Below are 52,160 nucleotides of genomic sequence, written 5' to 3' on the forward strand. Positions count from 1 at the left end.
GGCGGGGGCTGTTGTGTGCGCGGGGCGCGGCGCCCCGCCCGCCGCGGGGGGGGGGGCCCCCCCCCCGCGGCCCCCCCCCCCCCCCCCCGCGCTCGCGTCAGCCGTCGCGCTCAGTGCCCCGCGACTGCCTCCGGCTCGGGCGCCGACGCGCGCCGCGCGCCGAGGTGGTTGAAGAGCAGGTTCAGGGCGACCGCGAGGATGCAGCCCGTGGAGATGCCCGAACCGAGCACGATCTGCGCCCAGTCGGGGAAGGACGCGTAGAAGTCGCCGTTCACGGCCGGGATCAGGCCGACACCGATGGTGACCACCGCGATCAGGGTGTTGTCCCCGCGCTGGAGGTCCGCGCGCAGCAGCATCTGGATGCCGGACAGGGCGATCGACCCGAACAGGAACAGTGAGACGGCGGCGAGCACCGGCATCGGCACCACCGAGATCAGGGCACCCGCCGCCGGGCTGAGCCCGATGAGGATGAGCAGGGCGCCGGACAGGGCGACCACGAACCGGCTGCGTACCCCGGAGATCACGACCAGGCCGATGTTCTGGGCGAACGCCGAGTTGTGGAAGCCGTTGAAGAGGGGGCTGACGGCGGAGCCCAGCGCGTCGGCGCGCAGCCCCCGGGCGATGACCCGCTCGTCGACCTCGCGGTCCACGATCTTCCCCAGCGCGATCATGTCGGCGGTGGACTCGGTGAGGATGACCAGCATCACGACGCACATCGACAGGATCGGCGCGAGCGAGAACCGCGGCGCCCCCCAGTGCAGCGGGTCCGGCAGCCCGACCAGCGCGGCGCCGTCGAGCGCCGAGAAGTCAGCGAGCCCCATCGGCACGGACAGCAGGGTGCCCAGCACCAGGGCGAGCAGCATGGAGATCTGCTTGAGGAAGCCGCGGGTGAACTTCTGCAGGAGCAGCATCAGGACGACGGTGGCCGCGGTGAGCGCGATGTTCTCCTGGTCGTTCGCGCGGGAGGCGGCGCCGGGTTCGACGATCCAGCCGTACGCGACGGGGAAGAGCGAGACGCCGATCAGGGTGATCACCGAGCCGGTGACGACCGGCGGGAAGAAGCGCACCAGCCGGGAGAAGCGGCCGGCGACCAGGAACCCGAAGGCGCTCGACACCAGGATCGCCCCGAACACCACCGGCATGCCCGCCCCGACGCTGCCCTCGGTGGCGAGGATCGTCAGCATCACGCCGACGCCCGCGAACGAGACGCCGTTGACGAACGGGAGCTTCGAGCCGATGAACCTGCCGATGCCCAGGGTCTGCAGCAGGGTCGCCAGGCCCGCCATCAGCAGGCTGCCCGCCATCAGCACGGCCGCGTCGGACGGCGGCATCTTCGCCGCGACCGCGACGACGATCGGCACGGAGACCGCGCCCGCGTACATCGAGGCGACGTGCTGGAGGCTGGCGACGAGCATCCGCCCGGGCGGCAGGAGTTCGTCGACGGGGTGCACCGGTCCCGGGACGGCGGGAGCGGCGGGGGACGGGGCCGCGGAGGCGTCCGACGGTCCGGACGGGGGGTCGGGGCGTACGGCAGAACTCATGAGTGGCGCTTCTTCCGTGCGGGACACCGCGCCGTTCCCGCCCCGGTGCGCGGTGCGGGACGAAAACGACAACTCGGTTGACTGGAAAGTAACTTCCGCCATGCGGTTGGCGAAACGCACGTTACGTCAGCCCGCCCCGTTGGCGGAACCCCCAATCCACCACCGGATTCCGGAGGGCCGCCCCGGCCGTGACTCCGCCCTCACGGCGCCCGCAACGAGGGCCCCTACGCTGCCCCCATGGACCACGACAAGATCATCGAGATTCTCCGGGAGGCCGCGGAAGCCGTCATCGTGCCGCGCTTCCGGGCCCTGGCGAGCGGTGACGTGACCGAGAAGGCGCCCGGCGAGGTGGTCACCGTCGCCGACCGGGAGGCGGAGGCGATCATCGGCCCGCGGCTGCGGGACCTCGTCGCGGCACCGGTCGTGGGGGAGGAGGCCGCGGCCGAGGACCCCGGCCTGGTCGGCGCGCTGGCGGACCCCGGGCCCGTCTGGCTCCTCGACCCCCTGGACGGCACCGCCAACTTCGTGGCGGGCAGCCCCGACCACGCCGTGATGGCCGCGCTCGTGCGCGGCGGCGAGACGGTCGCCGCGTGGATCGTGCAACCCGCGACCGGGCGCGCCTACGCGGCGGAGCGCGGCGCCGGAGCCTGGTGCGGCGGGACCAGGCTGAGCTGCGCGGTGACCGACGGCGACACCGCCGGGCTGCGCGGCGACGCGCTCACCCGGTTCCTGTCGCCGCGGGCCAGGGCCCATGTGCTCGCCGCCGCCCCGGACTTCGCCGACCTCGGCGCGGGCACCACGTGCGCGGGCGTGGAGTACGCCCGCATCGCCTCGGGGGAGCGGCACTTCGCGCTCTTCCACCGCACCCTGCCCTGGGACCACGCCCCCGGCGCCCTGCTCGTCACCGAGGCCGGCGGCACCGTACGCCGCCCCGACGGCACCCCGTACCGCCCGGCCGACGAGGGCACCGGGCTGCTCGGCGCCTGCGACCCGCGGGCCTGGCGGTCGGTGCGCGACCGGCTGGCACCGGGCACGTAGACGGCCCGGCCGGGGCTCCGGCCGGGCCGTGGCCGGGCGAGTGGCGGCCGCTGGCGCCGGGACGCGGGCCCCGGCCCTCAGCCCTCAGCCCTCAGCCCTCAGTCCGAGGCCCGCGGTCCTGGAACCCCGAACCTCTCGTTGATGGCCGCGATCGCCAGGACCGCGTCGTTGCGGACCTTGCGGCGGGCCAGGCGGGCCTCGGCGCGGGCGATGACCTCGTCCGCGTGGCCTTCGAGGCGGGCCTGCTCCTCGGCGGTCACGCTCTCCTCGGCGAGCGCCCTGGCGGCGACGAGTTCCTTGACGGCGGCCATCAGTTCCGCGTCCCGTACCGCCTCGGCCGCGTCGGCCTCGCGCTCCCGCTCCAGGGCGTCGAGGTCGATGCCCGTCCCGGCGATCGCCGCCTCGCGGGCCGCCTCCCAGTCCTGCTCCCCGTCCTCGTCGAGGGGGAGCCGGGGGTCCGTGTCTGCTGCGCTGTTGTCCATGCCGGGTCCAACGCGCGACGGGGCGTGAACGTCACCCGGACGGCCGCACGTCCCGGACCGTGGTGCGGCACCGGGCCCCGGTCAAGGACGCACGGCAGTCCGGGTAAGGTCCCCTTCGCCCCCTTGTTCGAACGAGCGGGGCGGCAATCCACCGACGGGGGTCCCGCACGTGTCCGTACCGAAGTCCTCGCCCAGCCGCAGATCCGCCCTGGCCGCGCTCGCCGCCGCGGCGGCCGGCGGTGCGCTGCCGCTCGTCGCGGCCCGGCCCGCCCTCGCCCGTCCCGCGAGCACCGCACCGGCCGGCCCGCGTACCGCTGCCGCGCCCGCCGCCGCGCCCCCGCAACTCACCGCCGCCGCCCGCCTGCCCGTACAGGTCGACGCCACCGACCCCTGGCACTTCACGGCGCACCCGGCAGGCTCCCTGACCACGCGCGCGATCACCGGCGGACTGGAGGTCTCCGACGGCCAGGGCGTCCTCGCGACGCTCACCACCGGGGCCCGCACGGTGACGCTGCGGGGCCCGCGCCGCTGGTTCACCGAACAGAAGAAGGACGTCACCGACGACTTCGCGCGCACCCCGCCCACCGGCGGCTGGGGCATGTCGCCCGGCGGTGGCTCCTGGTCCCACCACAACGGCAGCACCGCGGACTACTTCCTGGAGAAGGGCCGGGCCGCCCTCACGCTCGCCCCCGGCAAGAGCCGCTACTCACTGCTCCCGGACGAGGAGATGGGCGACGTCCGCGTCGCCGCCCGGTTCTCCTTCGACCGGCTCCCCGTCGGCGCGCCCGCCTCCCTCGGCCTGGTCTTCGCCGCGGCGAACGTCAACAACCACTACCGGGCCCGCCTGGTCGTCACCCCCGGCGGCGACGTCCAGCTGGTGCTGGAGAAGGAGCTGGCGGACACCACCACCGTGCTGGGCGCGCCCGTCACCGTCGGCACCGGCTTCGCGGCCTACGACCACTGGTGGGTCCGCGTGGACACGTCCGGCGACCTGCTGCGGGCGCGGGCCTGGAAGCACGGCACCGGCGTCACCGAGCCCACCGACACCTGGCACCACGAGCTGCGCGACCCGGAGCCCGACGAGACGAAGGTCTTCCGCACCGGCGCCGTCGGCGTCAGGGGCCTGGCGTCCACCGGCGCCACCGTCGTCCCGCAGGCGCGGGTCTACGACTTCGTCATCGACTCGGCGACCTGGGCCGACCCGCCGGTCGTCACCCACGACACCTGGGTCCGCGTGCTGCCCGAGCCGTTCGCCGGCTCCTGGACGACCGCGGTCGAGCAGCAGGTCCGCGCCTGGGCGAAGGACACCTCCCCGGACGTCCTCGCGTACGCCTCCATGTACCGGCCCCACGCCCCGGCCGTCACCGACCCGGCGCGCGGCGGCGCCCAGGTCCTCGGCACCGCCGGGTACAGCGACGCCGACCCCGTGACCGGGCTGCGCACCATCGGCGCCGACTTCCACGAGTACATGTGGATCGACGACTGGCGCTTCCCCGACGGCGAGGTCGGCAAGCTGGAGGGCCAGGGGCAGAAGGCCCACAACCTCGACTGCTCGGGCTTCGTCCGCATGGTGTACGGCTACCACATGGGCATCCCGATGGGCCTCTACCGCGACTTCGGCACCTCGCTGCCCCGGGAGTCCAAGGACATGGCCCACTCCGGGCCCGGGGTGAAGGTCGCCGACGGGGGAGTGGGCAAGGTCCCCGCGCTCGACGGCCTGCGCATCGGCGACGCGGTCTTCTTCGACACCGACGAACAGTCCGACGCGGGCGGCCACATCGGCATCCACATGGGCGTCGACCAGGACGGCAAGCTGCGCTTCGTCTCCAGCCGCAAGACCCCGAACGGCCCGACCATGGCCGACCTCGGCGGCAAGTCGATCCTCAACGGCACGCCCTACACCGACGAGGACCACAAGGGCGACCTCTACACCAACGCGCTGCGAGTCATCCGCCGCTTCTGACCCCGGAGTTCCGCCCGCCCCGGAGTCACCGGACCGGCCTCCAGTGATCCCGGGCGCCCCCGGCTCCCCCTACCGAAGTCCCAACTCCACCTGCATGATGCAGAGATGGAGATCTCCTCGTGGTCCCGCGCCACCGCCGGGGCCCCCGCGTGACGGCCCGCCCGCCGAGCCCCGCGAGCCACCGCGCGCCGGGCGGCACCGGCGGGCGCCCGGCCGCCGCACCCGTGCCCGTACTGCCCGCGCCGATGCGCACCTGGCTCACCGCGCAGGCGGTGCTCGCCGCCCTGCTGGCCGTCGTCATCGCGGTCCTGTACGCCGGACACGGCAGGCCCGGCACCCTCGACGCCTGGCTCGCACCGGGGGAGGAGGCCATCCAGGGGCGCTGGTACTCGGTCGCCCTGGCCGTCGACTTCCTGGGGGAGCCGGTCGGCGCGGCGGCGCTCCTGGTCTTCTGCGCGTCGGCCTGCGTGATGCTGAAGCGCCCGCGTGCGGCGGTGCTCGTCGTCGTCGGCACCGGGGCCTGCGTGGTGGCGACGACGCTGCTCAAGCACGTGGTGGGGCGCACCATCCACGGCGGGTACCTGTCCTATCCCAGCGGGCACACCGCGCTGGCCACCGCCGTCGCCGTCGCGCTCGCGCTGCTCGCGGTCGAGCGCACCGGTGCCTCGGCGCGGACGGGCGCGGCCCTGGTGCTCCTGGCGTCGCTGGTGGCCGGCGCCGTCATGGGCTGGGCGCAGGTCGTCCTGAGCGCCCACTACCCGACCGACACCCTCGGCGGCTGGTGCACCGCGCTGGTCGTGGTCCCGGCGACCGCGTGGCTCGTCGACCGGACGGCCGGCGCGGTGCGCCGCGACGTCCCCTGAGGCTCCGGTGTCCCGGCGGGCTCAGGCCAGCCGCCGGAACACCGGCTTCACCGGCCGCCCGCCCGTCCACGGCGTGGGGTCCCCGGAGTCCAGCGCCTTGCGGTAGACCGCGCACGCCTGCGCGACCGCGTCGACGGTGTGGTCGATGTCCGCCTCGGTGAGCGCGCTGCTCACCACGAACGACGGCGCGAGCACCCCGCCCAGGAGCAACTGGCGCAGGAACAGGGTGCGGTACTCCTGCGACGGCCTCAGCTCCTCGTCGAGCGTGCCGAAGACCAGGTTGCTGGCCCGCCCCCGTACGACGACGTGGTCGGCCACGCCCATGCTCGCCGCGGCGGCCCGCACCCCCTCGGCGAGCCGCTCGCCCAGCGCGTGCAGCCGTGCCGTGATGCCCTCCCGCACGTAGGTCTCCAGGACGGCCATGGCGGCGGCCAGCGAGTGCGTCTCCGCGCCGTGCGTGGTGGACAGCAGGAACACCCGCTCGTCCGTGTGCCGCAGCCCGCCGCGCTCCATCAGCGCACGGCGCCCGGCCAGCGCGGAGACGGCGCAGCCGTTGCCCAGCGCCTTGCCGAAGGTGGACAGGTCGGGGACCACGCCGTACAGGCCCTGCGCGCCCGCCTCCGACCAGCGCAGGCCGGTGATCATCTCGTCGAAGACCAGGACGCAGCCGTGGCGGTCGGCCAGCTCGCGCAGGCCCTGGAGGTAGCCGGGCGGCGGCTCGGTGTGCCCGGCCGGTTCGAGGACCAGGCAGGCGACCTCGCCCCGGTGCCGGGTCAGCAGGGCCTCCGTGGCGGCCAGGTCGCCGTAGGGGAACCCCACGGTGAGCTCGGTGGTCGTCGCCGGGATGCCCGCGTTCATCGGCGTGGTGCCGATGAACCAGTCGTCCACCGAGAAGAACGGGTGGTCGGCGCATATCGCCACCCGGGGGCGCCCGGTGACGGCCCGGGCCAGCCGCACCGCCGCGGTGGTGACGTCGGAGCCGTTCTTGGCGAACTTCACCATCTCCGCCGTCGGCACGGTCGCCAGGAACCGCTCGGCGGCCTGCAGCTCCACCACCGAGGGACGGGCGAAGTTGGAGCCCCGCTCCAGCTCCCGGCGCACCGCCTCGACCACCGCCGGATGGGCGTGGCCGAGGCTGACCGAGCGCAGCCCCGAGCCGTACTCGACGTACCGGTTGCCGTCGACGTCCCAGACGTGGGCGCCGCTGCCGTGGCTGATGACCGGGGCCAGGTCCTCGGGGTACTGGTCGTCGCCCTTGGCGTAGGTGTGCGCGCCGCCGGGGACCAGCGCGTGCAGCCGCTCGCTCGCCTCGCGCGAGCGGGGCAGGAGGGACTCTCCGGGATGTTCCGCGTTCACGGCCTCTGTCACCCTTCCCTGTGCTCTTGCCGTCGTCGTTCTCAGCGCTCTCGCCCCTGCTCCTGGCGGTGCTTCAGGACCTCGGCGAGGCCCGGCGCCTGCCGGTCCCGCGCGGACACCGCCGTGACCGGCAGCGGCCAGGGGACGGCGAGCTCGGGGTCGTCGAAGGCGATCGTCACGTCCTCGGCCGGGTCGTGCTCGCGGTCGATGCGGTAGGAGGTGTCCGCCGTCTCCGTCAGCGCCTGGAAGCCGTGCGCGCACCCCGCCGGGATGTACACGCTGAGCTGCGTCTCGCCGGACAGCTCGAAGAAGGCCCGGTTGCGGTACGTCGGCGAGTCCTGGCGCAGGTCCACCACCACGTCGAAGACCTTGCCGTACGAGCAGCGCACCAGCTTGGCCTCGCCCGCGCCGGAGCGCAGGTGCAGCCCGCGCACCACGCCCCGTACCGACCGGGAGACGCTGTCCTGGACGAAGGACTCCGGTGCCAGGCCCACCGAGCGGAGCACGTCGGCGTCGAACGTGCGGCAGAAGAAGCCGCGTTCGTCGGCGTACGGCGTCGGCTCGAACAGGAACGCGCCGTCGATCTCGGGTACCTCGATGGCCTTCACGGTGCCTCCCGCAGGGCGTGTGGACGGTCGGCCGCCGGGAAGAGGGCCGTGGTCAGGGCGGTGAACTGGTGGGCCAGGCGCCCGGTGGCGGCCCGGTTGTGCTCGGCGAGCGTCCGCCGCGCCCCGGCCGCCCCCTTCTCCAGCTCCCGGAACTGCTCCAGGAGCCGGTCCACGTCCAGCTCGCGGGCCGGGTGGCAGTACGCGCCGAGTCCCATCCCGGCCATCAGCGCGTCGCTCTTGGCCGCGTAACTGACGGCGAGCGTCGGCGTACCGGCCTTCAGCGCGCACACCAGGTTGTGGTAGCGGGCCGCCACCACCACGTCCGCGCCCGCCATCTCCGCCATCAGCTCGGCCAGCGACGCCGCCGGGGAGGCCGTCACCAGCGGCGAGTCCACCGCGGCCAGGACCGCCTCGACGACCGCCCGGTCGACGCCGTCACCGGTGACCAGGCGCACCGGCCTGCCCTCCCCGGCCAGCGTCCGCACGAAGCGCGTCGTGCCCTCCAGGTAGCGCCGGTGGATCTCGTCGGCCCGCGCCCGGTCGTCGTTGCTCCCGTGGAAGTCCATCACCCCGACGCAGACCGTGCCGGGCGCGTCCCCCGGCCCGGGCGCGGCCGGGACCGGCAGCGCGAACGCCAGGTCCGGGTACACCTCGTCGCGCGAGGTGTCCACGCCCATCCGCCGCATCGCGTCCCGCGACAGCTCGTCCCGGTACGAGCGGTAGGCGGCCAGCCGCGCCGCGAGGCGCACCAGGGCGCGGGTCGGCCGGTCGCGGATCGCCGCGGCGCCCACGCCGACCAGCGCCACCGGGGTGCCGGTCAGCCGCCCGGCCGCGCAGAGCAGGAACAGGGCGTACGGGAAGCCCCAGGGCCGCAGCGGCAGCGTGGCCTCCAGGACCCCCATGCCCGGCACGACCACCACGTCGTGCCGGCGCACCCACGCGGCGGTGCGGAAGGCGTCGACCAGCTTGCCCAGGCCCTTGCCCGCGACCGCGCCCGCGCGCGACGCCGTGCGGTACTCGCCGCGGTACCAGTGCAGCCGCGTCGCGCGGATCCCGTACCGCCGCGCCACCACCTCGGGCCCGCCGCACAGCGCGTCGACGACCGCCTCCGGGTGGTCGGCGCGCAGATAGCCGAGCACCGCCTCCAGCGAGCCGTCGTTGCCGAGGTTGCCGGAGCCCAGCAGCCCGAACACGCCCACCCGCACCGGGCGTCCGCGCGGCGCCGTCACGCCCCCCGCCCCTCGCGCCCGGCCACGATCGCGTCCACGTCGACGTCGAACCGGTCCTGCTCGACCGGAGCGCGGTCCTCGACCCGCTCCCCGGCGCCCGGCCGCGTCCGGCTGGTCATCCACGCCGCCAGGTGGCCGAAGCACGCGCGCCGGTCCGCCGCGGACAGCGGCGCCCGCCGGACCGCCGAGACGAAGCCCCACACGTACTCGGCGAGCAGCCGGGGCGTCGGGTGCAGCGGTCCGGCCCTGCGCGGGTCCAGGTTGACGCACCGCGAGCGCTTGCTCGGGTTCGCCCGCTCGGCGCGCGTCGGGTGGTCGCGGCGGAAGTACAGCAGCTCCGGCACCTGGTGGAACGGGCCGTTGAGGACCAGCTCCGCGACGAAGGTGCGGTCCGCGTGGTGGTAGCTGTCGTGCGGCCTGACCCGGCGCAGCACGTCGGCCCGCATCACCCCGTAGAAGTCGTCGCCGCCCGGCTCGAACAGGAAGCTGCGGAAGCGGTCCGGGGCGCTCGGCAGGTCGGTCGCCAGGCCGTACTCGTACGGCACCTTCACCCGGCCGTGCTCGTCGATGACGGCCTGGCCCGAGTGCGCGAGGACCACGTCCGGGCGCTCGTCCAGCGCCTCGACGCACCGGGCCAGCAGGTCCCGGGCGTACAGGTCGTCGTGCGAGGCCCACTTGAAGAGCTCGCCCCGGCACTGGGTGAACACGTAGTTGTGGTTCGGCGCCGCCCCGATGTTGCGCGCGAGCCGCAGGTAGCGGATGCGCGGGTCCTTCGAGGCGTACTGGCGGCAGATCTCCTCGGTCGCGTCGGTCGAGGCGTTGTCGGTGATGACCAGCTCGAAGTCCTCGTACGTCTGCCCCAGCAGCGCGTCGAGCGATTCGGCGAGGTACTCCTCGCCGTTGTACACGGGCAGTCCGATGCTCAACCGGGGATGAGCGGTCATGGCGTCCTCACTTCGCGGATCGGGTGGTGGTGGCGCTCGCGCAGGGCCGACCGCAGGTGCACCCACCACACGGACGAACTGCACAGGGTCGCGGCGGCGACGCCCCAGGCCGAGCCGACCGTGCCGGCCAGGGCCGCCCCGCCGAGACCGCCGGCGACGTAGCAGGTGGAGGCGATCAGCTGGCTGCGCAGGCTGCGGCGGGCCGCGCCGAGCGCGCGCAGCCCGGCCGCCGCGCCGGTGCCGAGGCCGGCGCCCGCGACCCCGAGCGTGGCCGGGACGATCAGCTGCGACGCCGCGTCCCACACGCCGCCCAGCACGAACGCGCCGAGCCGGTCGGGCAGGAAGAGCAGCGCCGCGCCCCACAGCAGCGCGGCGACGGCCTGCGCGCCGCCCAGCAGGAAGCAGAACCTGGCGAGCCGGTCCGGGGCGGCGCGCAGCACCCGCGCCGACTCCGCCACGGTCACCAGGGACAGGCCCATCAGCAGCGCCAGGAACGGGCCGAGGAGCAGCTCGGCGCCCCGGACCACGCCCACCGCGCTGACCCCGACGATCGCGCCGAGGCCGTACGCCCGCAGCTGGGCCGCGCCGCTGACGCAGGTGTTCTCGACCAGGTAGCGGTAGCCCAGGTCGCGGTGCGCGCGCAGCCAGGCGCGCGCCCCGGTCATCCGGGGCAGCACCCCGGACTGGACGCAGCCGTAGACGGCGGCCACGGCCGCCGACACGCCCCAGGCGAGGACGAACGCGGCCACGGTGTTCACCCGGGCCGCCACGACCATGGCGGGGACCAGCGCCACGCCCCACACCACGTCGTTGACGAACGCCTTGCGCCCGGCGCCCGCGGCGAAGAACGAGTACCGCCAGGCGTCCTGGAGCAGCAGCCCCGGCAGCACCACGCCCAGGCACGCGAACGCGGTGCCCACGCCGCCGCCGACGGCGAGACCGGCCACCAGGCAGGCCCCGCCGATGGCCGCGCCGACCCCGAGCGAGGTCCCCGAGGAGCGGGCCACTGCCGTGCGCCAGGACGCCTCGGGGACCGCGCTGAAGCGCACCACGAGCGGGTCCGTGGCCAGCCCCCGCGACACGCTGAGCACCACGCCGTACGTCACCCAGGCCAGGCTGAACACGCCGAACGCGGCCAGGCCCAGCGAACGGGCCACGTAGATGCCCACCGCGAAGTTGCTGATGCTGGACGCCGCCTGGTCGGCCAGGCCCCAGGAGAGCCGGCCGACCATGGCCCGCCGGGCGGCGGGCCGGGCGTCCGCCGCCGGGGCCGCCGCGGCCGTCGGCTCCTCCTCCCGCCCGGTGGCCATCCCCGTCATGCCTTGATCAGCCCACTGGCGTGCAGGGCGTCGGCCGCGGCGGCGACGGTGTCGAAGGGCAGGCCCGCGCGCTCGGCCACGTCGAGCAGGCCGTGCTCGCCGTCGGACATGCTGAGCACCCAGAGCATGGCCATCTCCGCCTGCTTGGCGTCGCTGCGGCCGCCGAGGGAGTCGTACAACCCCCGCCGCCCCAGCTGCGGTTCGCCGTACGGGCTGAGGTTCACGTACCGCCGGTCGCGGTCCAGGACGGAGAACGCCTCCCGGCACACGTCGAGGGTGTCCGCCATCGCCTCGGGCGAGACGAAGCCCGGGTCGTCCCCCGAGGTGTGGTACTCGGGGTACCTGGCGTACGGCGTCCGGCTGAGCGAGCCCACGCCGAGGTCGAAGCCCGGCGAGCAGTACTGCCGCTCGTCGTAGCCGTACGGCGTGAACTCCTCGACGGAGTGCGGGCGTCCGGAGTCGCGCAGCACGTGCCGCACCGCCCGGTCGATCCCCGCGTCCCCGCGCCTGCTCCGCTTGTACGTCAACGGGCCCCGGTCACCCGCGCAGGCGAGCACCAGACCGTGCTTCACCTGGTCGATCCGCTCCTTGTTGCGGGCCAGCCAGGTGATCGCCCCGATGGTGCCGGGCGCGAAGACGAAGCGGTACGTGTACCACGGCGCCGTCTCCGCCAGCGCGCGCGCCAGGAAGACGGCGACCGCGATGCCCGCGAGGTTGTCGTTGGCCAGCGACGGGTGGCAGGTGTGGCAGGAGACGAGCACCTCGTCGGCGACCTGCCCCGGCACCACGTGCTCGGCGTAGGTGAGGTGGCCGTCGGCGAGCGTGGAGTCCACGCACACCTCGTACTCGCCCTCCTCCATCGCGTCCAGGGTCTCCTGGGCCAGGCAGAACCCCCACCGCGGCGCGTAGTAGCTGGTGCGGTAGGGCACCAGGGACGGCTGCTCCGGCAGGGTGTACAGGTGCTCCCGCAGCTCGGACAGCTCCATCCTGGCCCGCACCGGCACGCTGTAGCCGAGCACGTGCAGGCTGGACGCGGCGAAGTCGACGACGCGGCGGCCCGAGGCGTCCGCGACGTACGCGTCCCGGATGTTCCACTCCTGCGGCACCGTCCAGTCCAGCACCTGCGTACCGGTCGGCACCTCGTGGACCCGCAGCGGCAGGTACTCCCCGACGATGTCCAGGGTGGCGCGCACCCCGTCGCCCGTGATGCTCCGGCAGAGCGGGTACAACCGCTCCACCAGTGCGTGCATCTCCTCGCCGGCCCCGGTCACCGGCGCCACCGCAGGGTGTCGTCGACCATGCCCGCGCCGGTCGCGGCCTTGAGCACCGCGAGCCGGGTGAAGCGGTTCTCGAAGTCGTCCGCGGTCAGGCCGAACTTCTCGTAGGCCTCGGCCAGTTCGAGCGCGCCCCGGTGCACCGACCACTCGCAGTCGAAGCCCGGGACCGCCGCGCGGAAGCGGGCGAAGTCCACCCGGTAGGAGCGCGGGTCGGCGCCGTTCTCCCCGGTGATCCGCACCTTGGCGCCCGACACCGCCTCGGCGACCTGCGCGGCGATCTCGGCGACCGTGACGTTGTTCGCCTCGCTGCCGATGTTGAACGCCGTGTCGTGCACCGCCTCCCTGGGCGCGACGAGCGCGGCGGCGAACGCCCGCGCGATGTCCGCCGCGTGCACCAGCGGCCGCCACGGAGTGCCGTCGGAGAGCACCAGCACCTCACCGGAGAGCAGCGCGTGGCCCACCAGGTTGTTCAGCACGATGTCGGCGCGCAGCCGGGGCGAGTAGCCGAAGGCCGTGGCGTTGCGCATGTACACCGGGGTGAAGTCGTCGTCGGCCAGCGCGTGAAGGTCGTCCTCCACCCGCACCTTGGACTCCGCGTACGGCGTCACCGGCCGCAGCGGGGCGTCCTCGGCGACCAGGTCGTCGCCGCCCGCCGCGCCGTACACCGAGCAGGTCGACGCGTACAGGAAGCGCCGCACGCCCGCGTCACGGGCGAGCCGGGCCAGCCGCACCGACGCGTGGTGGTTGATGTCGTACGTCAGGCCGGGGGCGAGGGCCCCCAGCGGGTCGTTGGAGAGCGCGGCCAGGTGGATCACCGCGTCCACCCCGGCCACGTCCTCCTCCGTCACGTCCCGCAGGTCCACCCGGCGCCCGGGCGGGTCCGCGGGCGCCGGGCCCAGCACGCAGTCGGCGAAGAGCCCCGAGTCCAGACCGGTGACCTCGTGCCCGGCCGCCGCGAGCACCGGGGCCATCACGGTGCCCAGGTAGCCCTGGTGTCCGGTGAGCAGTACGCGCAAGGTTCAGTCCCCCAGGTCGAGAGTGAGTTTGGTGACGGCGAACGCCTCGGCGTAGCGCGCGTGGCATTCGATGCCGCGGATCCGCGCCAGGCCCAGGAAGGCCTCGCGGTCGTACCACGGCCGGTGCCGCTGCGAGGGGTAGTGCTCCTGCAGCAGCCGCACCTTGTCCTCCGCGGCCTGTGGCGACAGCGGCTGGTACGCCACCGGACGGCCCAGGTCGCCGTCCCACTTGACGATCTCGTAGCCCAGCACCAGGTGGTCGCGGAACGCGGTGGGCACCAGCTTCGCCAGCCCCCGGTGGTCCTGGTGGGCGTCCTCGGTGCGCGGCGCGAGCACCAGGTCGGGCTCGGTGCGCTCGCGCAGCTCCTCGACCGCGGCCTTGGCCTCCTCCCAGTGCGCGGGCAGCCGGCCGTCGGGCAGCTTCAGCACGGTCAGCCGCAGGTCGGCGCCCGGGCAGAAGGCCGCCAGCGCGGCCCGCTCCTCCAGCTCCCGCTCACCGCCCCCGCCGGAGAGCACCAGGGCGTCCACGCGCAGGCCGGGCCGGGCCCGGCAGAGCGTCAGGAGCGTGCCGCCCGCGCCTATGGCGATGTCGTCGCAGTGCGCGCCGAGCGCCACGACGCGGGCGGTGCCGCCTGCCTTCAGTCGGATCACGCGGACCTCACGGCGGCGTCGCGCTCCCACACGGCCCACGGGCGCTCGCCCCTGGCGTACGCCGCGTCCAGCGCGGCCCGCTCCTTGACGGTGTCCGTCGGCTTCCAGAAGCCGCGGTGCTGGTGCGCCACCAGGCGCCCCTGCTTCGCCAGCTGCCCGCACCCGTCGGCGACCAGGTCGCCGCCCTCGGGTATGTGGTCGAACACCTCCTGGCGCAGCACGAAGTAGCCGCCGTTCTCCCACAGCGGCATGTCGCTCACCGCCGTGATGCCCCCCACCAGGCCGTCCTCGCCCAGGTCCACGCAGTGGAACGAGGACTGCGGGGGCACCACCATCATCGACGCGCCCGCGTCGCGCCGGGAGAACTTCTCGATCATCTCCGGCAGCGGGGCGTCGGTGAGCACGTCCGCGTAGTTGGCGAGGAACATCTCGTCCCCCTCCAGGTGGTGGCGCACCCGGCGCAGCCGCTCGCCGATCGGCGACTCCACGCCGGTCTGCGCGAACGTGATCGTCCAGTCCGCTATGTCGGTGGACAGCAGCTCGGTGCGGCCCCTGCGCAGCACGAAGTCGTTGGACGTCGTCTCCTCGTAGTTGAGGAAGAAGTCCTTGATGTGGTGGGCGCCGTAGCCCAGGCAGAGGATGAACTCCTTGTGCCCGAAGTGCGCGTAGTAGCGCATCACGTGCCAGATCAGCGGTCTGGGGCCGACCATCGCCATCGGCTTGGGCACGTCGTCGCCGGCCCCGTTGCGCATCCGCATCCCGTAACCGCCGCAGAACAGGACGACCTTCACGACCCCACCTCGACAATGCTCAGTTCCGGGATGGGGAAGACCAGGCGGCCGCCCCACTCGTGCACGAAGGACAGCTGCTCGACCAGCTCGGCGCGCAGGTTCCACGGCAGCACCAGGACGTAGTCCGGCCGGTCCGTGGCGATCTGCTCGGGGGCCAGGATCGGGATGCGGGTCCCCGGGGTGTACCGGCCGTGCTTGTACGGATTGCGGTCGACGGTGTACGGCAGCAGGTCAGGACGGATCCCGCAGTGGTTGAGCAGGGTGTTGCCCTTGCCCGGGGCTCCGTAGCCGACCACCGTCTCGCCCCGGTCGGCCGCCTCGATCAGGAACCGCAGCAGGTCCCGGCGCACCTTGGCCACCCGGGCGGAGAACTCGGTGTAGCCCGAGAGCTCCTGGAGCCCGGCCGCCTTCTCCCTGGCCAGCACGTCGGTCACCCGCCGCGAGGGCTCGCCCGCGACCGCGTCGGGACGCGCCCACAGCCGGATCGACCCGCCGTGCGTGGGCAGCAGCTCCACGTCCACCAGGGTGAGCCCGCCGCTCGCGAGGGCCCGGATCGCCGACGCCACCGTGTAGTACTGGAAGTGCTCGTGGTAGATGGTGTCGTACTGGTTGTCCTCGATCAGCGTCAGCAGGTGCTGCACCTCGATCGAGACCCAGCCGTCGTCGGCGACCAGGGCGCGCAGGCCCTGCGTGAAGCCGACCACGTCCGGGATGTGCGCGTACACGTTGTTGGCCGCGACCAGGTCGGCCGGGCCGTGCTCGGCCCGCACGGCCGCCCCGGTCTCCGGGGACAGGAACGCGGTCAGCGTGGGCACCCCCGCCTCCCGCGCCGCCGCGCCGACGTTCACCGACGGCTCGACGCCCAGGCAGCGGATCCCGCGGTCCACCACGTGCCGCAGCAGGTAGCCGTCGTTGCTCGCGACCTCCACCACGAACCCGTCCCGGCCCAGGCCCACCCGCTCCACCGCGTCCGCGACGTAGGTGCGCGCGTGCTCCACCCACGACGTCGAGAACGACGAGAAGTACGCGTACTCGCTGAACGTCTCCTCCGGCGTGATCAGCGGCGGGATCTGGGCCAGCCAGCAGTCCGTGCAGACCCGCAGGTGCAGCGGGTACGCCGGCTCCGGCAGGTCGAGTTGGTCCGCGGCGAGGAAGCTCTCGCACGGCGGGGTCGCCCCCAGGTCGACGACGCTCGCCAGCGCCCCCGAGCCGCACAGTCGGCATCGTGTCATCTACTGCCCCCCATCCGTGCCCGCGTGGGAGTCCCACAGCGGGCCAGTGCTCTTCTCCCCTTGCGGCGGGAGGTCCCCGCCGCCCGACCGCCCCGCGATCGCGGAGCGGTACCCCTCCTCCAGGCGCTCCAGCCCGACGGACGGACTGAAGCCCCGCTCGTAGCGGAGCCGGGCCGCACGGCCCATCTCCGCGTTGCGCGCCGGATCGACGGTCACCGCGCGCAGGCACGACGCGAGCGAGCCCGGCTCGCCCGGCCGGTGCAGCAGCCCGGTCACCCCGTCCTCCAGCAGCTCGACGAAGGCGCCGTGACCGGCGGCGACGGCCGGGACCCCGGCCGCCATCGCCTCCACGACCACCAGGCCGAACGCCTCCAGCCAGGTCGACGGCGCCACCACGGCCACCGAGCGCGCCAGCGCCTCCCGGCAGCGCGCCGTGTCGTACAGGCCGACGTAGCGCACGTCGTCGCGGCCGGCCGCCCAGGCGGTGACCTCCGCCTCCAGCGGCCCGGCCCCCGCGATCACCAGCGGCACGCCCACCCCGCCGGACGCGGCCAGCTCGTCCCACGCGGCCATCAGCAGCCGCACCCCCTTGGCCTCCGCGAGCCGGCCCAGGTAGAGCACGTGCTCGCCGGGGCCGGTGCGCCGCACGCCCGGCTCGGGCACGAAGTTGTGCTTCACCGCGAGCCGCCCGGCGGGCATCCCCGCGCCCACCAGGACCTCGCGCTGCGCGGCGGAGATGCAGAAGAACCGCTCCACGCCCGACCACCAGCGCCGCCGGTTGGCCGACAGGCTGAGCGCGAGCGGCGCCGTCGCCAGCCGGGAACCCCGGTAGCAGCCGTGCCGCACCGCGGGCAGCGGCGGGCCGCCGACGCACTCGGTGCACGGCCGCCCCTCGCGCTGGAGCGTGCCGGGCGGGCAGACCTGGGTGTAGTTGTGCAGGGTCGCCACGGCGGGCACCCCGGCGTCCGCGCAGGCGGCCAGCACCGCGGGCGAGAGCAGCGGGAAGACGTTGTGCACGTGCACCACGTCCGGGCGCTCGCGCCGCAGCAGGGCCGCGAGTTCACGCCGTACCGCAGGGTTCCACGGCACCAGGACCGGCACGGCGGCCTTGCGCGGCAGGGACATCGCGCCGATGTCGTCACTGCGCCGCTCGAACAGGTCGACCCGGTGGCCGGCCGCGCGCAGCAGCTCCACCTCCTGGTCGACGACCTTGTTCTCGCCGCTCGGCTGCGCCGACGCGTAGCGGTTGTGCACCACCAGGACGCGCATGTTCAGCCCACCTCCGATCTCTGGATCAGGCGCGGGGCGCGCCGTCGTTCGACGTCCGGTGCCGGCGGCGCGTCCGGCGTGCGCGGCGCCGCCAGCAGCGAGGCGGCCACGGTCAGGTGCAGCAGGTACGGCGAGGCGTCGCCCAGGCCCGCCTCGGTGTACGACGCGATCGCGCAGTAGCTGATCAGGAAGATCGCGCAGGCCCGGGCCAGCGACGGCGGCCGCAGCAGCGCGACCCCGCCGAGCACCAGGAAGACCCCCGCGACCAGGGCCACCCCGGTCATCCCCTGCTCGTTGTAGACGGTCAGCCAGCTGTTGTCGATGGGCAGGCCGCCGAAGGACTTGTCGCCGAGGCCGATGCCGAACGCCTCCTCCGACGGCGTGCGGGGCCGGGCGAGCAGCGCGTCCCAGACCTTGGCCCGGCCGGTCAGGCTGGTGAAGTTCTCCTGGCTCTGCCCGCGCAGGAACCACGCCTGGAGCGCGGAGCCGAGCGCCACGGCGGCCACCGTGCCGCCGACGACCGTCCAGGTGAAGAACTTCCGGGCCCTGGCGCTGGTCATCAGCAGCGACCCGATCGCCAGCGCGAGCCCGGCGATCAGCCCGAGCGTGGCCGTACGGGTGTGGGTCAGCGCGAGCAGCACCAGCGAGGGCACGATCACCACCGCCGCACCGGTCCGGTCGGTCCGCCCGCCCAGCAGGAGCAGCGCGGTGAGCCCGATGATCACGGCCGCGTACTGGCCGATCTGCGGCGGCGTCAGCGGCCACAGCGCGCCGACCAGCCGTCCGCCGTAGATGTCGGGCAGGGCGGCGCCGGGGGAGACGGCCAGCCCCGCGGCCACCGACCCCAGGACCGCGAAGTACACCCGGATGTGGTGGCGCACGAACGTCATCCCACCGTCCCACCACCGGCTGAGCAGCCACAGCGTGGTGATGAAGAGGGCCAGGCGGGCGCACCGGAAGAACGCGCCCATCCCCGACTCCAGGGACGAGCTGGAGATCAGGCTCGGCACCAGGAGCAGGGTGAGCAGCATCAGGTACGCGCTGGCGTGCACCCGCAGCCGCAGGTTCACCGCGAGCGCCAGCACGAACGCGCCCAGCAGCGAGCCCATGGTGACCAGCTGGATGACCGAGCGCGGTATCGGGATGATGGTCTGCGCCCCCGCCGAGCCGAGGGTGTTGAGGATCAGCAGCCCCCACGCGATGCCCACCGGCCTCGGTGCGCCCGCGCCCGCCTGCCTCAACTCCGCCTCTTCGCGCGTCAGTCGCACGTCCACCTCAACCACCCGCCCGCGCGGTCAGGTCGCTGCCCTTGTCCTGCTGGTACGGCGCGGCCTGCCACTGCCCGAAGTCGAAGACCGCGCTGGGGTCCTTGGCGACGAACTTCCACGGCCCGACGTAGGTGTTGTCGTGCCAGTGGTTGTCCTGCTTCAGCGTGATCGCCTGCGCCACGCCCTCGCCCTTGTACGGCGACCACTCCGGATACGTCCCGTAGTTGGCCAGCACCGCCATCCGGTCGCACTTCGCCGTGCAGCCCACGGCCGAGAGGTCGAGCACGAAGCGGTTGTCGTGGATGTCCACCCGCTGGGTCTTCCAGCGGCAGTCGGCGAGCAGCGGCGCGGAGGCGATCTTCGGCTGGGCGCAGCTGCTCGCCTTCGGCACCAGCAGGGTGCACACGCCGGAGGAGGTGTTGGCGGGGCTGTTGCAGAACCGGTCGGCGTTCTCCCACAGGGTGATGCCCGACCAGTTGTTCTCCAGCACGTTGCGGTAGATCTCCAGCTTGTCCGTGCGGGCCCGCACCCGGGGCTCGCCGCCGGACTCCGACACGTAGAGCGTCGCGAAGGGGAAGCTGTCGCCGTTCACGGCGTTCTTGCGGCCGTCGACCAGGTTGTTGCGCCGGATCACGTTGTCGCGGATGACCGCGTTGTAACTGGTCTCGTAGATCAGCGCGGCGCCGTCGTTGGCCTCGATCAGGTTGGACTCGATGCGGAAGTCGTTGTTGTTGGTGTCCGCCCACAGGCCGGTGCCCCGGTTGTCGTGCACCCAGTTGCCGCTCACGTCCGCGCCGTTGACGGCCCAGAACTTCACGCCCCCGGTGCAGCCGCAGCCCGGCTTGCGCCGCTCCCAGTCGCCGGTGTTGTTGCCGGTGATCTCGTTGCCCTTGACCAGCAGGCCGGTCACCGTGCCGTTGTTCTTGTACGCGTTCAGCCCGTACTGCCCGTTGGCGCGCAGGCAGTTGGAGAGCACCCGCTGGCGGGACCCGGCCATCAGTCCGGCGCCCGAGTTGTTCTGGACGGTCGAGTGCTCGATCGTCCAGCCGTCGGCCGAGTCGTGGTTGACCACGCCCTCGTCCTGCGGTGCGACGAAGCCCTGCACGGTCAGGTGGCGCAGCGTGACGTCACGGGCGGCGCCCCCGAACGCGTACTGGTTGGTGCCCTTGCCGTCCAGGACCGCTCCCGGCGCCCCGAGGTAGACGTCCCCCTCCTTGGGGATCACCTGCGCGAAGCGGTCCGGCTCCAGCCGGTGCGTGCCGGGCCGCAGCCAGAACGTGGTGCGCGCCGGGCTGTTCCTGGTCTTCGCCGCCAGGTCGCCCACCACCGACGGGTCGACGGTCACCGCGCCCGCGGGCGCGGTGGCGGGACCGGCCGCCGGCGCCGCGCACACCCGGGCCGGCGACGCGGCGGCGGACGCGGACGGGGAGGCGGACCGCTCCGCCGCCGGGGCGCTGGACGTGCCCATGCAGCCGCCCGCCGCCGGGAGCATCAGCGCCAGCAGCGCCGTCGGCAGCGCCCGCTGCCGCCAGTTGATCCGCACCCGTCCTCCTCCTTCAGCCCTCGTCGCGGAATCTCAGTACGGTGGTGAACCCCCGGGTGGCCTCGGCGTAGCCGGTGCCGACCAGCACGGTGGCCGGCCGCCTGCGCCCGAAGCCGGGGGAGTACCAGCCCAGCGGCGGGTCCTCCTCGCCCCGGTGCGCCCGCCAGTCCAGCTCCCCGGGCAGGTCGAGCACCGCCGAGCGGTCCTCGCCGTCGGCGCTCCAGCGCAGCTCCGCCCGGTTCCCCGTCAGCTCCGCGGAGACCGCCGGACCCAGGTGGAACACCAGGCGCGCGTCCCTGCGCGGCCCGGTGACCTCGTCCACGATGAGCAACTCCCGGGTCTCCGGGTCGAGGTCGACCCGCCTGCGGTGCACGGACGGCTGGTAGCCGTCGTGCTCGGCGCACCAGCGCAGCGTGCCCCCGCCGGTGGCCTCCGCCTTCAGCACCCGGGTGCGCGCGTGCCGGGTCCACAGGAACGGGCCGCCGGAGACGGACTGGTCGGTGCCGTCCAGCTCCAGGGTGTTGTGGCCCAGCGTCGAGCGGAAGTACCGCCGCCACTCCGGTTGCCCGTGGTAGCAGTACGTCCCCGGGTCGGCGAGCACGTCCACGCCGTCGTGGCGCACCTCCACCGACAGCGCGTCCGCGTGGGCGTGCGCCGCGATGGACAGGAAGCCGTGCGGGCCCCCGTCGCACCGGCACCAGATCCCGCCGGGCCCGCGCAGCACGGTCAGGCCCGCGTCCGCGAAGTGGCCCGGCCGGCTCGCCGGACGCGCCGCCCCCGCCGCCGAGGGCCGCGCGAGCGCGGCGAGCAGCGGGGTGCGCACATCGGTGCCGGTCACCACCGGCCACCAGTCGAGCCGGCCGAACACCGCCTCACCGGTCGCCAGCAGCGAGCCCCACCGGTCGGTGCCCGGGCCGTCCACCACCAGGCCGTGCCCGTCGTCGGAGTCGCCCTGGCGCGGCGGCCGCAGCCGGTCGTCCACCACGGCCGCCAGCGCGTCCGTCATCCGCAGCAGCACCAGCCGTACGGTCGCGGGCACCGCCACCCCGGCGGCGTCCGCCTCGGCCAGCGCGGCCAGGCCCAGTTCGAGGACGAGCCCGTGGTACTCGGAGGCCAGCTCCCGGTTCAGCCCCGACAGGAAGGTGTTGGCGCGCAGGTTGCGGTCCAGCGAGCGCAGCGCCTCGTCCCGCCACGCCGCCGAGGACGGGAACCAGTCGAACGCGACGGCCGCGGCGAACTGCCCGGCGGCCTCCGCGATGACGTGGTTGTTCGCCGACGAGCCCCGGCTGGGGAAGGAGGCCAGCCAGTTCTGGTGGTGCCAGATCTGCCGCAGCGCGTCCGGGTTGCGCTCGAACAGCTCCGGCGCGCCCGCCCAGCCGTCCAGCAGCCGGCGGACCCACACCCAGGACAGCAGCCGGATGCCCAGCTCGATGCCACTGGTCCAGTGCACCCCGCGCAGCGGCGCGTTCGACACCCACCAGGACCGCAGGTGCGCCGCGACCCGCTCGGCGTACCGCTCGTCACCGGTGAGCGCGTACGCGGCGGCCAGCACCGTCAGGTACTGGTGCCGGGACAGCTCCCAGATCTGCTTGACGTCCCCGGACCGCTCCTCGTCGCGGTACGGCACGTCGAACGCGTAGCCCCACGGGGCCCGGCGCCCGGTCTTCGGGTCGTACCACCAGTCCGGGTCGACCAGGTCCTCCCGGGCCACCCCGAAGTACTCCACGTGCCCGGCGAGCAGCCGGTCCGCCTCGGCGACGAGACGTTTCGCCGCGTCCGGCGCCACCGAGGCCAGCGCCCCCTCGGGCAGCACCGCGGTGAAGCGGGCGCCGCCCACGGAAGGGCTCTGCGGGCGCGCCGAGCGCCACCGCCGCCGGCGCACCGCGTCGCCCACCCGGCCGCCGACCTCCTGCGGCCCCATCCGGGACAGCCGCCGCAGGTACCAGCCCGCACCCATGGTCATCGCGTCGTGGCCAGGGTCACCGGCGCGCCGCCGACCAGGCTGGCCCGCACGGCCAGCGTCGCCGCCGTGGTGGCGGCCAGCGACTCCAGGGCCACCGGCATCGGCCCGCCGGTGCGCACGGCCCGCACGAAGGACGCCAGCTCGGCCTCCTGGCCCTTGTCACGAGCCTTGGGCAGCCGCGAACTGACCCAGCGCTTGCGCCCGTACACCGAGGCGCGCACGAAGTCGTCGAGCCGCAGCACCTTGCCGTCGGCGACCAGGTCCAGCGTCTCCTTGGGGAAGCCGGGCGCGCCGGTCGTGACGTAACTGATCGTCGCCGTCGAGCCGTCCGGGTAGCGCAGCACGACCTGGAGGTCCTCGTTGCCGGGCGTGGTGACCGCGAACACGGACACCGGGTCGGCCCCGATCAGCCAGCTCACCGTGTCGATGAAGTGACCGCCCTCACCGGTGAACCGCGAACCCTCGCTGCCCTCCTTCAGGTACCAGCTGCCGTGCTCCAGGCGCCCCGCGTTGACCAGGTAGCGCACGCTCGCCGGGCCGCTGCGGGCGCCGAAGCGCTCCTTCGCCTCCCGCAGCAGCGGCGCGAACCGGCGGTTGAAGCCCACCTGGATCCGGTCGTTGCCGGACTCCTCCACCGCGGCGAGCACCCCGGCCAGCTCCTCCTCGCCGAGCGCCAGCGGCTTCTCCACGAACACGGCCTTGCCCGCGTGCAGCGCCCGGCTGGTGAGCGCGGCGTGCGAGCTGTGCCGGGTGACCACGAACACCGCGTCCACGGACGGGTCGCCGAGCACCGCGTCCAGGTCGGTGGTCGCCCGGGCGAAGCCGAACGTGCGCTGGGCGTTGGCCGCCGACAGCGCCGTCGTGGTGACCACCGTGGACAGCTCCACGCCCTCGCGGTCCTTCAGGTGCGGCAGCAGCATCGACGAGGCGTAGTTGCCCGCGCCCACGAACGCCAGGCGCACCGGCCCGGGCGCCCGGCGGGCCGGGGCGGTCGCGGCGCCGCGCCGCACCTCGGGCACGGCCACCACCGGGGCCACCGGCTCCGCGGGCTCCTGCCCGGGGTAGCGGAACAGCACGGCCACCGCCTTCAGGCCGCCGTCCTTCAGGCTCCCGTACGTCTCCACCGCGTCGTCGAAGTCCGCCGTGTGCGAGACCAGCGGCTCCACGTCCACCCGGCCCCGGGCCACCAGGTCCAGGAAGCACGCCAGGTTGCGGCGCTCGGTCCAGCGCACGTAGCCGATCGGGTAGTCGCGCCCCTCCAGCTCGTACTCCGGGTCGTAGCGCCCGGGGCCGTAGCTGCGCGAGAAGCGCACGTCGAGTTCCTTCTCGTAGTACGCGTTCCAGGGCAGGTCGAGACGGCACTTGCCGATGTCGACGACCCGGCCCCGGTCCCGGCTCAGCCGCGCCGCCAGCTCCACCGGCTGGTTGCTGCCGCCGCCGGCCGCCAGGTACACCTGGTCCACCCCGTGCCCGCCGGTCAGCTCCGCGACCGCGCTCTCCACCGCCGCCGACCCGGGGTCGCCGCAGGCCAGCGCGCCCAGCCGCTCGGCGAGCTCGCAGCGCAGCGGATCGGGGTCGGCCCCCACCACCCGCACGCCCGAGGCGGCGAGCAGCTGCACCACCAGCTGACCGATCAGGCCGAGCCCGATGACCAGCGCCACCTCCCCGAGCTGCGGCTCGCCCTGCCGCACGCCCTGCAGCGCGATCGACCCGACGGTCCCGAAGGCCGCGTGGCGGGCCTCCAGGCCGTCCGGCACCGGCGCGTACAGGTTCCTGGGCACCCAGTTCAGCTCCGCGTGCAGCGCGTGCTCGTTGCCCGCGCACGCCACCAGGTCGCCGACGGACACGTCGTCGATCCCCTCGCCGACCTGCTCGACCACCCCGCACAGCGAGTAGCCCAGCGGCGTGTACGAGTCGAGCTTGCCCATCACCTTGCGGTAGGTGGCGGGCAGGCCGTTGGTGGCCACGCTCTGCGCGACCTTCGCCACCTGGTCCGGGCGCGAACGGGCCTTGCCGAGCATCGACATGCCCGCCTCGGACACCTTCATCATCTCGGTGCCGGTGGAGATCAGCGAGTACGCGCTGCGCACCAGCACACCGCCCGGCTTGCACCCCGGCACCGGCACGTCGATCAGCGCCAGCTCGCCGCTCTTGTAGTTCTGCACAACCTGCTTCAACAGAGGTCCTCTTGTTCTCTACACCGTCAAGGGCGAGGTCTGGCTGGACCCGGAGGTCGCGCCGCGGTACCAGTACTCAAGGGTCAGCACGTGCCACAGGTGCTTGGAGAAGTCCCGCTGCCCGGCGGCGTCCTCGGCGACGAGCCGCTCCAGCGCCTCGCGCCGCAGCAGCCCCGAGCTCACGAGCACCCCGTCGTGCACCACCTCGCGCACCAGCGGCGCGAGGTCCCGGCTCATCCAGGCCCGCAGCGGGGCGCTGAACAGGCCCTTGGGCCGGTACACGATCTCCCGGGGCAGGACCGAGGTGGCCGCCTCCTTCAGGACCGCCTTGCCCTGCCGCCCCACGATCTTGCGGTCGCCGGGCACCGCGAAGGCGGCCTTGACCACCTCCACGTCCACGTACGGCACCCGTACCTCGGTGGAGGCGGCCATGCTGGAGCGGTCCGTGTACGCGAGGTTCAGGCCCGGCAGGAACATCCGGGCGTCGCCCAGGCACATGCGGTTGACGAAGTCGTCCAGGTCGTTGTCCTCGTACACGTCCGCGTGCTCGGCGATCACGTCCTCCACCGACGCCGCCAGGTCCGGGTGCACCAGGTCCAGGAGCTCGTCCTGGTCGTACATGGTGTAGCTGCGCCGGAACGCGGTCTCCTCGGGCAGGTCGGCGAAGGACAGGAAGCGCTTGGCGAAGCGCACCGAGCGGAAGCCCCGCCGCGAGGTGGCCACCGGCAGCCGGTCCACGGCCGCGGACATCCCGCGCCGCAGCGGCCCCGGGACCCGCTGGTAGCGCAGCGCGAGGACGTTCGCCAGGTGCTTGCGGTACCCGGCGAACAACTCGTCGGCGCCCATGCCCGACAGCAGCACCTTCACCCCGGCCTCGCGGGCGGCCGAGCAGATCAGGAACGTGTTGATCGCCGCCGGGTCGCCGATCGGCTCGTCCAGGTGGTACGTCATCTTCGGCAGCAGCTCGAGCACGTTCGGCGCGATCTCGATCTCGTGCAGGTCCACGCCGAACTGCTTGGCCACCTGCCGGGCGTAGCGCAGGTCGTCGGGCATCGCCTCGAACTTGGCGTCCTCCGCCCGGAAACCGATCGTGTAGGCGGAGATCCCCGGCTGGTGGCGGGCCGCGAGCGCGGTCAGGTAGCTGGAGTCGAGCCCGCCGGACAGGAACGTCGCCACCGGCACGTCGGCGAGCAGGTGCCGGCGGGTCGACTCCTCGATCACCGCGGCCACGTCCGGGACCGTGCCGCTCCGTGCCAGGTCGCGCGCCTCCGCCGCGACGTCCCGCAGGTTCCAGTACCGCCCGCGCTCCACCCGGCCGTCCGGCCGCATCCGCAGCCAGCTGCCCGGCGGCAGCTTCTCCGCCTCGCGGAACGCGCAGCGCGAGTCGGGCACCCAGTAGTAGAGCAGCGAGGCCACCATCGCCCCGTGGTCCACCTCGAGCGACCCACCGGTCACCGCGGCCAGCGCCTTGAGCTCCGAGGCGAACACCAGGCCGCCGTCGCGCCGCAGCAGGAACAGCGGCTTGATGCCCAACTGGTCGCGTACCAGCGTCAGTTCGCCGCTGCGCTCGTCGAACACGGCGAACGCGAACATGCCGCGCAGCCGGGGCAGGCAGTCCGTGCCCCAGCGCCGCCACGCCTCCAGGACCACCTCGGTGTCCGACGTCCCCCGGAAGCGCACCCCGTGGGACCCCAGTTCGGCGCGGAGGTCGGGCGCGTTGAACAACTCCCCGTTGTACGTGATGACCAGACCGCCCGAGACCATCGGCTGGGCGCCGGTCTCGGACAGGTCGACGACGGCGAGCCGGCGGTGCCCGAGGTGCACCTCCCCGTCACCGACGGGATGTGCGTACGTGCCCGTGCCGTCCGGACCCCGGTGGGCCAGGACGTCGGTCAGCCGCCGGTTCACGGCCTGCCCGTCCGGCCAGCGGTAAGCGCCTGCGATGCCACACATGTCCTACCGTGCCTCCTGGTCGCTGTCCGGTACCCGAGCCGCCCACATCGGTGGACGCTCGGTGCGGCGCGGGCCCGTCTCGTTCTCCCGGGCCAGCCGCTCGTTCTGGCTTCGCAGTGCCGTGTACAGCCCGTTCCACAGCGTGCCGTCGGTCCGGTCGCGCGGATCGGGGTCGACGAGCACCACGCCGATCACCGGGATCCGCTGGTCCGCCAGCTGCCGCGCCACCGTGTGCAGCCACGCCGCACTGCCGTGCCCCGCCCGCACCACGAGCACCGTCTGGGTGCCCAGGTACTGCAGGTCCGTCCACGCCGTCCCCGGCGCCACCGAACCCACGCCGAGGGCCGTACCCTCCCGGGGCGCGGCCGAGTCGGCCACCACCGCCGGGTCCCCGGGAGCGGTGCTGAGCTTCGCCAGCCAGGTGCCGGGCAGCCCGTCCACCACGACGACCGGGCCCTGGTCCGCCATCGCCCGGGCCACGTCGAGGGCGAGGACGCCCGTGGTGCGCGCACAGCCCAGTTCGAGCAGCGACACCGGCTCCGCCGAGGCGCGCACCGTGCGCACCAGGGTCGTGGTGAGCCGCTCGCGCGCCACCCGGGTCCTGCGCCGCCGCCACAGCCGCGGCGACCAGCGGGGCGTGCGGGGCAGTTCGGCGATCACCGAGGCGCCCACGTGCGAGGCGATGTCCCGGCGCAGCACCGGACGGTCCGCCACCACGCTGGCGACGGCCGCAAGCGCGACCCCGAGGACCAGCCCGAGCACCAGGCCGATCCCGGCGTCCGTGACGACGGCCTTCGGCAGTGAGTGGCGCACCGCGCGCGGTGCGTCCACGATCTGCGTACCGGCGATCAGCCGGGGCGTGCCGGTGCGGGCCTCGGCGGCGCGCTGGTCGAAGTCGGCGATGCGCGAGTTGAGTTCGGCCCGGCGGGCGAAGAGGGACTCCACGCTCGCCGACGCCTTCGGGTCGGTGTCCGGGGTACGGGCCCCGATCGACTTGTTGACCTGAGCCAGCTCGGTGCGCATCCGGTCCCGCTGGTCGATCAGGGCGTCGGCCTCCGCCTCGGCGGCGGCGCGCATCCGGCCCAGGTGGTCGGCGACGAACGCCTCGGCGAGCGCCTTGGCCCGGGCCACCGCGTCGGCGTCGGTGGCCCCGGTCACCTCGATCTGCATCAGGTTGTTGGTCAGGCCGGTGCCCACGTACTCCTGCATGAAGTCCTCGGGTATCTCGGAGGACTTGAGGGTCTTGAGCGCCTTGACGGCGATCTGGGTGGTGCCCAGGAGCTGCACGTCGGTGCGGATCAGCGTCCCGGTGTCGTTGGGCTGGTCGTCCGCGTGCGCGACCAGCACCTTGGTCACCGCGGTCGGCGCCGGCCGCAGCACGAACGCCAGCGCCGCGCCGGCCAGCAGCCCGAGCAGCGCCATGGTCGACCACAGGCGCCTGCGCCTGCGCACCGACACCACCAGCGGCTGGAGGTCGATCAGGGGAGCGGAGGCCGAGGACTCGGCGGCCTTGCCCGTCGTCACGCCGGACCACCCCCGGTGTCGCCGCCCGCGACGGCCGCCGCGTGCGGGCGCCGGGCCTCCGCGGGCTGCTCCGGCAGCGGCCGCACCGCGTCGGCGACGACGATGCCGACCACCTCGTGCCCCGCGTCCGCGCACGCCCCGGCCAGGTCCCCGAGCTCCTCGGCGGTCCGGCTGCCGGTGCTGAGCACCACCAGCGCCCCGGACTCCGTGTCGCGGTCCGGCACCAGCGGCTCGCTCACCCCGACCCGTACGACGCGCAGCACCGGTCCGCTCTCGGCCTCGGCGGCCAGTTGCTCGGCGGCCAGCCGGGCGATCTCGTCCCCCTCCGGCACGATCACCAGCAGTCTTCTCGGGGCGGGCAGTTGCTCGCGCAGTCGGTCGCACACCCGGCGGTAGCGGACCCTCCTGCTGGCCTCGTCGCCCGAGGAACGCGGAGCCGGCAGGTCCCACCGGGTGTCGGCGCCGAGGAGCCGCCGGACCAGGGCCCGCGCGCCGTCCTCACGCGGCCGGGAGACCGACCGCTCCGCGGGCACGTCGACGGTGCCCAGGAGCGCCGAGCCCAGCGCCGCCGCGATCTCCGGTTCCGTACGCAGCCGCCGGTTGACCCGCGCGGCGGCCAGGTGGCCGACGACCGCGACCAGGAAGAACAACAGTGCCCCGCCGCCCAGCAGTTGCGTCCTGGTCGGCGCCGCCTGCCCCTCGGGCCGGGGCGCCGGGCCCATGACGACCATCCCGGCCTTGTTCGCCGCCGGGTTGGACTCGTCCAGCTTCTTCATCGCGTCCTGCAGCGAGGTGCGCAGCTTCTCCAGCTCGGTGCGGACCTGCACGCTCTCCACGGTCCGCCCCGGGTCGGCCGCGTTGGCCAGGTCGGTGATGCGCTGGTTGGTCTGCTCGACCTTCTGCCGCAGCGCCTCGGGCCCCGACGCCGCGTCGGGGTCGGTGGTGTCGCCCCCGATCCGCGCGGCGAACGCGACGAACTGGGCGGCCACCTGGTCCGCCAGCCGCTGGGCGCGCTCCGGGGTCTCGGCCGTGCCGGAGATCTTGATGATGTTGCCGTCGGACGCCGCAGCCGTCACCCGGTCCTTCAGGTCGACGCCCCGGACGCCCGGCCAGCCGAGCGTGGTGGCCGCCCGGTCGATCACCGACGAACTGGTCGCGATCTCCGCCTGCGTCAGCAGCTCCCGCTCCTCCCACTGGCCCGGCAGCAGCACCGAGGCCAGCGCGGTGTAGCGCGGCGGGAACAGCAGCACCGACGCGCCGTAGCCGACGAGCGCGCCGACCACGGCGGCGACGACGAGCAGGCGCCAGCGCCGACGGAAGATCCGCCCGACCGTGACCAGGCGTACCGTGTCATCACTCAATGGAGCCGGCTCCTCCCTGGGCGGAGGGCCCGTCCCCCGCTGCCGGGACACTGCCCCGGCAGGCGGCGGAGTAGGCGGCGAGCAGCGATCTCTGTGAGTTGCTCCAGGAGAGTTCCCCGGTGACGCGCTCCTGGCCGATCTTGCCCATCCGGGACCGCTTCTCCGGGTCGTCCAGCAACTCGGCGACGAGCGCGGCGAACTGCGACTCGTCGTTGGCGTCCGCGTACAGCGCCGCCTCGCCCGCCGAGACCCGCGCCTCGCGCAGGTCGAACGAGACGATCGGCCGGCCCATCGCCATGTACTCCAGGACCTTGTTCATCGTCGACACGTCGTTGAGCGGGTTGCGCGGGTCGGGGGAGAGGCACACGTCCGCGGTGGACAGGTAGCGCACCAGGTCGGCGTCCGGGATGCGCCCGGTGAACTCCACCCGGTCGGCGAGGCCCAGCTCGCGCGACAGCTCCACCATCGCGTCGAAGGCGTCCCCGGCGCCGACGAACACCGCGTGCCAGTCGGTCCTGCCGACCTCGTCGCGCAGCTTCGCCAGCGCCCGCAGGGCGTAGTCCACCCCGTCCTGCGGCCCCATCACCCCCAGGTAGCAGAGCAGGTGCGGCTGGCCCTTCTTCAACTCCGGCTCCGGATCGACCGGTTGGAACCGGTCGGTCTGCGGGGCGCTGCGCACCACGAACACGTCCGAGGGCCGCTTGCCGCCGCGGCGCACCGCGACGTCCCGGTAGCTCTCGTTGGTGGCGAGCACCACGTCCGCCGCCCGGTAGGTCAGCCGCTCCAGCGCGCACACCGCGCGGTACAGCAGGTCCTCGCCCCGGTCGAACCGGGAGAGGTACAACTCCGGTACCAGGTCGTGCTGGTCGAAGACGAACCGAGCGCCCAGCCGCTTCAGCCGCAGGGCCGGCAGGAACAGCAGGTCCGGCGGGTTGCAGGCGTGCACCACGTGGACCGGCCCGACCTTGCGGGCGAGCCGGGCCGTGTGCCACAGCGCCGACCCGTACTCCCGCAGGTACCCGGCGGGCCCGCCGGTGGCCGCCCGCAGCGGGTAGCGGTGGATCCGCACCCCCTCGACGACCGCCTCGGCCTCGGTGTCCCGCTTGCGCCCCTGCGGGCAGATGACGTGCACCTCCCAGCCCGCGTCGCGCAGCGTCGTGCACTCCTGCCACACCCGCCGGTCGAAGGGCACCGACAGGTTCTCCACCAGGATCAGCGCGCGGCGCGTCCTGCGGACGGTGTTGCTCGCGTCACCAGGCAAGACCCACGTACCCCGGTTCGGCCCGGCGCGCGTCGGCGTCGGGGAGGCGGACGAGGTCGATCAGCTCCGGGCCCTCGCCGGCGGCAGGGAGCGCCGCGAGGACCTCGGGGTCGCGGGTGCCGACCAGGACGACCTCGGAGTGGTCGAGGACCTCGCCGACCGAGTCGGCGAGCAGTTGCGCCAGGTGCGGCAGCCGGTTCTCGATGTACTCGCGGTTCGCGCCGAGCAGCCGGGACAGGCTGACGTTGGCGTCGTGGATCCGCAGGTCGTAGCCCTTGCCGAAGAGCTGCTCGGCGAGCTCCACCAGCGGGCTCTCGCGCAGGTCGTCGGTACCGGGCTTGAAGGAGAGGCCGAACAGGCCCACCTTGCGCTTCCCGGTGCGCTCCACCAGCTTCACCGCCCGCTGCAGGTGCGCGGAGTTGGACGCCAGCACGTGCGACAGGATGGGCACCGAGACGTCGGCGCGCTGCGCCGCGTACACCAGGCCGCGCAGGTCCTTGGGCAGGCAAGAGCCGCCGAAGGCGAAACCGGGCCGCAGGTAGGCGGGGCTGATGTTGAGCTTGCGGTCGGCCAGGAACACGTCCATCACCTGGTGCGAGTCCACCCCGAGCGCCTGGCACACCGAGCCCAGCTCGTTCGCGAAGCCGATCTTGAGGCCGTGGAACGCGTTGTCCGCGTACTTGATCGCCTCGGCGGTCTGCACCGACACCCGGAACGTCTCCCCGGGCAGTCCCTCGTACAGCGCCGCCACCGCGTCGCCGCTGGCCGCGTCGAGTTCGCCGATGACGGTCTTGGGCGGGTCGAAGAAGTCCCGCACGCTGGTGCCCTCGCGCAGGAACTCCGGGTTCACGGCGACGCCGAACTCCACCCCGGCCGTGCCGCCGACGTACTTCTCCAGGATCGGCACCAGCAGGTCCAGGCAGGTGCCCGGCAGCATGGTGCTGCGGAACACCACGGTCTGCCGGCCGCCGCGCTCGGCCAGCGCGGCGCCGATCTGCTCCACCACCCGCTCCAGGTAGGTGGTGCACAGGCTGCCGTTGGGCTCCGACGGCGTGCCCACGCAGATCAGGGATATCTCGCTCTCCCGGATCGCCTCGCGGACGTCACCGGTGGCGCGCAGCGCCCCGCTCGCCACCACCTCGGCGATCAGCTCGCCGATCCGCTCCTCCACCACCGGGGCCTTGCCGTCGTTGACCAGGTCGATCTTGACCTGGTTGACGTCCACCCCGATGACCTCGTGCCCCATGCTGGCCAGGCACGCGGCCGACACGCAGCCCACGTAACCGAGACCGAAGACACTGACTCTCATGCCCGCTCACTCCCCCCAGGCAGGCCCTGTCGGCCCGCGTTCGGCGTACCGGCCGTACGACGCCCCCCGCGCATCAGTAGGCCCCCTGCCCGTGGACCACCGCGCGCAGGGTCTTCCACAAGATCACCGTGTCCAGGGCCAGCGACCAGTCCTCCACGTACCGCAGGTCGAGGCGGACCGCCTCCTCCCACGGCAGGTCGCTGCGCCCGCTGATCTGCCACAGGCCGGTGAGCCCGGGCTTGACCAGCAGCCGCCGCCGGATGTCCGGACCGTAGGCCGCGGACTCCTCGGGCAGCGGAGGCCGCGGCCCGACGAGCGACATCGATCCGGTCAGTACGTTGAACAGCTGCGGCAGCTCGTCGAGCGAGTACCGGCGCAGCACCGCGCCCACCCGGGTGACCCTCGGGTCCCGGCGCATCTTGAACAACAGGCCCGCACCCTCGTTGAGTTCGGCCAGTTCGGCGCGCGCCTTGTGCGCGCCGGTGACCATGGTGCGGAACTTCCAGATGGTGAACTCCGCGCCGTCCTTGCCGACCCTGCGCTGGCGGTAGATGGCCCCGCCCCTGCTGTCCGCGAGGATCAGCAGCCCGACGGTCACCATCAGCGGCGCGAGCATCACCAGCAGCAGCGCCGCGCCGACCCGGTCGACGACCGCCTTGACCGCGCGGCGGCCCCCGGTGAAGGTCGGCATGCTGACCCGCAGCAGCGGGATGCCGAGCACCGCGTCGACGTGCAGCCGTGGGCCCGCCACCTCCATCAGCATCGGGGCGACGACCATCTCGGCCTCGCTGCCCTCCAGGTTCCAGGCCAGCCGCTGCAGCCGGTCCGGCGACCAGTGCGGGTCCGCGGTGACGGCGACGACCCGGTAGCCGTCGCGGCGCACGTAGTGCGCGACGTCGGCCAGGGCGCCGACGACCGGGACGCCGTCGAGCTCGTCACCGTCGAGTCCCAGGCCGTCCGTGGTGCACACGGCGGCCACGCGCCAGCCGAGGTGCGGGAACTTGCGGGTGCGCAGGATCAGGTCGCGCACGGTCGCGGGGCTGCCGGCGGCGAGCACCGGCCGCAGGCACCTGCCGTCCTTGCGCTGCCGGTGCAGCCAGAGCCGGAGCAGATAGCGGGCGGTCATGGTGACCAGGGCGACCGCCGGGATCGCGACGAAGATCCAGAGTTTGATGTTCCGCGAGGCGAGCGAGATGCCGCCGAGTGCCAGCACCACGGCCGACGTGGACAGCGAGCGGCCCAGCCTGCGGAACTCCTCGGCGCCCTGGCCGAGTACGGCCGGGTCCCAGGCCCGGCCGAGCGCCAGCGTCGTCAGCACCAGCAGTCCGGTGCCGAAGGCCAGGATGGTCCACTTCTCCTGCCAGTTGGCCGCGTCGCGGGCACCGAAGACGATGCCGACCGACGCCACCACCACGGCGGTGGCCACCGTGTCGCTGATGACGACGGTGCGCCGGTAGCGCTGTTCCCAGACGCTGGTGTAGCCGATGACCGTGCCGTTCGCCGCGCGTCTGTGTGCCGACGGAAACGGACTGACTAGTTCCCCCTGGTGCACGGGACCCCCCCGTCCACCTGTGGATCAACGTGTTCGCCCAACACTGTTCCTCCCCCCGGGAGGCCCCCGCCCCCCGCACCGTTTCCCCTCGGGAGGCCCCCGCCTCCCGCCCATGAAAGACCGGCTGTCTCAGTGCTTTGTGAACAGCTCACCCGGGCGGTAGCGGACCCGCATGTGCCGCCGGACTGCCGAGACGCACGGGAACCCTTCGAAGCCGTGGGCGCTCCCCGCACCCGTAGGCCCCTACCGGGATCCCGAATTGATCACCCCCACCATCTGGCGCCGGGAACCTGGTTGGTGGCGGTCCCGTGCGCATGGCCTTTTTGATCATTCGCTGGTCGACTCGTGCCGGAGCAGCCGAAGCACGGACAACCTAGACCATCGCGCACGATATGTAGAAGGGGTGTGTGTGATTTGTATTCAATATTTGCGAGTGGGTGCTTCCAACGCCCTCCGGCCACCGGCGATTTGAAGCCACCGGGAAGCGGTGGGGGCCCTTCCGGGGCAAGGGTGCGGCCTCGCCGGGGCCATCCCCGCTGAGCTGCGAAGGCCGGTTCTGATCGTCGCGTTCGGCAACATGGGGACGTAGTCGGCCCGTGTGGCTGATGTGAAGAAACAATTCTTCCGTGACGCATGTGACGTACGGGTTTTGGGCGTGACCGACGGGACCCAGGGGCGCACCGGACAGGAGTTCACCATCGACAACGATTCGAACGACCGTCCGGCGTGTCGCCCGTGGGGCGTGTCGCGCCCGCGGCCCGCCCCCGCCCGCCCCTCCCGGCCACGCGGGGGCGCACCGTCGCTAGGGTGCGCGGGAACGTCCGCCCACGCGCCACCCCCGGAGGCCCGCGCCCCATGGATTCCTCCCGCCCGGACCCCTCCCGTCCCGGCCCCCGCCGCCCGGACGTCCGCGTCCGCCGCCACCGCACGGCCCTGCGGCTCTGCTTCGCGATACCCGGCCTTTCGCTCGCCACCTGGGTCACCCGCACCCCCGACGTCCGGGATCGCCTCGGCGCCTCCACGGCCGAGATGGGCCTGGTCCTCTTCGGCATGTCGGCCGGCTCGATGCTCGGCATCCTGGCCGCCGGAGCCCTGGTGGCACGGTTCTCCACCCGGCCGGTCATCGTCGCCTGCCTGACCTTCGTACTGGCCGGGACGGGTACGACGGCCCTGGGCGCGGCCGTCTCCTCGGCGCCGGTGGTGGCCCTGGGGCTGTTCCTCTCCGGCGCGGGCATGGGCCTCTCGGAAGTGGCCAGCAACATCGACGGCGCTTTCCTCGAAAGAGAGTTGGGCCGTCCCGTACTGCCCGCGCTGCACGGCTGCTACAGCCTCGGCACCGTCGTCGGCGCGGTCCTCGGAGTGGCCGGCGCCGCCGCCGGCTTCCCCGTGCCCTGGCACCTGGCCCTGGTGCTCCTGGTCGCGGTCGCCCTGTTCGCCCTGGTGCCGCCGCGGTTGCGTCCGGGCACCGGCCGCCGCTCCCGTACCCCCGAGGACGCCGGAGCCGGGGAGGCCGCCGCCCAACTGCCGCGTGCGGGACGGCCGTACCTCGACGTGCGCCTGCTGCTCATCGGCGGCGTGGTGTTCGCCATGACCCTGGCCGAGGGCGCCGCGACCGACTGGCTGCCGCTGCTGATGGTCGACGGCCACGGTGTGCCGCCCGGCCCCGGTTCCCTGGTGTACGCCGGTTTCGCCGCCGCGATGGCGGCCGGCCGCTTCGCCGGCGGCCCGGTGGTGGCGCGCGCCGGGCGGCCGGTGGTGCTCGGTGGCGGGGCCCTGCTGACCGCCGCCGGTATCGCCCTGGTCTCCTTCGCCGACTCCCCGGTCGCGGCCGGTTGCGCCGTCCTCCTCTGGGGACTCGGCACCGCCCTCGGCTTCCCGCTCGCCCTCTCCGCCGCCGCCGAGTCCGGGCCCGACGAGGCGGGACGCGTCGCCCTGACGTCCCGCATCGGTTACGTCGCGCTGCTCGCGGGACCCCCGGTGCTCGGCCTCCTCGGCGAGCACCACGGGCTGCGGACCGCGATGGTGCCGGTGCTGCTGCTGGTGCTCGCCGCCGCCGCGCTCTCGCCCGCCACCGCCGTCCGGGCGCGGCGGCGCGCGGTGGACGGTGTCACCGTCCACCGCGGGTGAACGTGACCTCCTTGGAGTCGCCCTCGCGCTCGTAGGTGCCGCTGAAACCCCAGTTCCGCCAGCCACCGTCCCCGTTGTTCACGACCGTCCCGTTCTTGATCGCGAAGATGTCGACGCCGTCGACCACCGCGAGGTGTTCCAGACCCGATACACCCGAGAAGGAGAGGTCGTCGAAGGACTTCACGGCGATGATGTTGGTATCGGGGAAGGCGCGGCTGTATTCGTCGATCAGGGAATGCGTCAGTTCGGCGTCGTCGCCCGGGACGTTTCCCTTGTACGGCGTTCCCGGATAGGGCCCGCCGTCGGTGTACTTGGGCTTCCCGTCGTTGAAATTCACCTTCTCCGTCCCGGTGGGAACGGAATCGGCCTCCAGGTCAGCGGCCTCGGGAAGATCGAAAGAGGCCTCCGGGCCGTCGCGCGTGACGTCCCCGTAATAGGCCCAGTTGATGTATCCGCCGTCGCCGTCGTTGCGGAACTTCCCCTTGTCGAAGACGTACACGTCGAACACGCCCCGGCCCGAAGCGATGTCGTCCCCGGTCTCCTCGTCGTGGTACTCGTTGGAGTTGAGCCGGTACCGGGCCCGGTCGACGAACGAGTCCGGCTCGTCCACCCAGTGCGACGGCTGCTCCGAGTGCATCGCCACCACGTTGTAGTCGGGGTAGCAGCGGCGCATGTCGTTCACGAGCATCCGCACCGCCTGGGCCGACGCCTCGCCGTCCAGGGGCGAGTACGTGTTGTAGTAGCGGTCGCGGTCCGGCGGCTCCTGCCCCTCGATCTGGCAGCCCTCGTCCCCGGGCTTCCAGTCCTTCTTTCTCTTGGGCCGCGACGGCTCCTGGAACGTCACCGTGCGGCGGTCCTCGCTGACCTCGAACACGCCCTTGAACGCACGGTTCTTCCACCCCAGGTCGGCGTCGTCGGCCCAGGTGAACGTGCCGGTCCTGAACGCGTACACGCGGTAGGTGGTGCCGCTGATCTCGACCGTCTGGATCATCGCGGCACCGTCCATCTGCTGGAGGTCGCCCTCGTGGGGCTGCGCGATGACGATGTTGTAGTCCGGCATGCAGTAGGAGAGGTCGTCCAGCGCCTGCTTGACGCGCTTCTCCTTGTTCTTCTCGTTGTTGATCTTGTCGATGACGAAGTTCGCGAGGTACGAGTACCCCCAGGCGGCCGCCGTGCCGACCGGCCCGCTGCCGGGCACCTTGACGTTCGAGTGCGACGACCGCTCGCGGGGCTCGAAGCAGAGGCTGGGCAGCGCGTTGCCCTCGGCGGCCGGGGCCCCGGTCCCCGCGGTCGCGACGGGCCCGCCCGGGGTGGTGGCGGGCACGACCGGTCCGTCGGGATCACCGGGTGCGTCGGCCGGCGCGTCCGGGGCGGCGGGAGCGGGGTCGTCGGGGCAGTCCCCGCCGCCCTCTCCGCCGCCCGCGTGGATCCGGCAGATCTGCCGGTGGGCGGAGCGGGTGACCTCGCCCCCGACCGTGCTGACGACCATCGCGCCCACCACGGCGACGACCAGCACCAGCAGGCCCAGGTACTCGACCGCGGTCTGTCCCGCGCTCGTACGGATCCGGCGCAACCGTGTTCGGCGGTTCACGTGTCTCACCTCGCGGCGGCTCGCTCGACGGCCCGGTGCCTCACGACCACCGGTGCTTCCGAACGTAGGGACCGCCCCGGGCCCACCGACAGTGCCCGCGGACCCAACCGGAGCCCAAGCCGGGCCCACGGCCGCTGTCCCGCCCCCGGCCTTTCCGCACCGCGCCGATCGGCCCAGCTCACCCGCACCGCGACTGTCCCACGGTGTCCCACCGGGGTCGTCCCCGCGCCCGGCACGCGCTGAGATGGGCGCAGCGCCGCAGGACGGGCGCCGGACCGGGCCCGAGCAGCACCCCCGGCCCCGGCCCCGGCCCGTACGGCGCCCGCCACCCACTCACCGAGCGAAGGACGTCGTGCCGTGAACACCACCTCTCCCGCCCTGGCCCTCACCTCCGTCACGCTGGAGGTGTCCGACCTCCCGGCGGCCCGCGCCTTCTACGCGGCCTTCGGCGTGGACCACCTCGTCCGGCTGCGGGCCTCCGACGCGCCGAGCGAGGGGTTCCGCGGCTTCACGCTGGCCCTGACCGTCGCCCGGCCCGGCTCCGTCGACGCCTTCGTCGAGGCGGCGGTGACCGCGGGCGCGGCCGTCGTGAAGCCCGCGCGGAAATCGCTGTGGGGCTACGGCGCCGTCGTCCAGGCGCCCGACGGCACCCTGTGGAAGATCGCCACCTCGGAGAAGAAGCACACCGGCCCCGCGAGCAGGGAGATCGACGCGGTGGTGCTGCTCCTCGGCGTGGCGGACGTCAAGGCGACCAGGAAGTTCTACGCGGAGCTCGGCCTGGGCGTGGAGCGGTCCTTCGGCGGCAAGTACGCCGAGTTCGCCGGCGGCGACGCCAGCCCCGTCAAGCTCGCGCTCTACCAGCGCGGCGGCCTGGCCAAGGACCTCGGCACGCCCGCCGACGGCAGCGGCTCGCACCGGCTCGCGATCGGCTGCGCCACCGGACCGTTCACCGACCCCGACGGCTTCACGTGGGAGTGACGGCCGCGGGGGAGCGGCGGCCTCACGCGGGCACGGTGGCACGGGGTGCGCGGCACGGGAGGAGCGATCCGCGACGGGGTCCGGCGACGGGGTCCGCCACCGTGGTCCGGATCCGGACGGTCCGGCGCGCGTGGGCCATCCGCCCGTGTTCCCATGGGGAGATGGATATCGCGGAGCTGCTGACAGACGCCTTCGGACGGGTCCGGGAGGAGGCGGGTGCCGCCGTCGAGGGCCTGACGCCCGGGCAACTCGCCCACCGCCCCGACGAGTCGGCCAACTCGATCGGCTGGCTGGTCTGGCACCTCACCCGGGTCCAGGACGACCACGTCGCCGACGCGGCCGGCCTGGAGCAGGTGTGGACGGCGCAGGGCTGGTACGACCGGTTCGGCCTCCAACTGGAGCCCGGGGAAACGGGATACGGGCACGGCGCGGCACAAGTGGCGGCGGTGCGGGACGTGACCGCCGAACAGCTCCTCGGCTACCTCGACGCCGTCCACGAGCAGACGCTGTCCTTCGTGCGCACGCTCGACGACGCCGCGCTCGACCGCGTCGTCGACGAGGACTGGACCCCGCACGTCACCCTCGGGGTCCGCCTGGTCAGCGTGGTCTCCGACGACCTCCAGCACGCCGGCCAGGCCGCGTACGCACGGGGCCTGCTGCCGCGCGGCTGACGGTGCCCCGCGCGGCTGACGGTGCCCCGCGCGGCCTCGCGGTCAGTGGTGGAACCCCGGCTGAGGATCGGCCGTGCCGCCCCTGCGCCGCAGGTGCTCCACCGAGGCCCGGATGTCGTCGGCCAGCAGGGCGACCTTGTCGTGGCTGATGCCGTGCCGGATCAGCACCCGCTGGACCACGGTCTCCTCGCGCTCCGGCGGAAGCGGGTACGCGGGGATCTGCCAGCCGCGCACCCGCAGCCGCTCGGTCAGGTCGTACAGCGTGAACCCGGCCCCTGCGGGGTCGGTCAGCGTCCAGGACACCGCGGGCAGCGCCCCGTGACCGTCGTAGAGCAGCGTGAACGGGCCGAGCGCGGCGATCTCCCCGCCCAGGAAGCGGGCGCTGCGCGCGGCGGTCTCGTAGACCGCGCGGTAGCCCTGCCGGCCCAGGCGCAGCAGGTTGTAGTACTGGGCCACGACGGCGCCGCCGGGCCGGGAGAAGTTGAGCGCGAAGGTCGGCATGTCGCCGCCCAGGTAGTTGACCCGGAAGACCAGTTCCTCGGGCAGCAGCTCGGGGGAGCGCCACACCACCCAGCCCACGCCGAGCGGAGCCATCCCGTACTTGTGCCCGGAGGCGTTGACGGACGCCACCCGGGGCAGCCGGAAGTCCCAGTCCAGGTCGGGGCGGAGGAACGGGGCGACGAACCCGCCGCTGGCGGCGTCCACGTGCACGGGCACGTCGAGGCCGGTGTCGTCCCGGATCGCGTCGAGCTCGGCGCAGATCTCCTTGACCGGCTCGTAGTCGCAGGTGAACGTCACGCCCAGGATCGCCACCACGCCGATGGTGTTCTCGTCCACGTACGCGCGCAGCTGGTGCGGCCGCAGCCCCGTCGCGTCCGCCTCCAGCGGGACCTGGCGCAGCTCCACGTCGAAGTAGCGGGCGAACTTCTCCCAGCACACCTGCACCGGCCCGCACACCAGGTTGGGCCGGTCGGCCGGCTTGCCCTCGGCCAGCCGCCGCTCGCGCCAGCGCCACTTGAGCGCGAGGCCGCCCAGCATGGCCGCCTCGGAGGAGCCGGTGGTGGAGCAGCCCATGGTGGTCTCGCCGTGCGGCGAGTTCCACAGGTCGGCCAGGATGTGCACGCAGCGGGACTCGATCTCGGCGGTCTGCGGGTGCTCGTCCTTGTCGACCATGTTCTTGCCCAGGCACGCGTCCATCAGCGCGTGCACCTCGGGCTCGGCCCAGGTGGTGCAGAAGGTGGCGAGGTTCTGGGCGGCGTTGCCGTCGAGCGCCAGCTCGTCCCGGATCAGCTCGCTCACCGCCCGGGGCGAGGACCGGTGCTCGGGCATCCGGTACCTGGGCAGCGCCTCGTCGCTGATCGGCAGCGCGTAGAGGTCGGTGAACGGATCCGGGCTCTCGCCGTCGGTGGTGTGCAGGGCCACGCCGCGCTCCTCGCCGTACGGGACACCGCCCACCCGGTGCCGACTGCCGCTTCCCGGCCATGGTCGCCGCACCCGGCCGCGCGAGCGCGCCCACGGGCGCCGCGGGACCCCGTGCACGGCACCCCGCACCGGGCAGGCCTTGCGGGAGGCCGTGGGGAGGGGCGCTGGGCCGTACGGGTGAGGCCGGACGCCCAGCCGTGCGCCAGGTGGCGGCAACGCGGCGCGAACAGGACGTAAGTCCCTGCCGGTCTGGTATGCATCTGGTATAGCTTGGCCGTGTGGAGGGGGCAGGGCCGGGGCGCGCGGGCCACGCCCGGCGCACCCCGGCCCTCGACCGCAGAACCCGGCCCGGCGGGCACAGCCCCCGTCCGCCGGCCGTCCGACAAGGAGAGACCCGTGCCCGCCGAGCCCCTTTCCGAGACACCCGTCCCCGTCCCCGGCGCGGACGCCGCCCGTGCGCGCAGCGTCGAGCTGGAGCGGGAGATCGCCCGTGACCCCGGCGCCTTCCGGATCCTCACCGGCGACCGGCCCACCGGGCGGCTGCACCTCGGGCACTGGTTCGGGACCCTGCGCGGCCGGGTGCGGCTGCAGGACGCGGGCGTGGAGACGTTCGTCCTGGTGGCCGACTACCAGGTGCTCACCGACCGCGACGTGGCCGACCACCTCGACGCGTACGTGCGCGACCTCGTCCTGGACTACCTCGCCGCGGGCATCGACCCGGCCCGCAGCACCGTCTTCCGGCACAGCGCCGTCCCGGCCCTCAACCAGCTGATGCTGCCGTTCCTCTCGCTCGTCTCGGTCGCCGAGCTGCGGCGCAACCCGACGGTGAAGGACGAGATCGCCCACTCCCGGCAGTCCGCCGTCTCCGGCCTGATGTTCACCTACCCCGTCCACCAGGCCGCCGACATCCTCTTCTGCGGCGCCAACCTCGTGCCCGTCGGCCAGGACCAGCTGCCCCACCTCGAACTCACCCGCACCATCGCCCGCCGCTTCAACGACCGCTACGCACCCGTCTTCCCCGAGCCCGAGGCCCTGCTGTCCGAGGCGCCCCTGCTGCTCGGCACCGACGGCGGCAAGATGAGCAAGTCCCGGGGCAACGCCATCGCCCTGTCGGCCACCGCCGACGAGACCGCCCGGATCCTCAAGGGCGCCCGCACCGACGCCGACCGGCACATCACCTACGACCCCGAGCACCGCCCCGAGGTCTCCTCGCTGGTGCTCCTCGCCGCCCTCTGCCAGGACCGCGACCCGCGGGCCGTCGCCGAGGAGATCGGCGACGGCGGCGCCGCCCTGCTCAAGAAGACCGTCACCGAGGCCGTCAACGAACACCTCGCGCCGCTGCGGGCCCGCCGCGCCGAACTCGCCGCCGACCCCGGACACGTCGACCAGGTGCTGCGCGACGGCAACGCCCACGCCAACGAGGTCGCCGACGCCACCCTGACCCGCGTCAGCACCGCCATGGGCATGCGCGCCTGATGCGGACCACGGCCGCCCCGCCCTGGCTGCGCCACATCCTGCGCCCCACGCCCGTGCCCGTCGACCGGGCCCTGGTGCTGCGCGGCGCCGTCGGGATCGCCCTGCCGCTCGCCGCCGGGCAGCTCGCCGGGGAGCCGGCGCTGGGCGCGGCGGCGGCCCTCGGCGCGTACGGCGCGGCCGTCGACGACAGCTCCGCGCCCTGGCGGCTGCGCGCCCTGACGCTCGCGCTGCCGCAACTGGCCGGCGCCACCGGCCTCGCCCTCGGCCACGCCACCTCCGGCCACCCCTGGGCCCAGGTCCTCCTCCTCGCCGTCACCGCCCTGCTCTCCGCGCTCCTGTCCAGCACCGGCCGGGTCGGCAACACCAGCACCCTGGTACTGCTGCTCGCCACCGCGATGGGCATCGGACTGCCCTCCGGCGGGCCCTGGTGGCACACCCCCGCGCTGTTCCTGCTCGGCGGCCTCCCGCTCGCGCTCTGGTCCGTCGCCACCGCCCTGCGGCACGCGGCCCGCGACGAACGGGCCGCCACCGCCACCGCCTTCCGGGCCACGGCCGCCCTGCTGCGCCCCGCGCCCACCGCCCCGCCCGACGGCCCCGGCCGCCGCCACGGGCTCACCCTCGCCATGGACGCCGCCCACGACACGCTCCTGGGCCGCCGCCTCACCCGCCCCCGCCCCGGCACCAGGACCGCGTACCTGGCCACCGCCCTCGACGCGCTGATCCCGGTCATCGCCGCGCTCCCGGCCGCCCGGCACGCCACCGCGCCCGTCGCCGAGGCCTACGCCGCCCACCTGGACGACATCGCCGACGGCCTGGAACGGGACGCGCGGCCCGTCCCCGGCGCGCACCCGCTGCCCCCGGCCCCCGCCGCCCCGGCCCTCGACCCCCTGTACGAAGCCGTCGTACGGGCCGGAACGGTCGCCGACGACCCCCGCACCCCCCGCGACCCCCGCCACCGCCTCCCGCTCTGGACCCCGCCCGCCCGGCGCCTCGCCCGCACCCTGAGGACCCGCCTGAGCGACCCGGCCACCTGGTCCTTCGCGCTCCGGCTCACCCTCTGCGTCACGGTGGCCCAGGCGGTGGCGTCGTTCTCCGCGCTGCCCCGCTCCGGCTGGATCGTCCTCACCGTCGCCCTGCTGGTCCGCCCCGGCCTCGGCACCGTCCCGGCCCGGCTCGTGACCCGCGTGCTCGGCACCTTCGCGGGCGTCCTCGCCGGCCTGGCCCTGATCAGCGCCCTGGCCCCCGGCTGGCCCCGGATCACGGCCGTCGTGGCCCTCACCGCACTGCTCCAGGCCTTCGCCCGCTACACCTACGCGCTCCAGACGCTGCTCCTCACCCCCGTCATGATGCTGCTCGCCGACCCCCTCGGGCTGGCCGGAGCCTCGGTCCCCGAGGCGCGCCTCCTCGACACCCTCGTCGGCAGCGCCCTCGCGCTCACCGCCGGCTACCTGCTGTGGCCGGAGAACAACCGCGCCGACCTTGCCCGCCGCCTCGCCCGCGCCCACGAGCGCACCGCCGACTACCTGGACGCCCGCACCCCGTACGGGCCCCACGGCACCGACCGGCACGAGCTGCACGCCCTGCGCCGCGCCGCCCACCACGAACTCGCCCGGCTGCACGCCGAACTCGACCGCCTGCGCACCGACCCGCGCCACCACCGGGACCTCGTACCGTGGCGCCAGTACCTGTACGACCTGGAGAACGCCCTGGACGACGCCCCGGCCTCCCGCCGGGCCCGTCCGCACCCCGCCCCGCCGCCCGAGGAGTAACCGCATGCCGACCACCCCGCACCTCGAGCCCGTGGTCCAGGACGGTTCGCACCCGCCCTACCTCCTCGCCCGCGACGCCCTCTCGCGGGCCATCGCCACCGGAGTCCTGGCGGCCGGGCGCCGACTGCCCTCGGAGCGGTTCCTCGCCGAACAGCTCGCCGTCAGCCGCGTCACCCTGCGCCGCGCCCTCACCCAGCTCCAGGAGCACGGCCTGATCGAGTCCTCCGCCCGGCGCGGCTGGCGGGTGCGCCCGGTCTCCTTCACGCACGCCCCCGACACGCCGGGGCCCGGCTTCGCCGACCTCAACCAGGCCCTGGGGTTCACCGTCACCGCCACCACCCTCGTGTGCCGGGTGCGGCCGGCCCGCTCCGAGGAGGCGGAACAGCTCGAAGTCGCCACCGGTACGGCCCTGTTCGAGCTGCGCCGGGTGCGCTTCCTGGACGGGGAGCCCGTCTGCGTCACGCACGACCTGGTGCCGCACGAGCTCGCCCCCGGCCTGGAGGACGAGGACTTCTCCACCGCCTCCCTCTTCGGCCTCCTGCGCGAGCGCGGCAACGCGGCGGCGGGGGCCCGCTACACGGCCCGCGCCGCCCTCGTCGGGGAGGAGGAGGCGCCCCTGCTCGGCCTGACGCCCCCGGCGGCCGTGCTGCACACCACGCGGCTCTCGCTCCAGGGCGACGACGCGACCCCGCTCGCCTGGAGCCGGGAGGTCTACCGCTCGGACCGCTACGAACTGCGCCTGAAGCTCGACTGACCGGGCCCGGCGGGTCTCGATCGGCCGGACCCGGCGCGTACGGAGCCGATCACGCCCCTACGTCGCCGACGGCCGGGCTCCTCGCGCGGTGGCCGGCCGTACGAAGGTTCCCGCGGCCCCCTGCGGAAGCAGCAGCCCTTCGGCGGCCAGCAGGTTCACGGCGCGGGAGACGATGAACTGCGAGACCCGGTACTGGGTGGACAGGCGCAGCCGCGACGGCAACGCCCCCTGGAACTCGCCCCGTCCGATGCGTGCGCGCAGATCGTCCGCCACCGTCTCGTGCGGCGCCCGCGAGGGCGTCGCGCAGAGAACCGGTGAAGTGGCGCCCCGTCCGCCCCCGTTGGCGTCGTCCGCCGGGGACCTGCGCGCGCGTACGGCCCTGCGCCGCAAGCGCGTCAGCGCCGCACGGCGGACGAACTGGGCCGTGGGGAGCGGGACGTGGTAGTGCTGGGCGATGGCGCAGGCGTCGAGGCCGCGCAACAGCGGCGACAGGGTGCTGGGGCGCCGGGTCACGCGCTGGACGAGGTCGTCGGCCAGGTCCTGGTAACGCGCAGGGGGAGTGGTCATGTTCTCCGACTCGTCTCCTGTACGGGGGTGTTGATCCGCTACTGACGGTCTGTCACCAACCGGTGTCGCGCGCGGGCCGGAGAGCGGTGCGCGAGCTGGAGGCGGGCTTCCGCATGGACAGACCAGATACAGACCAGACTAGATCGGCGTCGGGCCCCAGGAGCTTGCCGAACAGCCGTGGCGGACGGGCAGAAGGTCCTGACTTGGCGCGCCGCCGCGCCCGGTCACGGTGAGTGATGTCCCCGAATGGGGTCGTGGGCGTGCGGGTGTGCCGGGGCCGGGTCAGGCTCACCTCACACAGACCGCTCCACGGAGGGGCCCGCCCGGCTCCCCGTGGTGAAGCAGCAGAGGAACCCGCCCATGCGCGCCGTCACCCCTTCGTCTTCCCCCGCCTCCCGTCGTGCCGCGCGGCTGCTGGTCGCCGCCGGACTCGGGCTGGCCGTCACCGCCGCCGTCGCCGCACCGGCCGGCGCGGCCGGTACCCGGGCCATCCCGGACCCGGTGGCGGACTGGGGCACGGTCATCGACACCGAGGACTGCGTCCAGGCCGACGCCTGGGCCCTGCGCGTGATCAAGAAGGGCGGGCTGCTGGCCGACTCCACCTCCGTCGAGGCGCGCTACCCGAGCGCGGACGGGGTGCCCTCGTCCGCGCAGACCCTGCCCGGCGAGGTGGTGGACCTGCGGGTACTCGGCGTGAACCTGCACGCGGGCCAGGGCGTCGGCGTCAGCTCCCGCGCCCTGGGCCACACCCGGATCGACGCCTCGGGTGACCCGGTGCCCCAGCGCGGCGCGGTGTACGCGGAGACCAGCGCGGCCATGCTGGAGACCGGCCACCCCTACATCCCCGGCATCCCCGGCTTCAAGGACGGCGTCCAGCTCTCCCCAGTCGGCGTCCACCTGGAGAACGTCAAGGTGACCGCCCAGGCCGAGCCGGGCAAGCCGGTCGCCATGGACGTCTCCTCCGACGGCGGCTACCTCTCGATCGCCGGCCACAAGATCAAGCCGCTGCCCGCGGTCCTGCCGCCCAACTTCGGCGTGCGCGTCCCCGACGACCGCAACCTGCCCCCGCTGTTCACCGCCGTCTTCAACGAGCAGGTCACCACCGACGCCAAGGGCCGCCCGACCCACCACTTCGACCCCCGCGCCACCAGCGGCTACGCCAACGCGCTGCACCTGAGCATCCTGGGCACCCACGTCGCCGACATCACGGTCGGCCACGCCGCCGTCCTGCGCGACCCGGCGCGCACCGACAAGTACGCCAAGGACTGACGCGAGGCACCGCGACGGCGCGACGGGGGCCGTACGCCGCTTTCGGCGTACGGCCCCCGTCCCGTCGGGCGCTGGTCCGGTGTCCGGGATCAGCAGCTCAGGTTGCCCCCGGGCTCGACCCCGAGCAGCTGGGTGAAGCGCTGGTAGTTGTCGATCCGGCTCTGCACCTGCTGGGGGTTGCCCCCGTTGCACTCCAGGCTGCCGTTGATGGACCGGATGGTCTCACCGAACCCGGCCCCGTTGACGATCGCGTCGTGCGGCGTCATCGTGCCCGGCCCGTTCTGCGTGTTCCAGTACCACAGGCCGGTCTTCCAGGCGACCGCCGCGTCGTTCTGGACGAGGTCGGGGTTGTTGAGCAGGTCGATGCCGAGGGCGTCGCCCGCCGCCTTGTAGTTGAAGTTCCAGCTCAGCTGGATCGGCCCGCGCCCGTAGTACTTGTCGTTGCCCGCCGGGCAGCCGTAGGGCTGGGTGGTGTCGCAGTAGTGCGGGTAGTTGGCCGTGTTCTGCTCCGCCACGTACACCAGCCCGCCGGTCTCGTGGCTGACGTTCGCGAGGAAGGCCGCGGCCTCCTGCTTCTTGACGGTGTCGCTGCCCGTGTTGGAGAAACCCGGGTACGCGCTGAGCGCCGCCGTGAGACCGCTGTACGTGTAGAAGGAGTTCCTGTTCGGGAACATCGCGTCGAACTGCGCCTCGCTGACGACGAATTCGGCGGCGGCCCGCCGCGCGACGGCCGAGCCGTCGGCCTTCTGGGCCGAGGCGGTGGGAGCGAGCGTCAGGGTGCACAGTGCGGCGGCCGCGCCGGTGGCGGCCAGTAGTCCGAGGATGCGGGGATGCACGGTATCGACTCCTGTGGGGTGGAGTGGTTTCGGGACGAGCGAGGAGGACGGCGCGGGTCCGGCGTGGGGAAGTGGGGTTCCGTCACCGGAACCCGCGCCGTACGGCGGGCGCGAGGCGCCCGCGTGTCGCTCCCGTACGAGGGCCCGTACGAGGGGTGGACGCGGGCCGGACGGGGTCCGGCCGGTGCCTCAGCCGCCGACGTTGACGTCGATGCAGGCGTAGAAGGCGTTGGTGGTGTCGGCCACGTTCCACACGGCGAGCACCTTCTGCCGGCCGGTGAGGGAGCCGAAGTCGACCTGGTGGTTCACCGTCGCCTCCGGCTGCGCGCCACCGTCGTCGAACTGGGCGATGCGCTGCCCGCCGACGTAGTAGTCCCAGGTGCTGGTGGAGTGGCGGGCGGTGAGCTTCCAGGAGAACGTGGCGTTCTTCGGGACGGGCGTCACGGCCCAGCCCTTGCCGTCGTCGTCGAGTTCGGCGAACCGGCTGTTGCCGCCGCTGCAACTGGTCAGGCCCTTGGGGCCCTCGACGCTCTGGGGTTCGTACGTGATGTCGCCGCACGACACCGTGCCCGCCGCGCACTGCGCCTGGCGGCTGGGCGGGTTGGAGATGTAGCCGTGGGCGCTGGCCGAGCCCGCGGGGAGGCTGACGGCGAGGACGGGCGCCAGGGCGGCGCCGACGAGCGCGGCGGTCTTCTTGCTGAAGTGCATCGGAGAACTCCTTCACATCAGGCCGGCCCGGACGCACGTGGTCATGTGGGGGAACCACGCGCGGCGACCGGCCTCTCGTGGGTGGGGCCAAGAGGCGCGAAGGTGACGCGCACCCGCCGCACGCGCAGGGGAGGGTATGTCCGGTTGGGGTCAACTCCCCAAGCGGAGCGGCGAGTTCTGTTGGACTAGACCATACAAGCGCTCGTCGTGAACGTGTCAAGGGTGCGGAACGATCGAGGAAGATCCCGTGAACGGGGCCGGGGCGCGGCCCGCCGCGCCCCGGCCTCCAGCCACCGGCCCCCTGAGCGCTCAGGGTCGCTGCTCCGCCCCCGCCCCTTCGAGCAGCGTCCGGATGTCGTCGTTGAACCCCGTCGTGTCGGTCAGGCCGAAGGCGACGCGCTGGAGCAGGAAGCCGTGCAGCAGCCCCATCACCAGCCGGGCGCCGCGCTCGGGGTCCACGGCCGGCGCGACGCTTCTGGCCCGCTGGCCGCGGCGCAGCGCCTCCGCGATGCTGTCGCGCACGGAGGCGAAGCCGTCGAGGGCGTGCGCCTGGGCGGCGTCGTTGCGCAGCAGCTCCGACCACGTCTGTACGGCGCAGCGCAGCAGCTCCTCTACCGGGACCGGCTGCCCCGCCGCGTCGGTGACGGTATCGGCGCTCAGTGCGTCGAGCGACGCGGTGACCAGGTCGGCGACGGACGGCGCGGAGGCGCCGGCGGCCAGCTCCTCGATGGGTGCGAAGACCAGCCGGAACGCGTCGCCCGCGATGGCCAGGACGATCTCGTCCTTCCCCGTGAAGTAGCGGTACGGCGCCCCGGCCGAGACGCCTGCCTCGGCGGCGATGTCCGGCATCGAGGTCTGGTGGAAGCCGTCGCGGGAGAAGCAGCGGCGGGCGGCGGCCACGATCTGCGCGCGCTTGGCCTCGCGGCGCTCGGGTGTCAGGCGGGGCATGACCGGCACTCCCTCAAAGTGAATGACCATTTACCTTGACGGGCTCCACCCGCGGTCCTAGCTTAAAAGTGAAAGCTCATTCACGGAAGCGAGGCTCCTGATGAGTACGACGCACACGAACAGCGGCACCGGCACGCCCCTGCGCGTCGCCGCCTACACCTACGAGCACACCGCCGCACTGCTCGAAGGACGCGTCCCGATCGAGGGCGTGGACGCCACCTTCGAGACGGCCGAACTGGTCTCCGACATCTTCCGGCGGACCGTCGAGGGGCGCTACGACGTCGCCGAGTACGGTCTTACGTACTTCCTGCGCACCTTCGACCTGGAGGACTCCCCGTTCCTGGCGCTGCCGGTCTTCCCCAACCGCAACTTCCGGCACTCGTCGGTCTTCGTGAACACGGCGGCGGGTGTCAAGGGCCCGGAGGACCTCGCGGGCCGCACGATCGGCGAGTTCGCGATGTACGGGCACGACCCCGGTGTGTGGATCAAGGGGATCTTCTCCGACGAGTACGGTCTGACCCCCGACCGGTCCCGCTGGATCATCGGCGGCACCGACCACCCGCTGCCCGCGTTCGACTGGGTGCCGCAGCCGGTCCCGGAGGGCGTGGACGTGCGGCACGCGCCGGAGGGGGCGACCCTGGGCGCGATGCTGGAATCAGGGGAGATCGATGCGCTGGTCTCGGTCGACGTGCCCCAGGCCCTGCTCGACGGCTCGCCCAGGATCGCCCGGCTGTTCCCCGACTACGAGGGGGTCGAGCGCGACTACTACCGGCGCACCGGGATCTTCCCCGCGATGCACGTCATCGCCGTTCCGAGGGAGCTGGCCGCCCGCGCCGACCTGATGACCGCGCTCTACCGCGCCTTCGTCGAGGCGAAGGAGACGGTCCAGCGTGCCTACCGCGAGGGCGCGTTGAAGCAGCACATGGGCGTGGTCACCCCGTGGTTCAGCCGCCACTTCGAGGAGAACCGGGCGCTGCTGGGCGAGGACTGGTGGCCGTACGGCCTGGGCGCGAACCGTACGATGCTCGACACGTTCCTGCGCTACCACTACGAACAGGGCCTCTCCAAGCGCCTGTTGACCAGCGAGGACATCATCGTGCCCGCACTGCTCGACACCTGAGGGCCGGGGGAGACTCGCTAGCGTCGTCCGGACCGGTCGAGCAGCAGGCCGGAGACCAGTGCCAGCGGCGGCCAGCCGAGGCGGCCGTGGCGGGCGACGGCGTAGGCGCGCAGTACGACGTCGGGTCCGGTGAGCGGGACGATCCGTACCGACGGGAACGCGGTCGTGCCCAGGGGTAGCAGTCCCACGCCGAGTCCGGCGGTGATCATGCCCTGGACGAGGTCCAGGCTGTCGGCCTGGTGCGTGATGCGCGGGGTGAAGCCCGCCATGGAACCGAGCGTGCGGATCACCGTCTCGTCCGCGGTGTTGCGGGAGTTGACGATCCAGTCGTGCCCGGCGAACGCGGCGAACACGTCCAGCGTCGACCCGGCCGGGACGTGCGCTCCCACCGGGACTCCCAGGCCCCAGGGCGCGGTCCACAGGGCGGTCGCGTGGGATCCGCCGTCCTCGGCGGCGGGGGCCAGGTTGTAGTCGTAGGTGAGCGCCAGGTCCGTCGCGTCCTCGGCGAGCAGGCGCAGTGCCTCGGCCGGTTCGTGTTCGCGGACCAGCACCCGGAGCCGCGGATGGGTGGTGGCCAGGGTGGTGATGACGGGCAGGAGGTGGGCGCGGATGGCGGTCGCGAAGCCCGCGACCCGTAGCGTGCCGTTGGGCTCGCTCTCCGGCGACAGGTCGTGGCGTGCCGTCTCGACGGCGGACAGGATCGTCACCGCGTGCTCGGCCAGGCGCCGCCCCGCGGGCGTCAGCCGGACCAGCCGCCCGTGCGGCTCCACCAGCGCCGTGCCCATGTCGCCCGCCAGTGCGGCGATCTGCTGGGAGACCGTCGAGGTGGTCGTGGAGAGCGTGTCGGCGACCGCGCGCATCGATCCCAGGCGGTACAGCTCCACCAGCATCCGCAGTCGTCGTGTCTCCATGCCGTCATTGTCCAGGATCCATGAACGAATTGTCCATGATCGGCACGTGGACATGAACGGTCTCTTCGCCGTCTGATGGCCCCATGAGCCTGCCGCAGTCCGCCCACCGTTCCCGTACGCCCCTGTCTCCGGCCCTCACCGGCACCGCGATGGCCGTCGCGTCCATGTCGACCATCCAGCTCGGCCTCGCGCTGTCGGTCCCGCTGGTCGACCGGCTCGGCGCCCTGGGCACGACGGGGCTGCGCCTCGCCTGGGCCGGCCTGCTCCTGCTGGTCCTGATCAGGCCCCGCCTGCGCGACTTCACCGGCCGCGACCTGCGGGCCTGTGTCGCACTCGGCCTGGTCAGCGCGGGAATGATGGTCTGCTTCATGATGGCCGTGACCCGGCTGCCGCTCGGCACGGCCAGCGCCCTGGAGTTCCTCGGCCCCCTGGCCGTGTCCCTGTGCGGCCCCGGTCGCGGCCGGGCGCGCTGGACGGCCCTGGCGGCCGTCGGCTTGGTGGCGCTCACCGAACCCTGGCACGGCGGCATCGACCCGGCCGGCGCGGGCTTCGCCCTGGCGGCCGCGGCGTGCTGGGCGGCGTACATCCTGCTCACCCAGCGGGTCGGGGACAGCGTGACCGGCCTGAACGGGCTCGCGGTCTCCATGCCCGTCGCCGGTCTGGTGGGCCTGCTGGTCGCGGCCCCCTCCGACCTGGGGCGCGTCACCTGGCCGCTGCTCGTCACCATGCTGGGCCTCGCGGCGCTCAGCGCGGTGCTGCCCTTCGTACTGGAGTTCCTCGCCCTGCGCCGCCTCACGGCCTCGGGGTTCGGCACCCTGATGAGCCTGGAACCGGCCATCGCGCTGGTCGCCGGAGTGCTGGTGCTCGGCCAGCTGCCCGGCCCGGCGTCCGCGGCCGGTGTCGTCTGCGTGGTGCTCGCCGGTATCGGTGCCATCCGCTCCGGCGCCCGCCCTTCCGGACCCTCCGCGGATCCCGGACTCCCGGCGGAACCGGACGTGGTGGGCGCGGCGTCGAGGTGAGCCACCGCCCGGTCAGCCGGTGACGTCCTCCGGCGCGGGCGTGGTGCGGGCGATCTGCAACAGCAGTTCGGCGTTCGACTTCGTCTGCTTCATCTTGTCGAGCAGCAGCTCGATCGCCTGCTGCTGGTCGAGCGCGTGCAACGCCCGGCGCAGCTTCCAGACGATGGCGAGCTCGTCGCCGGCGAGCAGGATCTCTTCCTTGCGGGTGCCGGACGCGTCGACGTCCACGGCCGGGAAGATGCGCTTGTCGGCGAGCTTGCGGTCGAGCTTGAGCTCCATGTTGCCGGTGCCCTTGAACTCCTCGAAGATCACCTCGTCCATGCGGGACCCGGTCTCCACCAGCGCGGTGGCGAGGATGGTCAGCGAGCCGCCGTCCTCGATGTTGCGGGCCGCACCGAAGAAGCGCTTGGGCGGGTACAGGGCGGTGGAGTCCACACCACCGGACAGGATGCGGCCCGAGGCCGGGGCGGCGAGGTTGTACGCACGGCCCAGACGGGTGATCGA

42 protein-coding genes and 1 pseudogene are annotated in these 52,160 nt (G+C 73.6%); 12 read left to right on the top strand and 31 right to left on the bottom strand.

The window, feature by feature from the left end; all coding sequences use genetic code 11:
- Positions 1-110 precede the first annotated feature (110 nt).
- The gene (locus ABT160_RS33750) at positions 111-1,541 is read right to left on the bottom strand and encodes a nucleobase:cation symporter-2 family protein (RefSeq protein WP_351651765.1); all 1,431 of its coding nucleotides are present in this window, start codon (positions 1,539-1,541) and stop codon (positions 111-113) included.
- A gap of 237 nt (positions 1,542-1,778) precedes the next feature.
- Between ABT160_RS33750 and ABT160_RS33755 the strand changes: the two genes are divergently transcribed.
- Positions 1,779-2,579 (top strand): inositol monophosphatase family protein, encoded by an 801-nt coding sequence (locus ABT160_RS33755; protein ID WP_351651766.1) that lies wholly within the window; start codon positions 1,779-1,781, stop codon positions 2,577-2,579.
- 98 nt (positions 2,580-2,677) lie between these two features.
- Here the strand turns inward: ABT160_RS33755 and ABT160_RS33760 are convergent, their stop codons facing one another.
- Positions 2,678-3,061, bottom strand: coding sequence for a hypothetical protein (locus ABT160_RS33760; RefSeq protein WP_351651767.1), 384 nt, complete (start codon positions 3,059-3,061; stop codon positions 2,678-2,680).
- Between the two features lie 169 nt (positions 3,062-3,230).
- Between ABT160_RS33760 and ABT160_RS33765 the strand changes: the two genes are divergently transcribed.
- Both ABT160_RS33765 and ABT160_RS33770 read left to right on the top strand, forming a co-directional pair.
- Positions 3,231-5,024 carry an NlpC/P60 family protein gene (locus tag ABT160_RS33765; protein WP_351651768.1) on the top strand — a complete coding sequence of 598 codons (1,794 nt, stop codon included), beginning with the start codon at positions 3,231-3,233 and terminating at the stop codon, positions 5,022-5,024.
- 245 nt (positions 5,025-5,269) lie between these two features.
- Entirely contained in the window at positions 5,270-5,887 is a 618-nt protein-coding gene (locus tag ABT160_RS33770; protein WP_351651804.1) for a phosphatase PAP2 family protein, read from the top strand.
- 21 nt (positions 5,888-5,908) lie between these two features.
- Here the strand turns inward: ABT160_RS33770 and ABT160_RS33775 are convergent, their stop codons facing one another.
- The 21 genes from ABT160_RS33775 to ABT160_RS33875 form a co-directional block, all read right to left on the bottom strand.
- Positions 5,909-7,243, bottom strand: coding sequence for a glutamate-1-semialdehyde 2,1-aminomutase (locus tag ABT160_RS33775; RefSeq protein WP_351651769.1), 1,335 nt, complete (start codon positions 7,241-7,243; stop codon positions 5,909-5,911).
- A 41-nt stretch (positions 7,244-7,284) separates the two neighbouring features.
- Positions 7,285-7,851 carry a dTDP-4-dehydrorhamnose 3,5-epimerase gene (gene rfbC, locus ABT160_RS33780; protein ID WP_351651770.1) on the bottom strand — a complete coding sequence of 189 codons (567 nt, stop codon included), beginning with the start codon at positions 7,849-7,851 and terminating at the stop codon, positions 7,285-7,287.
- Positions 7,848-9,080, bottom strand: coding sequence for a polysaccharide pyruvyl transferase family protein (locus ABT160_RS33785; protein WP_351651771.1), 1,233 nt, complete (start codon positions 9,078-9,080; stop codon positions 7,848-7,850). The genes rfbC and ABT160_RS33785 overlap by 4 nt, the downstream gene beginning before the upstream one ends.
- Complete coding sequence (locus ABT160_RS33790; RefSeq protein WP_351651772.1) at positions 9,077-10,024, bottom strand: glycosyltransferase family 2 protein; 948 nt, start codon at positions 10,022-10,024, stop codon at positions 9,077-9,079. Before ABT160_RS33790 ends, ABT160_RS33785 begins: the two co-directional genes overlap by 4 nt.
- On the bottom strand, positions 10,021-11,343 hold the full coding sequence (locus ABT160_RS33795; RefSeq protein ID WP_351651773.1) for an MATE family efflux transporter: 1,323 nt from the start codon (positions 11,341-11,343) through the stop codon (positions 10,021-10,023). The genes ABT160_RS33790 and ABT160_RS33795 overlap by 4 nt, the downstream gene beginning before the upstream one ends.
- Complete coding sequence (locus ABT160_RS33800) at positions 11,340-12,623, bottom strand: DUF4910 domain-containing protein (protein WP_351651774.1); 1,284 nt, start codon at positions 12,621-12,623, stop codon at positions 11,340-11,342. The genes ABT160_RS33795 and ABT160_RS33800 overlap by 4 nt, the downstream gene beginning before the upstream one ends.
- Positions 12,611-13,636 carry an NAD-dependent epimerase/dehydratase family protein gene (locus ABT160_RS33805; protein ID WP_351651775.1) on the bottom strand — a complete coding sequence of 342 codons (1,026 nt, stop codon included), beginning with the start codon at positions 13,634-13,636 and terminating at the stop codon, positions 12,611-12,613. Before ABT160_RS33805 ends, ABT160_RS33800 begins: the two co-directional genes overlap by 13 nt.
- Positions 13,637-13,639: 3 nt before the next feature.
- Positions 13,640-14,287, bottom strand: coding sequence for a PIG-L deacetylase family protein (locus ABT160_RS33810; protein WP_351651776.1), 648 nt, complete (start codon positions 14,285-14,287; stop codon positions 13,640-13,642).
- The gene (locus ABT160_RS33815; protein WP_351651777.1) at positions 14,284-15,078 is read right to left on the bottom strand and encodes a glycosyltransferase family protein; all 795 of its coding nucleotides are present in this window, start codon (positions 15,076-15,078) and stop codon (positions 14,284-14,286) included. Before ABT160_RS33815 ends, ABT160_RS33810 begins: the two co-directional genes overlap by 4 nt.
- Complete coding sequence (locus ABT160_RS33820) at positions 15,075-16,310, bottom strand: class I SAM-dependent methyltransferase (protein ID WP_351651778.1); 1,236 nt, start codon at positions 16,308-16,310, stop codon at positions 15,075-15,077. Before ABT160_RS33820 ends, ABT160_RS33815 begins: the two co-directional genes overlap by 4 nt.
- On the bottom strand, positions 16,311-17,579 hold the full coding sequence (locus ABT160_RS33825) for a glycosyltransferase (protein ID WP_351651779.1): 1,269 nt from the start codon (positions 17,577-17,579) through the stop codon (positions 16,311-16,313).
- A 2-nt stretch (positions 17,580-17,581) separates the two neighbouring features.
- On the bottom strand, positions 17,582-18,847 hold the full coding sequence (locus ABT160_RS33830) for an O-antigen ligase family protein (RefSeq protein ID WP_502984349.1): 1,266 nt from the start codon (positions 18,845-18,847) through the stop codon (positions 17,582-17,584).
- A gap of 7 nt (positions 18,848-18,854) precedes the next feature.
- Complete coding sequence (locus ABT160_RS33835; protein ID WP_351651806.1) at positions 18,855-20,339, bottom strand: right-handed parallel beta-helix repeat-containing protein; 1,485 nt, start codon at positions 20,337-20,339, stop codon at positions 18,855-18,857.
- Positions 20,340-20,403: 64 nt separating this feature from the next.
- Positions 20,404-22,353 carry an alginate lyase family protein gene (locus tag ABT160_RS33840; protein ID WP_351651780.1) on the bottom strand — a complete coding sequence of 650 codons (1,950 nt, stop codon included), beginning with the start codon at positions 22,351-22,353 and terminating at the stop codon, positions 20,404-20,406.
- Complete coding sequence (locus tag ABT160_RS33845) at positions 22,350-24,530, bottom strand: bi-domain-containing oxidoreductase (protein ID WP_351651781.1); 2,181 nt, start codon at positions 24,528-24,530, stop codon at positions 22,350-22,352. Before ABT160_RS33845 ends, ABT160_RS33840 begins: the two co-directional genes overlap by 4 nt.
- Positions 24,531-24,548: 18 nt before the next feature.
- Entirely contained in the window at positions 24,549-26,483 is a 1,935-nt protein-coding gene (asnB, locus tag ABT160_RS33850) for an asparagine synthase (glutamine-hydrolyzing) (protein ID WP_351651782.1), read from the bottom strand.
- Between the two features lie 3 nt (positions 26,484-26,486).
- A complete protein-coding gene (locus ABT160_RS33855; protein WP_351651783.1) occupies positions 26,487-28,007 on the bottom strand; it encodes a Wzz/FepE/Etk N-terminal domain-containing protein in 1,521 nt (506 codons plus the stop codon).
- A complete protein-coding gene (locus tag ABT160_RS33860; RefSeq protein ID WP_351651784.1) occupies positions 28,004-29,368 on the bottom strand; it encodes a polysaccharide biosynthesis protein in 1,365 nt (454 codons plus the stop codon). The genes ABT160_RS33855 and ABT160_RS33860 overlap by 4 nt, the downstream gene beginning before the upstream one ends.
- Positions 29,361-30,629: a glycosyltransferase family 4 protein gene (locus ABT160_RS33865; protein ID WP_351651785.1), complete on the bottom strand. Its 1,269-nt coding sequence runs from the start codon at positions 30,627-30,629 to the stop codon at positions 29,361-29,363. Before ABT160_RS33865 ends, ABT160_RS33860 begins: the two co-directional genes overlap by 8 nt.
- The gene (locus ABT160_RS33870) at positions 30,619-31,938 is read right to left on the bottom strand and encodes a nucleotide sugar dehydrogenase (protein ID WP_351651786.1); all 1,320 of its coding nucleotides are present in this window, start codon (positions 31,936-31,938) and stop codon (positions 30,619-30,621) included. Before ABT160_RS33870 ends, ABT160_RS33865 begins: the two co-directional genes overlap by 11 nt.
- A gap of 73 nt (positions 31,939-32,011) precedes the next feature.
- Entirely contained in the window at positions 32,012-33,490 is a 1,479-nt protein-coding gene (locus ABT160_RS33875; protein WP_351651787.1) for a sugar transferase, read from the bottom strand.
- A gap of 855 nt (positions 33,491-34,345) precedes the next feature.
- Here ABT160_RS33875 and ABT160_RS33880 point away from each other — a divergent pair.
- On the top strand, positions 34,346-35,617 hold the full coding sequence (locus tag ABT160_RS33880) for an MFS transporter (protein ID WP_351651788.1): 1,272 nt from the start codon (positions 34,346-34,348) through the stop codon (positions 35,615-35,617).
- On the opposite strand, the gene ABT160_RS33885 is transcribed toward ABT160_RS33880, so the two are convergent.
- Positions 35,598-37,208, bottom strand: a complete 1,611-nt coding sequence (locus tag ABT160_RS33885) for a hypothetical protein (RefSeq protein WP_351651789.1) — start codon at positions 37,206-37,208, stop codon at positions 35,598-35,600. The genes ABT160_RS33880 and ABT160_RS33885 overlap by 20 nt on opposite strands.
- A 357-nt stretch (positions 37,209-37,565) precedes the next feature.
- On the opposite strand from ABT160_RS33885, the gene ABT160_RS33890 reads away from it, so the two are divergent.
- Both ABT160_RS33890 and ABT160_RS33895 read left to right on the top strand, forming a co-directional pair.
- Positions 37,566-38,186 carry a glyoxalase gene (locus ABT160_RS33890; protein WP_351651790.1) on the top strand — a complete coding sequence of 207 codons (621 nt, stop codon included), beginning with the start codon at positions 37,566-37,568 and terminating at the stop codon, positions 38,184-38,186.
- Between the two features lie 161 nt (positions 38,187-38,347).
- Positions 38,348-38,857, top strand: a complete 510-nt coding sequence (locus ABT160_RS33895; protein WP_351651791.1) for a mycothiol transferase — start codon at positions 38,348-38,350, stop codon at positions 38,855-38,857.
- 42 nt (positions 38,858-38,899) lie between these two features.
- Here ABT160_RS33895 and gad read toward each other — a convergent pair whose 3' ends face one another.
- On the bottom strand, positions 38,900-40,279 hold the full coding sequence (gad, locus tag ABT160_RS33900; RefSeq protein WP_351651792.1) for a glutamate decarboxylase: 1,380 nt from the start codon (positions 40,277-40,279) through the stop codon (positions 38,900-38,902).
- Positions 40,280-40,675: 396 nt separating this feature from the next.
- Between gad and trpS the strand changes: the two genes are divergently transcribed.
- Genes trpS through ABT160_RS33915 form a run of 3 tightly spaced genes read left to right on the top strand, consistent with a single transcriptional unit; the run spans position 40,676 to position 44,278 of the window.
- Complete coding sequence (trpS, locus tag ABT160_RS33905) at positions 40,676-41,755, top strand: tryptophan--tRNA ligase (protein WP_351651793.1); 1,080 nt, start codon at positions 40,676-40,678, stop codon at positions 41,753-41,755.
- Complete coding sequence (locus tag ABT160_RS33910) at positions 41,755-43,524, top strand: FUSC family protein (RefSeq protein WP_351651794.1); 1,770 nt, start codon at positions 41,755-41,757, stop codon at positions 43,522-43,524. The genes trpS and ABT160_RS33910 overlap by 1 nt, the downstream gene beginning before the upstream one ends.
- 4 nt (positions 43,525-43,528) lie before the next feature.
- Entirely contained in the window at positions 43,529-44,278 is a 750-nt protein-coding gene (locus ABT160_RS33915; RefSeq protein ID WP_351651795.1) for a GntR family transcriptional regulator, read from the top strand.
- Between the two features lie 57 nt (positions 44,279-44,335).
- On the opposite strand, the gene ABT160_RS33920 is transcribed toward ABT160_RS33915, so the two are convergent.
- Entirely contained in the window at positions 44,336-44,845 is a 510-nt protein-coding gene (locus ABT160_RS33920; RefSeq protein WP_351651796.1) for a GntR family transcriptional regulator, read from the bottom strand.
- Between the two features lie 360 nt (positions 44,846-45,205).
- On the opposite strand from ABT160_RS33920, the gene ABT160_RS33925 reads away from it, so the two are divergent.
- The gene (locus ABT160_RS33925; RefSeq protein ID WP_351651797.1) at positions 45,206-46,114 is read left to right on the top strand and encodes a hypothetical protein; all 909 of its coding nucleotides are present in this window, start codon (positions 45,206-45,208) and stop codon (positions 46,112-46,114) included.
- A gap of 89 nt (positions 46,115-46,203) precedes the next feature.
- Here ABT160_RS33925 and ABT160_RS33930 read toward each other — a convergent pair whose 3' ends face one another.
- The 3 genes from ABT160_RS33930 to ABT160_RS33940 form a co-directional block, all read right to left on the bottom strand.
- Positions 46,204-46,950, bottom strand: coding sequence for a chitinase (locus ABT160_RS33930; protein WP_351651798.1), 747 nt, complete (start codon positions 46,948-46,950; stop codon positions 46,204-46,206).
- A 189-nt stretch (positions 46,951-47,139) separates the two neighbouring features.
- Positions 47,140-47,658 (bottom strand): lytic polysaccharide monooxygenase auxiliary activity family 9 protein, encoded by a 519-nt coding sequence (locus ABT160_RS33935; protein ID WP_351651799.1) that lies wholly within the window; start codon positions 47,656-47,658, stop codon positions 47,140-47,142.
- A 309-nt stretch (positions 47,659-47,967) separates the two neighbouring features.
- Positions 47,968-48,606, bottom strand: a complete 639-nt coding sequence (locus ABT160_RS33940; RefSeq protein WP_351651800.1) for a TetR/AcrR family transcriptional regulator — start codon at positions 48,604-48,606, stop codon at positions 47,968-47,970.
- Positions 48,607-48,706: 100 nt separating this feature from the next.
- Between ABT160_RS33940 and ABT160_RS33945 the strand changes: the two genes are divergently transcribed.
- The gene (locus ABT160_RS33945; RefSeq protein ID WP_351651801.1) at positions 48,707-49,726 is read left to right on the top strand and encodes a substrate-binding domain-containing protein; all 1,020 of its coding nucleotides are present in this window, start codon (positions 48,707-48,709) and stop codon (positions 49,724-49,726) included.
- Positions 49,727-49,743: 17 nt separating this feature from the next.
- Here the strand turns inward: ABT160_RS33945 and ABT160_RS33950 are convergent, their stop codons facing one another.
- Positions 49,744-50,637 (bottom strand): LysR substrate-binding domain-containing protein, encoded by an 894-nt coding sequence (locus ABT160_RS33950; protein ID WP_351651802.1) that lies wholly within the window; start codon positions 50,635-50,637, stop codon positions 49,744-49,746.
- An 83-nt stretch (positions 50,638-50,720) separates the two neighbouring features.
- Between ABT160_RS33950 and ABT160_RS33955 the strand changes: the two genes are divergently transcribed.
- Positions 50,721-51,656: an EamA family transporter gene (locus ABT160_RS33955; RefSeq protein ID WP_351651803.1), complete on the top strand. Its 936-nt coding sequence runs from the start codon at positions 50,721-50,723 to the stop codon at positions 51,654-51,656.
- Positions 51,657-51,668: 12 nt separating this feature from the next.
- Here the strand turns inward: ABT160_RS33955 and ABT160_RS33960 are convergent.
- Positions 51,669-52,160 (bottom strand): annotated as a pseudogene (locus ABT160_RS33960) (transcription termination factor Rho); the annotation flags it as partial.

This window comes from Streptomyces sp. NPDC001941 (genome assembly GCF_040296945.1).
Classification (GTDB): Bacteria; Actinomycetota; Actinomycetes; order Streptomycetales; family Streptomycetaceae; genus Streptomyces.

What these genes read in the sequence shown, in the direction of transcription:
- ABT160_RS33820 (WP_351651778.1), bottom strand. Translation starts at nt 16,310, where the DNA reads ATGACACGATGCCGACTGTGCGGCTCGGGGGCGCTGGCGAGCGTCGTC.
- asnB (WP_351651782.1), bottom strand. Translation starts at nt 26,483, where the DNA reads ATGTGTGGCATCGCAGGCGCTTACCGCTGGCCGGACGGGCAGGCCGTG.
- ABT160_RS33955 (WP_351651803.1), top strand. Translation starts at nt 50,721, where the DNA reads ATGAGCCTGCCGCAGTCCGCCCACCGTTCCCGTACGCCCCTGTCTCCG.
- ABT160_RS33840 (WP_351651780.1), bottom strand. Translation starts at nt 22,353, where the DNA reads ATGACCATGGGTGCGGGCTGGTACCTGCGGCGGCTGTCCCGGATGGGG.
- ABT160_RS33760 (WP_351651767.1), bottom strand. Translation starts at nt 3,061, where the DNA reads ATGGACAACAGCGCAGCAGACACGGACCCCCGGCTCCCCCTCGACGAG.
- ABT160_RS33755 (WP_351651766.1), top strand. Translation starts at nt 1,779, where the DNA reads ATGGACCACGACAAGATCATCGAGATTCTCCGGGAGGCCGCGGAAGCC.
- ABT160_RS33910 (WP_351651794.1), top strand. Translation starts at nt 41,755, where the DNA reads ATGCGGACCACGGCCGCCCCGCCCTGGCTGCGCCACATCCTGCGCCCC.
- ABT160_RS33950 (WP_351651802.1), bottom strand. Translation starts at nt 50,637, where the DNA reads ATGGAGACACGACGACTGCGGATGCTGGTGGAGCTGTACCGCCTGGGA.
- ABT160_RS33920 (WP_351651796.1), bottom strand. Translation starts at nt 44,845, where the DNA reads ATGACCACTCCCCCTGCGCGTTACCAGGACCTGGCCGACGACCTCGTC.
- ABT160_RS33915 (WP_351651795.1), top strand. Translation starts at nt 43,529, where the DNA reads ATGCCGACCACCCCGCACCTCGAGCCCGTGGTCCAGGACGGTTCGCAC.
- ABT160_RS33940 (WP_351651800.1), bottom strand. Translation starts at nt 48,606, where the DNA reads ATGCCCCGCCTGACACCCGAGCGCCGCGAGGCCAAGCGCGCGCAGATC.
- ABT160_RS33770 (WP_351651804.1), top strand. Translation starts at nt 5,270, where the DNA reads ATGCGCACCTGGCTCACCGCGCAGGCGGTGCTCGCCGCCCTGCTGGCC.
- ABT160_RS33750 (WP_351651765.1), bottom strand. Translation starts at nt 1,541, where the DNA reads ATGAGTTCTGCCGTACGCCCCGACCCCCCGTCCGGACCGTCGGACGCC.
- ABT160_RS33945 (WP_351651801.1), top strand. Translation starts at nt 48,707, where the DNA reads ATGAGTACGACGCACACGAACAGCGGCACCGGCACGCCCCTGCGCGTC.
- ABT160_RS33790 (WP_351651772.1), bottom strand. Translation starts at nt 10,024, where the DNA reads ATGACCGCTCATCCCCGGTTGAGCATCGGACTGCCCGTGTACAACGGC.
- ABT160_RS33925 (WP_351651797.1), top strand. Translation starts at nt 45,206, where the DNA reads ATGCGCGCCGTCACCCCTTCGTCTTCCCCCGCCTCCCGTCGTGCCGCG.
- ABT160_RS33880 (WP_351651788.1), top strand. Translation starts at nt 34,346, where the DNA reads ATGGATTCCTCCCGCCCGGACCCCTCCCGTCCCGGCCCCCGCCGCCCG.
- ABT160_RS33825 (WP_351651779.1), bottom strand. Translation starts at nt 17,579, where the DNA reads ATGCGCGTCCTGGTGGTGCACAACCGCTACGCGTCGGCGCAGCCGAGC.
- ABT160_RS33895 (WP_351651791.1), top strand. Translation starts at nt 38,348, where the DNA reads ATGGATATCGCGGAGCTGCTGACAGACGCCTTCGGACGGGTCCGGGAG.
- ABT160_RS33935 (WP_351651799.1), bottom strand. Translation starts at nt 47,658, where the DNA reads ATGCACTTCAGCAAGAAGACCGCCGCGCTCGTCGGCGCCGCCCTGGCG.
- ABT160_RS33835 (WP_351651806.1), bottom strand. Translation starts at nt 20,339, where the DNA reads ATGCTCCCGGCGGCGGGCGGCTGCATGGGCACGTCCAGCGCCCCGGCG.
- ABT160_RS33795 (WP_351651773.1), bottom strand. Translation starts at nt 11,343, where the DNA reads ATGACGGGGATGGCCACCGGGCGGGAGGAGGAGCCGACGGCCGCGGCG.
- ABT160_RS33870 (WP_351651786.1), bottom strand. Translation starts at nt 31,938, where the DNA reads ATGAGAGTCAGTGTCTTCGGTCTCGGTTACGTGGGCTGCGTGTCGGCC.